General features: G+C 47.7%; 58 protein-coding genes, 2 tRNA genes and 1 other annotated feature (2 of these 61 running past the window's edge). Of the genes, 47 read left to right on the top strand and 13 right to left on the bottom strand.

What is annotated here, in order from left to right; translation table 11 throughout:
• Both ACQ5BJ_RS20500 and pepF read left to right on the top strand, forming a co-directional pair.
• Positions 1 to 4277, top strand: the 3' portion of a protein-coding gene (locus tag ACQ5BJ_RS20500) for an S-layer homology domain-containing protein (RefSeq protein WP_430112164.1). The gene continues 400 nt to the left of window position 1, outside the view; only the last 4277 of its 4677 coding nucleotides appear in the window; the start codon falls outside the window, past its left edge; it ends in the stop codon at positions 4275 to 4277.
• Between the two features lie 151 nt (positions 4278 to 4428).
• The gene (pepF, locus tag ACQ5BJ_RS20495; protein ID WP_430112162.1) at positions 4429 to 6243 is read left to right on the top strand and encodes an oligoendopeptidase F; all 1815 of its coding nucleotides are present in this window, start codon (positions 4429 to 4431) and stop codon (positions 6241 to 6243) included.
• Between the two features lie 188 nt (positions 6244 to 6431).
• On the opposite strand, the gene ACQ5BJ_RS20490 is transcribed toward pepF, so the two are convergent.
• The 3 genes from ACQ5BJ_RS20490 to ACQ5BJ_RS20480 all read right to left on the bottom strand — a co-directional run bounded on the left by ACQ5BJ_RS20490 (position 6432) and on the right by ACQ5BJ_RS20480 (position 9021).
• Positions 6432 to 6587 (bottom strand): hypothetical protein, encoded by a 156-nt coding sequence (locus tag ACQ5BJ_RS20490; protein WP_262866680.1) that lies wholly within the window; start codon positions 6585 to 6587, stop codon positions 6432 to 6434.
• Between the two features lie 119 nt (positions 6588 to 6706).
• Positions 6707 to 8761 (bottom strand): ferrous iron transport protein B, encoded by a 2055-nt coding sequence (gene feoB, locus ACQ5BJ_RS20485; RefSeq protein WP_430112160.1) that lies wholly within the window; start codon positions 8759 to 8761, stop codon positions 6707 to 6709.
• Positions 8758 to 9021 (bottom strand): FeoA family protein, encoded by a 264-nt coding sequence (locus tag ACQ5BJ_RS20480; RefSeq protein ID WP_005548579.1) that lies wholly within the window; start codon positions 9019 to 9021, stop codon positions 8758 to 8760. Before ACQ5BJ_RS20480 ends, feoB begins: the two co-directional genes overlap by 4 nt.
• 275 nt (positions 9022 to 9296) lie before the next feature.
• On the opposite strand from ACQ5BJ_RS20480, the gene ACQ5BJ_RS20475 reads away from it, so the two are divergent.
• Positions 9297 to 10262, top strand: a complete 966-nt coding sequence (locus ACQ5BJ_RS20475) for an aldolase catalytic domain-containing protein (RefSeq protein ID WP_005548578.1) — start codon at positions 9297 to 9299, stop codon at positions 10260 to 10262.
• 91 nt (positions 10263 to 10353) lie between these two features.
• Here ACQ5BJ_RS20475 and ACQ5BJ_RS20470 read toward each other — a convergent pair whose 3' ends face one another.
• Both ACQ5BJ_RS20470 and ACQ5BJ_RS20465 read right to left on the bottom strand, forming a co-directional pair.
• Complete coding sequence (locus ACQ5BJ_RS20470) at positions 10354 to 10617, bottom strand: hypothetical protein (protein WP_005548577.1); 264 nt, start codon at positions 10615 to 10617, stop codon at positions 10354 to 10356.
• Positions 10617 to 10943: a YbjQ family protein gene (locus tag ACQ5BJ_RS20465; protein WP_005548576.1), complete on the bottom strand. Its 327-nt coding sequence runs from the start codon at positions 10941 to 10943 to the stop codon at positions 10617 to 10619. The genes ACQ5BJ_RS20470 and ACQ5BJ_RS20465 overlap by 1 nt, the downstream gene beginning before the upstream one ends.
• Positions 10944 to 11210: 267 nt before the next feature.
• Here ACQ5BJ_RS20465 and ACQ5BJ_RS20460 point away from each other — a divergent pair, with 267 nt between their 5' ends.
• The 6 genes from ACQ5BJ_RS20460 (at position 11211) to ACQ5BJ_RS20435 (ending at position 15251) form a co-directional block, all read left to right on the top strand.
• Positions 11211 to 12212: a LacI family DNA-binding transcriptional regulator gene (locus tag ACQ5BJ_RS20460; RefSeq protein WP_268620758.1), complete on the top strand. Its 1002-nt coding sequence runs from the start codon at positions 11211 to 11213 to the stop codon at positions 12210 to 12212.
• Positions 12213 to 12316: 104 nt separating this feature from the next.
• Positions 12317 to 13156, top strand: a complete 840-nt coding sequence (locus tag ACQ5BJ_RS20455; RefSeq protein ID WP_040736119.1) for a sensor histidine kinase — start codon at positions 12317 to 12319, stop codon at positions 13154 to 13156.
• Positions 13157 to 13184: 28 nt separating this feature from the next.
• Positions 13185 to 13859, top strand: a complete 675-nt coding sequence (locus ACQ5BJ_RS20450; protein ID WP_005548572.1) for a response regulator — start codon at positions 13185 to 13187, stop codon at positions 13857 to 13859.
• A gap of 124 nt (positions 13860 to 13983) precedes the next feature.
• A tRNA-Pro gene (locus ACQ5BJ_RS20445) sits at positions 13984 to 14060 on the top strand.
• A gap of 50 nt (positions 14061 to 14110) precedes the next feature.
• Positions 14111 to 14184 (top strand) — tRNA-Gly (locus ACQ5BJ_RS20440).
• A 434-nt stretch (positions 14185 to 14618) separates the two neighbouring features.
• Positions 14619 to 15251, top strand: coding sequence for a sterol desaturase family protein (locus ACQ5BJ_RS20435; RefSeq protein WP_262866636.1), 633 nt, complete (start codon positions 14619 to 14621; stop codon positions 15249 to 15251).
• 336 nt (positions 15252 to 15587) lie between these two features.
• Here ACQ5BJ_RS20435 and ACQ5BJ_RS20430 read toward each other — a convergent pair whose 3' ends face one another.
• The 4 genes from ACQ5BJ_RS20430 to ACQ5BJ_RS20415 all read right to left on the bottom strand — a co-directional run bounded on the left by ACQ5BJ_RS20430 (position 15588) and on the right by ACQ5BJ_RS20415 (position 17943).
• Entirely contained in the window at positions 15588 to 15827 is a 240-nt protein-coding gene (locus ACQ5BJ_RS20430; protein WP_005548570.1) for a DUF4318 domain-containing protein, read from the bottom strand.
• A 152-nt stretch (positions 15828 to 15979) separates the two neighbouring features.
• The gene (locus ACQ5BJ_RS20425; RefSeq protein WP_005548569.1) at positions 15980 to 16930 is read right to left on the bottom strand and encodes a GDP-mannose 4,6-dehydratase; all 951 of its coding nucleotides are present in this window, start codon (positions 16928 to 16930) and stop codon (positions 15980 to 15982) included.
• Between the two features lie 101 nt (positions 16931 to 17031).
• Positions 17032 to 17466, bottom strand: a complete 435-nt coding sequence (locus tag ACQ5BJ_RS20420; protein ID WP_005548568.1) for an ImmA/IrrE family metallo-endopeptidase — start codon at positions 17464 to 17466, stop codon at positions 17032 to 17034.
• A gap of 39 nt (positions 17467 to 17505) precedes the next feature.
• On the bottom strand, positions 17506 to 17943 hold the full coding sequence (locus ACQ5BJ_RS20415; protein WP_430113415.1) for a helix-turn-helix domain-containing protein: 438 nt from the start codon (positions 17941 to 17943) through the stop codon (positions 17506 to 17508).
• Positions 17944 to 18202: 259 nt separating this feature from the next.
• Here ACQ5BJ_RS20415 and ACQ5BJ_RS20410 point away from each other — a divergent pair, with 259 nt between their 5' ends.
• The 6 genes from ACQ5BJ_RS20410 (at position 18203) to ACQ5BJ_RS20385 (ending at position 21710) form a co-directional block, all read left to right on the top strand.
• Complete coding sequence (locus ACQ5BJ_RS20410) at positions 18203 to 18625, top strand: ArpU family phage packaging/lysis transcriptional regulator (protein ID WP_005548565.1); 423 nt, start codon at positions 18203 to 18205, stop codon at positions 18623 to 18625.
• Positions 18626 to 18837: 212 nt separating this feature from the next.
• A complete protein-coding gene (locus ACQ5BJ_RS20405) occupies positions 18838 to 19257 on the top strand; it encodes a phage tail terminator family protein (protein WP_157266944.1) in 420 nt (139 codons plus the stop codon).
• Positions 19250 to 19462, top strand: coding sequence for a hypothetical protein (locus tag ACQ5BJ_RS20400; RefSeq protein ID WP_430112154.1), 213 nt, complete (start codon positions 19250 to 19252; stop codon positions 19460 to 19462). The genes ACQ5BJ_RS20405 and ACQ5BJ_RS20400 overlap by 8 nt, the downstream gene beginning before the upstream one ends.
• A complete protein-coding gene (locus ACQ5BJ_RS20395; RefSeq protein ID WP_005548559.1) occupies positions 19462 to 20778 on the top strand; it encodes a phage tail sheath family protein in 1317 nt (438 codons plus the stop codon). Before ACQ5BJ_RS20400 ends, ACQ5BJ_RS20395 begins: the two co-directional genes overlap by 1 nt.
• Position 20779: 1 nt before the next feature.
• Positions 20780 to 21241, top strand: a complete 462-nt coding sequence (locus ACQ5BJ_RS20390) for a phage tail tube protein (RefSeq protein WP_005548556.1) — start codon at positions 20780 to 20782, stop codon at positions 21239 to 21241.
• A 46-nt stretch (positions 21242 to 21287) separates the two neighbouring features.
• Positions 21288 to 21710 (top strand): phage tail assembly chaperone, encoded by a 423-nt coding sequence (locus ACQ5BJ_RS20385; RefSeq protein WP_005548554.1) that lies wholly within the window; start codon positions 21288 to 21290, stop codon positions 21708 to 21710.
• Here ACQ5BJ_RS20385 and ACQ5BJ_RS20380 read toward each other — a convergent pair.
• On the bottom strand, positions 21707 to 21901 hold the full coding sequence (locus ACQ5BJ_RS20380; RefSeq protein ID WP_040736116.1) for a hypothetical protein: 195 nt from the start codon (positions 21899 to 21901) through the stop codon (positions 21707 to 21709). The two genes, ACQ5BJ_RS20385 and ACQ5BJ_RS20380, sit on opposite strands and share 4 nt — an antisense overlap.
• Positions 21902 to 22019: 118 nt before the next feature.
• Between ACQ5BJ_RS20380 and ACQ5BJ_RS20375 the strand changes: the two genes are divergently transcribed.
• Genes ACQ5BJ_RS20375 through ACQ5BJ_RS20325 form a run of 11 tightly spaced genes read left to right on the top strand, consistent with a single transcriptional unit; the run spans position 22020 to position 32086 of the window.
• Entirely contained in the window at positions 22020 to 24353 is a 2334-nt protein-coding gene (locus ACQ5BJ_RS20375; RefSeq protein WP_430112151.1) for a hypothetical protein, read from the top strand.
• Positions 24350 to 25033 (top strand): LysM peptidoglycan-binding domain-containing protein, encoded by a 684-nt coding sequence (locus tag ACQ5BJ_RS20370; protein WP_430112149.1) that lies wholly within the window; start codon positions 24350 to 24352, stop codon positions 25031 to 25033. The genes ACQ5BJ_RS20375 and ACQ5BJ_RS20370 overlap by 4 nt, the downstream gene beginning before the upstream one ends.
• Positions 25034 to 25064: 31 nt before the next feature.
• The gene (locus ACQ5BJ_RS20365; protein ID WP_430112147.1) at positions 25065 to 26039 is read left to right on the top strand and encodes an XkdQ/YqbQ family protein; all 975 of its coding nucleotides are present in this window, start codon (positions 25065 to 25067) and stop codon (positions 26037 to 26039) included.
• Positions 26040 to 26041: 2 nt separating this feature from the next.
• Positions 26042 to 26344 (top strand): DUF2577 domain-containing protein, encoded by a 303-nt coding sequence (locus ACQ5BJ_RS20360; RefSeq protein ID WP_171415808.1) that lies wholly within the window; start codon positions 26042 to 26044, stop codon positions 26342 to 26344.
• Positions 26341 to 26763 (top strand): DUF2634 domain-containing protein, encoded by a 423-nt coding sequence (locus ACQ5BJ_RS20355; protein WP_268620741.1) that lies wholly within the window; start codon positions 26341 to 26343, stop codon positions 26761 to 26763. Before ACQ5BJ_RS20360 ends, ACQ5BJ_RS20355 begins: the two co-directional genes overlap by 4 nt.
• Positions 26756 to 27856, top strand: coding sequence for a baseplate J/gp47 family protein (locus ACQ5BJ_RS20350; RefSeq protein ID WP_430112145.1), 1101 nt, complete (start codon positions 26756 to 26758; stop codon positions 27854 to 27856). Before ACQ5BJ_RS20355 ends, ACQ5BJ_RS20350 begins: the two co-directional genes overlap by 8 nt.
• Positions 27849 to 28436, top strand: a complete 588-nt coding sequence (locus ACQ5BJ_RS20345) for a putative phage tail protein (protein WP_430112143.1) — start codon at positions 27849 to 27851, stop codon at positions 28434 to 28436. The genes ACQ5BJ_RS20350 and ACQ5BJ_RS20345 overlap by 8 nt, the downstream gene beginning before the upstream one ends.
• A complete protein-coding gene (locus tag ACQ5BJ_RS20340) occupies positions 28433 to 28717 on the top strand; it encodes a ketopantoate hydroxymethyltransferase (RefSeq protein WP_268599014.1) in 285 nt (94 codons plus the stop codon). The genes ACQ5BJ_RS20345 and ACQ5BJ_RS20340 overlap by 4 nt, the downstream gene beginning before the upstream one ends.
• Positions 28717 to 31308 (top strand): hypothetical protein, encoded by a 2592-nt coding sequence (locus ACQ5BJ_RS20335; RefSeq protein WP_430112141.1) that lies wholly within the window; start codon positions 28717 to 28719, stop codon positions 31306 to 31308. The genes ACQ5BJ_RS20340 and ACQ5BJ_RS20335 overlap by 1 nt, the downstream gene beginning before the upstream one ends.
• A 15-nt stretch (positions 31309 to 31323) precedes the next feature.
• Positions 31324 to 31929 (top strand): hypothetical protein, encoded by a 606-nt coding sequence (locus tag ACQ5BJ_RS20330; protein ID WP_430112139.1) that lies wholly within the window; start codon positions 31324 to 31326, stop codon positions 31927 to 31929.
• Position 31930: 1 nt separating this feature from the next.
• Entirely contained in the window at positions 31931 to 32086 is a 156-nt protein-coding gene (locus ACQ5BJ_RS20325; protein ID WP_005548537.1) for an XkdX family protein, read from the top strand.
• An 87-nt stretch (positions 32087 to 32173) separates the two neighbouring features.
• Here the strand turns inward: ACQ5BJ_RS20325 and ACQ5BJ_RS20320 are convergent, their stop codons facing one another.
• Complete coding sequence (locus tag ACQ5BJ_RS20320; RefSeq protein ID WP_430112137.1) at positions 32174 to 33499, bottom strand: NCS2 family permease; 1326 nt, start codon at positions 33497 to 33499, stop codon at positions 32174 to 32176.
• Between the two features lie 316 nt (positions 33500 to 33815).
• Positions 33816 to 34097, top strand: a binding site (T-box leader).
• A gap of 50 nt (positions 34098 to 34147) precedes the next feature.
• On the opposite strand from ACQ5BJ_RS20320, the gene pheS reads away from it, so the two are divergent.
• The 4 genes from pheS to ACQ5BJ_RS20300 all read left to right on the top strand — a co-directional run bounded on the left by pheS (position 34148) and on the right by ACQ5BJ_RS20300 (position 42406).
• Positions 34148 to 35182, top strand: coding sequence for a phenylalanine--tRNA ligase subunit alpha (gene pheS / locus ACQ5BJ_RS20315; protein ID WP_430112135.1), 1035 nt, complete (start codon positions 34148 to 34150; stop codon positions 35180 to 35182).
• 286 nt (positions 35183 to 35468) lie between these two features.
• Positions 35469 to 37913: a phenylalanine--tRNA ligase subunit beta gene (gene pheT / locus ACQ5BJ_RS20310; protein WP_005548530.1), complete on the top strand. Its 2445-nt coding sequence runs from the start codon at positions 35469 to 35471 to the stop codon at positions 37911 to 37913.
• Between the two features lie 397 nt (positions 37914 to 38310).
• A complete protein-coding gene (gene zapA, locus ACQ5BJ_RS20305) occupies positions 38311 to 41748 on the top strand; it encodes a cell division protein ZapA (RefSeq protein ID WP_268599009.1) in 3438 nt (1145 codons plus the stop codon).
• Positions 41749 to 41794: 46 nt separating this feature from the next.
• Positions 41795 to 42406 (top strand): CvpA family protein, encoded by a 612-nt coding sequence (locus ACQ5BJ_RS20300; protein WP_430112133.1) that lies wholly within the window; start codon positions 41795 to 41797, stop codon positions 42404 to 42406.
• Between the two features lie 102 nt (positions 42407 to 42508).
• Here the strand turns inward: ACQ5BJ_RS20300 and ACQ5BJ_RS20295 are convergent, their stop codons facing one another.
• Positions 42509 to 42886 (bottom strand): hypothetical protein, encoded by a 378-nt coding sequence (locus tag ACQ5BJ_RS20295; RefSeq protein WP_005548524.1) that lies wholly within the window; start codon positions 42884 to 42886, stop codon positions 42509 to 42511.
• Positions 42887 to 43030: 144 nt separating this feature from the next.
• On the bottom strand, positions 43031 to 43387 hold the full coding sequence (locus ACQ5BJ_RS20290; RefSeq protein ID WP_005548522.1) for a phage holin family protein: 357 nt from the start codon (positions 43385 to 43387) through the stop codon (positions 43031 to 43033).
• A 154-nt stretch (positions 43388 to 43541) separates the two neighbouring features.
• Between ACQ5BJ_RS20290 and ACQ5BJ_RS20285 the strand changes: the two genes are divergently transcribed.
• From ACQ5BJ_RS20285 to ACQ5BJ_RS20205, 17 genes are all read left to right on the top strand, one after another.
• Entirely contained in the window at positions 43542 to 45905 is a 2364-nt protein-coding gene (locus tag ACQ5BJ_RS20285; RefSeq protein ID WP_430112131.1) for an endonuclease MutS2, read from the top strand.
• A gap of 22 nt (positions 45906 to 45927) precedes the next feature.
• Positions 45928 to 46347, top strand: a complete 420-nt coding sequence (locus tag ACQ5BJ_RS20280) for a DUF350 domain-containing protein (RefSeq protein WP_005548517.1) — start codon at positions 45928 to 45930, stop codon at positions 46345 to 46347.
• 261 nt (positions 46348 to 46608) lie between these two features.
• The gene (locus ACQ5BJ_RS20275) at positions 46609 to 47139 is read left to right on the top strand and encodes a hypothetical protein (RefSeq protein WP_005548516.1); all 531 of its coding nucleotides are present in this window, start codon (positions 46609 to 46611) and stop codon (positions 47137 to 47139) included.
• 88 nt (positions 47140 to 47227) lie between these two features.
• Positions 47228 to 48433 carry an MFS transporter gene (locus ACQ5BJ_RS20270; RefSeq protein ID WP_430112129.1) on the top strand — a complete coding sequence of 402 codons (1206 nt, stop codon included), beginning with the start codon at positions 47228 to 47230 and terminating at the stop codon, positions 48431 to 48433.
• Between the two features lie 440 nt (positions 48434 to 48873).
• A complete protein-coding gene (locus tag ACQ5BJ_RS20265; protein WP_005548511.1) occupies positions 48874 to 49143 on the top strand; it encodes a hypothetical protein in 270 nt (89 codons plus the stop codon).
• A gap of 27 nt (positions 49144 to 49170) precedes the next feature.
• The gene (locus tag ACQ5BJ_RS20260) at positions 49171 to 49569 is read left to right on the top strand and encodes a spore coat protein (RefSeq protein ID WP_005548509.1); all 399 of its coding nucleotides are present in this window, start codon (positions 49171 to 49173) and stop codon (positions 49567 to 49569) included.
• Positions 49570 to 49832: 263 nt separating this feature from the next.
• Positions 49833 to 50333, top strand: a complete 501-nt coding sequence (locus tag ACQ5BJ_RS20255; protein ID WP_268599007.1) for an Lrp/AsnC family transcriptional regulator — start codon at positions 49833 to 49835, stop codon at positions 50331 to 50333.
• 13 nt (positions 50334 to 50346) lie between these two features.
• Positions 50347 to 51555: an aminotransferase class I/II-fold pyridoxal phosphate-dependent enzyme gene (locus tag ACQ5BJ_RS20250; protein ID WP_005548505.1), complete on the top strand. Its 1209-nt coding sequence runs from the start codon at positions 50347 to 50349 to the stop codon at positions 51553 to 51555.
• A gap of 213 nt (positions 51556 to 51768) precedes the next feature.
• On the top strand, positions 51769 to 51963 hold the full coding sequence (locus ACQ5BJ_RS20245; RefSeq protein ID WP_306416469.1) for an aspartyl-phosphate phosphatase Spo0E family protein: 195 nt from the start codon (positions 51769 to 51771) through the stop codon (positions 51961 to 51963).
• A 24-nt stretch (positions 51964 to 51987) separates the two neighbouring features.
• The gene (locus ACQ5BJ_RS20240; RefSeq protein WP_005548501.1) at positions 51988 to 52632 is read left to right on the top strand and encodes a hypothetical protein; all 645 of its coding nucleotides are present in this window, start codon (positions 51988 to 51990) and stop codon (positions 52630 to 52632) included.
• A 98-nt stretch (positions 52633 to 52730) separates the two neighbouring features.
• Complete coding sequence (locus tag ACQ5BJ_RS20235; protein ID WP_005548500.1) at positions 52731 to 53297, top strand: bifunctional adenosylcobinamide kinase/adenosylcobinamide-phosphate guanylyltransferase; 567 nt, start codon at positions 52731 to 52733, stop codon at positions 53295 to 53297.
• Positions 53298 to 53362: 65 nt separating this feature from the next.
• Positions 53363 to 53947: a cob(I)yrinic acid a,c-diamide adenosyltransferase gene (locus tag ACQ5BJ_RS20230; protein WP_005548499.1), complete on the top strand. Its 585-nt coding sequence runs from the start codon at positions 53363 to 53365 to the stop codon at positions 53945 to 53947.
• Positions 53940 to 54935 (top strand): RluA family pseudouridine synthase, encoded by a 996-nt coding sequence (locus tag ACQ5BJ_RS20225; protein ID WP_005548498.1) that lies wholly within the window; start codon positions 53940 to 53942, stop codon positions 54933 to 54935. Before ACQ5BJ_RS20230 ends, ACQ5BJ_RS20225 begins: the two co-directional genes overlap by 8 nt.
• A 40-nt stretch (positions 54936 to 54975) precedes the next feature.
• Positions 54976 to 55350 (top strand): arsenate reductase family protein, encoded by a 375-nt coding sequence (locus ACQ5BJ_RS20220; protein WP_005548497.1) that lies wholly within the window; start codon positions 54976 to 54978, stop codon positions 55348 to 55350.
• A 344-nt stretch (positions 55351 to 55694) separates the two neighbouring features.
• Positions 55695 to 56399, top strand: coding sequence for an MgtC/SapB family protein (locus ACQ5BJ_RS20215; RefSeq protein WP_005548495.1), 705 nt, complete (start codon positions 55695 to 55697; stop codon positions 56397 to 56399).
• Positions 56400 to 56441: 42 nt separating this feature from the next.
• Positions 56442 to 56609, top strand: a complete 168-nt coding sequence (locus tag ACQ5BJ_RS20210; RefSeq protein ID WP_268599003.1) for a hypothetical protein — start codon at positions 56442 to 56444, stop codon at positions 56607 to 56609.
• Positions 56584 to 56615: the start of a 5'-3' exonuclease gene (locus tag ACQ5BJ_RS20205; protein ID WP_289356156.1), read on the top strand. It continues 859 nt past the right edge of the window; only the first 32 of its 891 coding nucleotides appear in the window; it begins with the start codon at positions 56584 to 56586; its stop codon lies beyond the right edge, outside the window. Before ACQ5BJ_RS20210 ends, ACQ5BJ_RS20205 begins: the two co-directional genes overlap by 26 nt.

Below are 56615 nucleotides of genomic sequence, written 5' to 3'. Positions count from 1 at the left end.
ACATCCGCATTTCCATTCCTGAGGAAGGTTACATCGTGCTTTCCGGTGGAACCACATGGGACTCTTCCATTCATCAAAAACCACTATTTCACCATTATGGCGTTGGAGATCGCATTCGACTAATGAGAGGCGGCAAGGAGGTAACGGCGGCCGATTTCCGCAATCAGAAGCCTGACCCTGAGCCGGAATTGAAACCGGAGCTGCATCTCGTAACCCCTTCGGAATCAAAGGTAACGGTACCGATGATCGAGGTCAAAGGTTATGTAGCCAATTATCGAGAAAATCAGAATATTCAGGTTACGATTGGGGGGAAACAAGCCAGTATTACAGCGAACGGAAGCTTTATGCTCCCCGTATATTTGATTGCTGGGGTCAACAGCATAACGGTTCGCTTGATGAAGGGTGATTTAGAGCTGGCCATGTCCCAGCTTACCGTTACTTATGACCGTTCCGGGCAGGGCTCTGATTATATTGAGGTGGAGGCTGCACCAATCGATGTAACCATTGAAATTCAAGGGCCGCGGCATAAAATTGATGTCGTAGATGCAGATCTGTCCCAACACGGCAATGTCGTTGCCTTGTTTACCCGCGATTATGGCTCCACTCTTGTCATCCCTCAATATAATGTCGCTGTGCAGGTCGATGAGCACAATCGCGTACTCCGTGTCGTCAATCCTTCCATTAATGGCAAGCCGCCTGTCTGGACGGGGCCAACTACACTGGAAATCCCTGACGGCGGGTATGTGCTAACGGCACAGGATGACAGCTACGCGTCGAATTACATCAAGCGGTATCTGGCTGTTCATTTCAAGGCTGGGGATCAAATCAAGCTTCGCAAAAATGGCGAGGTTGTCTCCGTTAGAGATGTGATGAGCGGGAATGGCGCAATCGCAAGAATAGTGCTGGACAATGACTCCATGTATACGGTTACGGATCAACAGACGATCATTACTGGACGTATTATGAATATGGATAACCCTGCTGCAACCGTGTTGTTCATGAATGGAAAGCAGGAGACATTCGGTGCGGACGGTTCTTTTTCCGTTCCGGTACCCCTCAACAGCGGTACGAATTATGTGGATATTGCGGTCATGAAGAATGGCAAAGAACAGGATAAGCGGCATATTGTTGTATTCAGCAGACCAGGATTTGCCCCGAAGAAGGAAGTTATATTGTGGGTAGATCAGGCTGCCAATGCAAGGAAGTTCCAATCCAGTGAGCAGGTGCAGGCCTTCCTGAAAAAAGCGAAGGACATGGGCGTGACAACGATCATTTTCGATGTGAAGGGGGTTGAGGGATTCGCATCCTACAAAAAGAATGATCTAACGGGAAGACCGTATGTCAGTGAGATAAAGGCGCCGGAGAAGTCTGGCTCCAACCCGAATCTCGATCTGCTGCAGGAATTCGTCACCCATGGCCATGCGCTCGGCTTAAAAGTGCACGCATCTGTGAATGTATTCGCGGAAGGCTCGATTGCCCATAATGAATATGCCGTGCTCGATCAGCACTTGGATTGGGAGGAGCGCGTGTATGTTCCGGAAAATAACGGGGAAATCAAGCGTCTGCGTGATAGCGCGAAAAAGGGGCTCGTTGCCTTTGTCAATCCATCTCATGATGAGGGTAGAGCCTATCAGCTAAAAACGTTCGAGGAAGTGATCAAAAACTACGATGTAGACGGAGTTGTACATGATAGAGGGAGGTATGATAACGAAACCGCTGATTTCAGCGATATTACCCGAATCAAGTTTGAGCAGTTTTTGCAGGCAAAAGGTAAGCGTCTGCAGAACTGGCCTAACGATATTTATCGCTATGAGCAGAATACCCGAATCTATGGACCACTTATTCAAGAGTGGTGGGAATTCCGCTCGCAGACAATTAAGAGCTTCTTCGGTGAAGTAAAGGCATTGGTTGATTCCTATGAAGCTTCGACGGGACGTACAATTCAGGTGTCTTCCTATGTCGGTTCATGGTATGAAACGTACTATTTGAATGGCGTCAATTGGGGAAGTGCTAATTTTCGCTATGATGAAAGGTTGGGACTCCCTGATCAATCTGTATATACCCCTGAATATTACGGTACAGGATATATTGAATACTTGGACTTCCTTATGATTGGCGCCTATCAGACAACGAGTAAGGAAGTAAAGAAATACATTACGCTCGGTAATATTGTCACCAACGGGGAAGTTCCGCTCTATGCGGGAATCTCGCTGGTGAACGTGCAGTCTCCGTCCATGCAGAGGGAGGCATTCCAAGCAGGATTAAGCACGACGAACGGGCTGATGCTATTCGATGCGTCGCAGATCAACTGGCCGATTGCCGCTGCTGCGCTGAGGGATGAAGAATACGTGAAGGATTACCAGCTTGGCATCAGCTTGCCGAATAGCCCAAATTCATTTCTGGAGGGGAATTATTATAATGTGAACCGAGTCGAAGGAAATGTAAATGTACTTACTGATGCGTTCGGTTATTCAACGGGCACGAATCAATTTGGAGTCGAAGTAGTAGTTGATGCTTCCGGTCAGGTGACGAAGGTGGTCAATCGCAATCAAGCTATTCAGTGGAATTGGGCAGTGCCAGAGCAAAATAATAGCATCATCCCGCAAGGGGGATTTGTCATTACGACCGTTGATCCTTCCGGGACGAGTACGCTGCGTCAGCTTGTGGCAAATGCATATGATACAGGCAATTCAGTACGGGCAGCTGTACTCAGCGGATTGAAGGATGATGAAGGACGAAAGACATCGAGCCGAGAGATATGGGTAGAGGGTCAGGTTGAAGTGCTGGGCACGGGGAAATCTGAGGTTTATTTAAACGGGCAGGCCGCAACGGTGGGTGCGAGCGGTACGTTCAAGTCCGTCATCCCGCTGTCCGTTGGCCATAACAGTGTTACCGTCCAAGTATTTGTCGACAAGATCAAAACAAACAGTCGAACGATTGATATCACCCGCACCGGTTCTGGAGATACAGACTCGAATTCAGGGGATTCAAGCCAATCCGGCGGTGCAGTTGTATCGCAGCAGCCTGCAGCTCCTGCTAAACCAGAGCGTTTGTCCATTTCGCATAGGCAGAATAAGGACGGTCAATTCGTAACTGAGGCAAGGATTAATCTTGCACCGATGCAGGCAGAAATCGAGCAATTCAAAAAGCAATCATCAACTGCTCCGATTTTTACCTATAGCATCTCCAACGTTCAGGATGTACTGGATATCAGTTTACCGGTGAAGGGCGTGCTGCAGGCTGCGGAAGAGTTTTCGCAGTTGAAGCCGAGCATACGTATCGAATCATCGTTCGGAGAGCTTACTCTCCCGCTTCATGCCTTGAGATCAGCATTAGGCAGCAGCAGCGTTCAGAAAACAGAAGAGCTTCAGATTCAGATCAGAACGCTAACAAAAGAACAGGATAAAGAGCTGCAGAAACGATTGGCAGTTGAAGGAGCTCTACAGCTTGGGTCACCGTTCGAAATTGAATTTGCCGTGAAGGATGGGGATAGAAAGCAAGCAACCACATTGAGTCGCGTGCGGGCTCAGTTTGACTACAAGCTTCCGGCCGCAATATCTGATAAAAATCGAGTTACGGCAATTTCGTATGATCGACATTTGGGACGAATCTCCTTCCTCCCTGCCTTGTTCGAGTCTCGAGATGGAGTCTTGGAAGCATCGCTTCAGCTATCGGAGACAGGCATCTTTACCATTGCTGAGGTGCAGTCACCTATTTTTGCTGATATTCAGGGACATTGGGCAGAGACAGACATTTTACTGCTGGCATCCAAGCTCATCGTGAAGGGGACGAGTGATACCCGCTTCGATCCTGGCGATCCGTTGACGCGTGCTCAGTTCACGACTATGCTGGTGCGGGCCCTCGGCATGAAGGAGAAGACAGATGTTTCACCTTTTTCAGATATTCAGCCCAAGGATTGGTATGCAGGCGCAATAGGAGCAGCTGTTGAGCAGGGACTGATTCAAGGCGATAACGGACGTTTCCGTCCGAATGATAGGATCACGCGGGAGCAGATTAGTATGCTGCTAGCCAGAGCAGCCGAGCTTGTAGGGATGAACCTTGCAGAGGGGAATACGGAGGAGCTTCTCCGAGCGTTCAAGGATCGGAGCAAGATTGCTTCGTGGGCCAAGGATGCGGTAGCGAAGGTCGTAAACAATGGATTAATGGAAGGACGTTCTTTTGACCATTTTGTGCCGAATGGAACGGCCACACGCGCAGAAGCTGTTGTAGTATTGAAGCGGCTGCTGCAGCAGGCAGGGTATTTGAACCGATACTAAACAGAGCTTGATACGGGGTCTCCTTATACCGCCAATTGCTGAGTATCTGGTATGAGGAGACTTGTTTTTGTTTATTTGCAAGTATATATCGTAGTAAAATGAGGATGTGCTTGGATACGACTACATTGTGGAAAAAAGGAGCGATGGAAGAATGGCGACGCAAGCAGCACGAATGAAACGATCAGAAGTCCCTCTGGAGGCAACTTGGAGATTGGAGGATTTGTTCGAATCAGACGCAAAATGGCTTGAGGAATTGCAAGCGATTACAGCTGATTTGGGCTCGGTTACTCGATTTACAGGCAAATTGCATGAAGATGCCGGAACTCTGCTGGCTTGTCTGGAAGCAATGGAGGCCATTTGGAAACGTGAGCAGTTATGCGGCAGTTATGCGCATTTACGATGGACGGAAGACAGCACGAATCCAGTGAATCAAGGGAATAACAGCCGTGCGCAGGATATGCTGGCTGAAGTGTCAGTTGCTCTATCCTTCTTCGAGTCTGAAGTTAGTAACATGGGGGACGAGGTATTGTCCGCTTTTTATGAAGAAGAGCCTAAGCTACTGGAATTCAAGCCTTATTTGGATCAAATTGCAAGCAATAAGCCGTATCGACTGAGCAGTGAGACCGAATCGACGCTTGCAGCACTTGGCAGTGTCTTACGAGCACCGTACAAAATTTATAATCAAATCAAGCTTTCGGACATGTCGTTCGAATCTGTTACCGATCAGGAGGGTACGACATACCCGCTATCTTTTGCCTTATTTGAGAGTCGATATGTGGGCTCCCCAAATACATACTTGCGCAGAGAAGCATTCCGATCATTTTCCGAAACCCTGTATGCCCACCGCAACGGGATTGCGGCTGCGTATGCGACAGAAGTGAAGAAGCAGGTCGTGCTGGCAAAGCTTCGCGGATATGATCATGTAACAGATATGCTGCTGCATAATCAACAAGTGACGAAGCAAATGTACAACGCCATATTAGATACGATACAAACCGAGCTTGCTCCGCATATGCGAAGATGGGCAAATCTTAAGAAGCGTGTTCTTGAGCTGGATGAGCTTCGCTTTAGTGATTTGCATGCGCCGTTCGATCCTGAATATAATCCGGAAATTTCGTTCGAGGCCGCAGCGAGGCAGGTGGAAGAGGCGCTGCAGGTTATGGGGCCAGAATACGCAGCAATTATCGGGGAAGCCATTCAGAATCGTTGGATTGACTATGCGGACAATGTAGGCAAATCGACAGGGGCATTCTGTTCATCGATCTATGACGCCCATTCCTACATTTTGATGACATGGACCGGAAGTATGCGAGGGGCATTCACCTTGGCTCATGAGCTTGGCCATGCTGGACATTTTATGCTGGCTCATAAACATCAGCGAATAACGAACACGCGTCCATCGCTTTATTTTATTGAGGCACCATCCACGATGAACGAGATGCTGCTGGCTGACCACTTATTCCGTCAGTCGAACGATCCTCGAATGAGACGCTGGATTATTACACAACTGTTGAGTACGTACTATCATAATTTTGTAACGCATCTGCTGGAAGGCGAAATGCAGCGCCGGGTGTATGAGCTTGCTTCACAGGGAGAGCCTATTACGGCCGATCTTTTGTCGCAATTGAAGGGGCAGGTTCAGAGCGATTTCTGGGGAGACGCCGTTGTGATGGATCCAGGTTCAGAACTGACTTGGATGCGTCAGCCGCATTATTACATGTCCTTATATCCATATACATACTCTGCAGGACTAACGGCCTCGACAGCAGCCGCAAAGCGAATCCGCGAAGAAGGCCAGCCTGCCGTGGAGCGCTGGTTAACGGCGCTGAAGGCAGGAGGCTCCTTACCGCCATTGGAGCTGATGAAGCTGGCGGGCGTGGATATGTCCGATACGAATACAATTCGGGAAGCTGTGTCTTATGTAGGCGAGCTTGTGGATGAGCTTGTTCGTTTGTATGAGCAATGAGCGGGTAGAAACAAGGCAGCTCGCCATGCTGTACGATGCTGATATGATCAAGACGCCTATAACGGGGAAGCATGGTTCTGGAATGTAAGATCGCTTGATGGGAAAGTGTAAAAGCAAAAGAACAGTAGAACGAGATTCGTTATCCCGCCTACTGTTCTTTTTATTGTGTCATGAAATGAATCGCCATTTTAGTGAAGCCGATAGCGGCTCACGAATGCAACGCGATATGCGATTTCGATTGTACAACTGCTTGTTACCTCTTGAGCTGATCTCCATGCTGAGAAGCAGGAGCCGCATGTGGATGAGCAGCGCACCCGGACGAGCATGAGCGGTTTAATGCGCATGCAGCACAAGCTCCTTGCTTTGTCTTGCGTACATGGCGAACAACCATCCACAGTGCATAAGCAAATATGATCGTTACGATTCCGATTTCCGGCCACGACATGCGATTCACCTCTTCGTTTCAGGAATAACCGAGCAATTTGCCGATTCCCGTAATGATAAGCGCGACAACATAGGCAATGATCAAGGAATAGCCTATGGAGAACCACGTCCAGCGCCAGGATGCGGTTTCTTTTTTGATAATGCCTACCGTCGCGAGACAAGGGACATACAATAGCACAAATGCACAGAATGCATACGCAGACAACGGTGTGAATGCGCCGGCAATTTGGGATTCGAGCATGGCCGTATCCGGTGCGTGATAGATGATATTCATCGTGGATACGACAACTTCCTTTGCCAGAAAACCGGTAATTAAGGATGCACCCGCTTGCCATGTCGCAAATCCAAGCGGAGCGAACAATGGTGCCAGCACGCCGCCAATCATTGCTAGGAAGGAGTCATCCATTTCAACTCCAAAACCGCCTGGCCCAGCATATGTCATCAGCCAGATCAGCACGGAGCCTCCAAGAATGAAGGTACCGGCTTTGCGGACGAATCCCTTGCCTTTTTCCCATGTACTGCGGAACAAGGTTTGCCATTGCGGCATCCGATAAGGCGGAAGCTCGACGACGAATATGCTCTGTTCCTCCTTCATCATCCGCTTGGTGAACAGCTTGGCCAGCAGCAGGGAGAGCACAATGCCCATGACGTATAGAGACAGTACAACGAGCGCTTGGTGACTCTTGAAAAATACACCTGCAAACAAGGCGTACACGGACAATCGAGCTGAACACGACATTAGCGGTACGAGCAAAGTGGTGACGAGCCGTTCCCGCGGCTGCTCAATTGTGCGCGCGGCCATAATGCCGGGCACGTTGCACCCGAAGCCGATAACAAAGGGGATAAATGCCTTGCCGTTTAAGCCAACAGCCTCCATAAGTCGATCCATGACAATGGTGACGCGAGCCATATATCCCGAATCCTCAATAAAGGATATGAATAAGAACAAAATAAAAATTTGCGGTATGAATACGAGCACGCCGCCAACGCCCGCGATCATACCTTCTTCGATTAGCGCATGGGTGAAGGGCGATACGCCCATGGCATTCAACACGGATGCTGCGCCCTCTGTTAATGGGCCAGAGAAGAAGGCATCCAATGCGTCCGACGTCGGTGTTCCAATCCATTCGAATGTTGCCTTGAACATGAGGAACATAATGCCGAGAAAAATCGGAATCCCGAGCCAGCGATTTGTCACGATGGCATCGATGCGTTCTGTTAAAGTTTCGGCTCTCTCCTTCGTGCTATCAATCGCCTCTGCACACACACCTTGGATGAAGGCTGTACGAACCGCACGTATATGCTGTGCCATATGAAGCGCAATGCCTTGCTCCTGAAGCTGCTGTTCCGTTGCTTCACACAAGTGTTTTATCTGTTCATTTATGTCTTGACTCAGATGGCCCTGAACCCATTCACGAACCGTATTGTTTTGTTCCAAATATTGCAGCGCAATCCATCTTGCAGGCACTCCTTCTTGGCAGGGCAGCCACTCTGACATACGCTGAATAGCCAGCTCCGTGATCTCTCCGTAATCCAGTTGGAATGAGTGATCTCCATCGTTCGTTGCTGCCCGACTTCCGGATTGTTGGGAAGGAATTTTATCGATATGTTGCAGAATAGCATCAATGCCCTGTTTGCGTCTTGCATTGACGGGAAGCAAGGGAACATGAAGCGCCTTGGACAGCTTCTGCGTATTGATATGAATACCGCGACCTTGGGCGACATCATTCATGTTCAGAGCGATATGAACAGGCAGGCCATATTCCAGTAATTGTACGGTCAAATATAAATTGCGTTCTAGCTGTGACGCATCGACGACGTTCAGTATGGTGTCAGGTCTTTCGTGAAGCAGGTAACTTACCGCTACGCTTTCGTCCCGGGACATCGGCTGCAAGGAGTAGATGCCTGGCAGGTCAATTAGGGTGCCCGAATTGCGATGGAGTTGGCCTACCTTCTTTTCTACGGTAACGCCTGTCCAGTTGCCTACATATTCATAGGAGCGGGTGAGGGCGTTGAATAAGGAGGTTTTTCCCGTATTCGGATTGCCTACAAGTGCGGTCGTACAAGTGTTCATGCGCCGTTCACCCCGATAAACCGAGCCTCGCTTTGGCGAATGCCGAACAATTGTCCATTTGCCTCAAGGGTGAGCGGGCCGCCGAACAAGCTGGTACGTTTCAGCTCTACGTGGGTTCCCTCTGTTATGCCCAAATCGCGCAGTCGGTGGCATACCGATGCATGAACCTTGGACAAATCGCAAATGCATGCACGTTGACCAGGCTTCAGTTGACATAGGGACATGCTCTCACAGAGCATCGTTGAATGAGTCGAGCGCATTTATAATCCTTCTTTCTTCATCTATATCGGTTCATCTTTAGGTGTAAAGTGCCAATTTCTTATTTATAATGATAATCGGTATCAATTGAATTTACATTGAATGTAGCACAAGCGAAGAAAAAGTACATGTGATTTTTTTTATAGAAAAAGCTTAAAAATAGAGATAATCTATCAATTTGTATCAAATCGCCACAAAAATGAAGCTTTTTTGCTTTGCTTTATGAGTTTTTTTCCATTAGAATGGAGAGAAAACATTTGGCAAAGGAGATAGCGGGATGAAAACGAATCACTGCAAAATTGTCGACTGCACAATCCGCGACGGTGGTCTAGTGAACAATTGGGACTTCAGCGTCGAGTTCGTGCAAAGCTTGTACGCTTCATTAAATGAAGCTGGCGTCGACTATATGGAAATCGGCTACAAAAATTCGCCTAAACTGCTCAAAGGCGCTGACGAAGCAGGCCCTTGGCGATTTTTGGACGACGATTTTTTACGTACTGTCATTCCGCAGAAGGGAACTACGAAGCTATCCGCGCTAGTGGATATCGGCCGTGTGGATGAGAACGACATTTTGCCTCGCAGCGAAAGTATGTTGGATTTAATCCGAGTTGCTTGTTATATCAAGGATGTGGACAAGGCACTGGATTTGGTACGTACGTTCCATGATCGCGGTTATGAAACAACGCTAAATATTATGGCGCTGTCAAATGTGATGGAAAATGATCTCATAGAAGCATTTGCAATGATTAAAGAAAGTGTCGTAGATGTGGTATATATCGTAGATTCATACGGCAGTCTTGATCATAATGATTTTCATTTCCTTGTTAATAAGTTTAAGGAGCATCTGCCGAATAAGCGGCTTGGTGTTCATACGCATAATAATATGCAGCTGGCTTTCTCGAACACACTTGTGGCGGCAGAGCTCGGTGTTGAAATGCTGGATGCTTCCGTATATGGAATGGGGCGCGGAGCAGGCAACTGTCCGACAGAAGCTCTATTGACTCATTTGAAAAACAGCAAATATCAGCTTCGGGCCGTGCTCGGGTTCCTTGAAGAGCATATGATTCCGATGCGTGAAAAATGGGAGTGGGGTTACTTGATTCCTTACTTGATTACCGGCACGCTGGATGAGCATCCTCGTTCAGCTATGGCGATTCTTGCTTCTGATAATCGGGATAAATTTCTGGACTTCTATGATCAGATGACGACGCCAGAGGTTTCCATTCCTAAAAAGAATTCGTAAAGGACGGCAACTGTCCTGTACGATAGAAAGACCGCTTCAGCCTGAACGCTGAGCGGTCTTTTTTGTGTACCCGGATATCGGTAGGAATCGATTACGATTGCATGCGAACGTATTTGCGCTCGCCTGTTTTGGAGTTGTAATACACTTGATATTTCAGTCCATCCTTCGGGTCAATAAAAATTTCCTTCGTAGGAATGAAATCACCGTTTACGCCAATGGCGTCCAAAGGGTTATCGTATTGCTTATAGCGCTTGTCGAAGTATTTCTTGCCGATCAAAATAAGAATGACAAGGCCGATAAGGGGCAGACCGTATACGAGTAAAGCGAGTTGGAAGAAGTGTACGACATCGTCCATTAGGATTGCACCGCTCTCAGCTTAACAACGGTTCCGTAAGCTACGATTTCACTCATATTCTGGCCAACGTCGCCGCTGTCGAAGCGCATCATGATGATACCGTCTCCACCCATCGCGTGAGCATTTTCAATCATACGATCCATCGCTTGTCGGCGAGCATCCTCGATCATTTGAGTATACTGCTTAACTTCCCCGCCAACGAGACCCTTCAAGGAAGCCATAATGTCGCCGCCGATGCCGCGAGCTCGAACAACTACGCCAAATGCTGTGCCCAGCACTTCGGATACTTCATAATTTGCAATACGTTCAGTCGTTACTACGATCATGAATGGTCAGCTCCTTTTGAACACCTATCTCGAGTTAAACTCTATCCCTTGTAGTATTATTCATACGGGGTATTTCTATTTTCGTTTCATATGAGAATCAGAGCTATAGACGGAAGGAATGTTCATTGCTAAAGATTTATTAAAAAGGCGAAAAATAGCAGAGATAAAATCATGTTTTAATGGAATAACGCTTTAAAGTTGGTTATGATGGTAACATAGAGATTATGCCTTTCCATATCTAATGATCGATCATGAGGGGAGAAGGATATGAGGGTCAGTATTTTTGATGTGGCTAAGAAATCAGGTTTATCCGTCGTAACGGTATCACGCGTTTTAAACAACGCAAAGACGGTTCGAGAGAAAAATCGGATTAAAGTGCTGCAGGCGATGAAAGAACTGGACTATCATCCTAATGCGGCAGCTCGCAGTCTCGCTAAGGGGAAAACGGGTGTCATTGGGATGATTGTTACTACGCTTCAAGATTCATTCCTGGATAGTATCGTACAAACGGTGTACTCACAGCTAAAAGATCATGGATATTACTTAGCCCTATCGGTTGCAGCAGAGCCGATGGAGCAAGGGGTCGGCACTGACCTGATCCAGGAGGATCGTGTGGATGGAATGTTAATTCTTTCAGCTGTACACGAGGAGCCTTATGTTGTAGAACTGAAAAAACGTAAAATTCCATTCGTACTTATTGACAATCAAACGATACAACCATCCGTGACAAACGTGAATGTGGATAATTATAAAGGCGGATATGAAGCGACGAAGCATTTGATTGATTTGGGGCATCGCTCGATCGCTCACATTCGGGGACCGCAGTTCTTTTTGAGCGCGCTTGAACGTGAAAGGGGTTTCAGGGGGGCAATGGAGGACGCGGGCCTCGAGCCATATGCCATAGAGGATGGCGCATTCAGCATTCAATCCGGTTATGATGCTGTCCAGCGCTGGCTGAAAAAAGGAAGTATGCCGACGGCGCTGTTCGCTGCCGATGATTTTACAGCGATTGGCGCCATTAATGCACTTTGGCAGGCAGGGTATAAAGTGCCAGATGATATGTCTGTAATCGGCTATGATGATCAAGTGATTGCTTCCCAATTGCGGCCGCAGCTGACAACGATGCGCCAGCCTGCTCATCAAATTGGAAGAGTGGCGGTTGATCAGCTGATCAAGCAAATTAATGGGTTGAATAAGCGCAGTGTGACTACGCGTTTGGATTCGGAAATCGTGATTCGAGAATCTACAAGCGCACCGAGGCAATTATAGCTGTAATATCAGTCCGATTAAGAAGAAAAGGCATGCGGTTATGAACTGGTGACCGTATGCTTTTTTCATTACAATAGGAATTAATGAAAAGTGATCGTTACAGAATGGGGCGAGACAAGTTGAAGGATCGTACGATCAAACATCTTATTCTATGGATTCCCACGATTACGATTGGCTTGTGGGAATATGTGCGCCACTCGTTCCTGCTTCCCTATGTGTCCATGGAGGTTGGAAACTGGCTCGCGCCTGCTATTGTCTTCATTGTATCCGCAACGCTGCTGACGCGATTGTTCAAGCTGCTGGATGAGACGCAGAGGAAGCTTCAGCGTGAGCAGCAGACGAAGGCGGCCTTAGAGGAGCGAGGCAGATTGGCAGAAGAGCTCCATGACGGGATATCCCAATCCTTGTTCATGTTGGCAGTCAAAATTGATCGACTGGAGACCGCCTCTATCGAGCAGCAGCCTGAACAGCTGGATAAGCTGCGGCAGACCGTTCGGCATGTGTATGAGGATGTGCGCCTTTCGATCGCGAACTTGCAAACGGTGCCTGAGGAGATCAATGAGTCTTGGTCGAATCAACTGGTTACCATGATTGAGGATATCCGCAAGGATACGGATTGGTCGCTGGAAGTGAAGTGGGAGCTGTCCGAAGATTTACTGTCATTGAAAGAAAAAATAGCGCTTCTGTCCTCGGTTCGCGAGGCGCTGCTTAATGTGCGCAAACATGCGGAGGCGGAGCATGTATGGGTTATTGCCAAGCCTGTCGCTGGAGGGTTTACCTGTGAAATTCGAGACGATGGCAAAGGATTTGTAAGGGAACCATTTGAACAGAAAGGAAAGTATGGGCTGAAGATGGTGCGAGACCGTACGATCAATATGGGCTGGGGCTTGTCTGTGGAACGAGATGGAAATTTGACGATTGTACGCATTTCGAGCTCATCATGACAGAAGATGCAAAAGGAGAGGGATATAGATGAATGCGGAACACGGTTCAGAAAAGCAGCATTGTTTTCGTGTATTGATAGCCGATGACAATGCACATGCGCGTGAGGGAATGAGGGATATTTTAGCGATTGATCCCGCGTTCGTCGTTGTGGGCGAGGCGGTGAACGGAGAAGATGCGCTCCGTATGACGGATCAAGTGATGCCTGACTTAATCCTGATGGACATTTCCATGCCCGTTATGGACGGATTGGAAGCTACCAAGCGGATCAAGGAGCAGTTTCCATACGTGAAAATTGTAATGGTTACCGTATCGGACGATATAACGCATTTGTTTGATGCATTGAAAAAGGGTGCGCAAGGCTATTTGCTCAAGAACCTACAGCCTTCAGCGTGGCATGAGTATTTGCGTGCTATCGCCATTGATGAGGCACCGATGTCGAAGGAGCTGGCGTTTCGTATATTGCAGGAGTTTTCAGCCAAAGGAGAAAGCAAGGCCCCCGCGTCAACACCACTGACAGGGCGTGAGCGGGAAATTTTGGAACGTGTGGCAAAGGGAGAATCGAACCGGGCGATTGCGGCCCAGCTCTCGCTGTCCGAGCACACGGTGAAAAATCACCTGAAAAATATTATGCAGAAGCTGCATTTGGAGAATCGTGTTCAGCTTACCCGATACGCATTAAAGCATGGTTTAGTGGATAACTAGTTTAGATGGATACCATCTTCATCGATCGAAAATAATTATAAATGTTCAAATGAAAACGTATTGCGGAATAGAAGGGGCTGTGCTATATTATTTCTTGTCACTTGATGTGGCGTGCAATACATGTCGGGACGTAGCTCAGCTTGGTAGAGCACCTGGTTTGGGACCAGGGGGTCGCATGTTCAAATCGTGTCGTCCCGACCATCTTATTACATTCATGTCAGGTATACTGCAATCGAGTGTTTTTTGCATATGCGGGTGTAGTTCAATGGTAGAACAGCGGCTTCCCAAGCCGCCGGCGTGGGTTCGATTCCCATCACCCGCTCCATAACAAATGAAATGCGCCGAAGGGCGCTTTTTTTGTTTTATGGAGCGCAGAAAGGATGGGAAGCGAACCCTCGGGGTTCGACCGTCCGTAAAGACAACGAGGAAATGCAAGAGTAGGAGGCGCGTCAACACCTAACTTAGCTCGGCATCATAAATCATCCGCAACGCGATTACATGCGTACTCTCTTTCACAGGCGCAATGGTGCGTTCGCCCCCGTTACCATTATTCCGCGGCTTCAATCATTCGATAACTAAAGCCAGATGCAAGTATCTGCTTCATCATCATCAAATAACTGTCAAGAAGTATCTCAATTTCAATAATGAATCGGCAACAACTTCATATTTTCTGCATATTCATAGATCAGCGCAGCAAAAAGGCCGTTTCATGAAACACAAAAACGTTGGCCCTATATTAGCAATCAGGAGGGGGTTTGAATGAAGACCAAATATGTAAAAGAGTTTTTCTTTTTCCCCGATATATGCATAATGTGCGGAATCTTTCTGGTCAGTATTAGCTTTCTGATTCCGAGCCTAGCAACTATCGGCACATGGATTGCTTTCGCCATAGGCATGGCAACTTATGCCGCTGCCGAGTATTTCACGCACCGCTTTCTTTTTCACATAAGAACTCCGAAGAACCCATTCCTGTTAAAAATAATTAAACGTTTACATTATGATCATCACGTAAATCCGGATGACCTGCATTTATTGTTTTTGCCTTTGTGGTACTCCCTGCCGAACTTCGCTATTGCGGGAACAATTGCCTACTTTATAACATCAAGCCTCGTGATGGCAAATGCTTTTATCGCTGGAATGATCCTATTCCTATTGTTTTATGAGTGGAAGCATTATGCTGCCCATCGTCCGATTACCCCCATCTCCCCATGGGGCCGTTGGATGAAGAAAGTCCATTTATGGCATCACTATAAAAATGAAAATTACTGGTACGGCGTTACAAATCCGGTTTTTGATCTCGCATTGGGAACCTTTCAGGACCACAAAAATGTCAAGCTAAGCCAAACTGCTCGCAACCTTGAACAACGCGATTATAAAAAGCTTGATCTGTAATTGTCCTTTCCCGCACTGCTGTACACATAAACCAAACAAAAACAACCCGCTAAACGCCAAAGTTTGCGGGTTGCTTTGATGTTGTCGCGCATCATAGCATTGTATCGCAGACAATGAAAGCCGAGTTCATCAGAGTAGTTTTGATTACATATTATCAGATGGTGAAGCTCGGCTTCATTATAGAGCAGGTGAGTGCGGCATGAAACAGGCGGTGATCAAAATCGTACTCGACCTCGGATACGAAAATGTTTAGCTGAAAGGATACCTTGTCGTGGATGACTTTCTAGTCGTCATCGAGGACGGCATTATGTGGCTCTACTATGTAGTACCAAGCTATCATACTTCTTTAAAATGAAGGACGAAACCGGGTCTTCCGGCATTTTCGACTTGGCATTGATAAACGACATCATCAATCGAAATCACGGCAGGGCGATCATATTCAATGAACTTATAGTTAACTTTCTCTTGTACACAATAACGTTCAATTTCATCTAAAAATTGCTGCTTGTTTTGCGGAAGTTGATCGAGTTCAACCGAAAAGCCTTTCTTCATCAGCTTTTTCCAAACCTTCTTCATGATGCTTGTCCTCCTCTACGCATAGATGATTCTTATCATCTATTCTACCATACCCATTTCCATATGCATCAAATAAGAAAGAATATGCGACCGACTCCATCGGACGGAAGAAGCGGTCGCATCGGTTTACGCTTAGATACTCGTATCGCAGTTTATACGCGTTCGCGCCAGTAGTTCAGCAGGTCTTCGAGAGTTTGATCAAGTGGAATTTCAGGTCTCCAGCCTGTATGCTCTGTAAACTTCGAATGGTCGCCGAGCAAAATTTCAACGTCGGAAGGACGCATGCGGCTTGGATCTGGAACAATGTCGATCGTAATGTTGGATTTAGCCAGCAGCATATCGAGCATCTCGCGAATTGTTACGCAGGATCCGGATGCAATGTTGTAGCAATCGCCAGCTTCTGCTCGTTCCAGCGCCAGCCAATAGGCGCGAACGATATCCCGTACATCGGTAAAATCGCGCTTCGCCTCCAAATTGCCAACATGGACAGTAGGCGGACGAACGCCTTTCTCGATTTCGGCAATTTGCTTTGCAAAGTTGGAAGTTACGAATTGTTCGCCGCGACGAGGGCCCGTATGGTTGAACGTTCTCGTCCGAATGACATGGAGGCCGTAGCTCTTATGATACTGATACCCAAGATAGTCTTGAGCGGCTTTACTAACTGCATATGGACTTAAAGGTCGGAGTGGATTTTCTTCACGAATCGGAGTTTCATGAGGCTCAACATGACCATATTCCTCACTGGAGCAAGCAATTTGAATTTTACAATCCAAATTGAGGCGTCTAACGGCTTCAAAAATATTCAATTGGCCGGCAACATTGTTGTAGATTGTGTCTGCAGGAGAGTTCCACGATGTAGGTACAAAGCTCTGCGCGGCCAAATGAAAAATAAGATTCGGCTTCTCTTTGGTAATGAGTGTTTCAACGGAAAAAGCATCGCGAAGCTCGCATTCCACAAGATGAATGTCAGACAGAATGTGATTAATGTGCTCAAGGCGGCTGCGGTTGCGAATGGTACCGATTACCTCTACATTTTTATCCAACAAAAACTCCGCCATATGACTGCCTACGAATCCGGAGATCCCGGTGACAAGTGCCTTCATGTAACTGATCTCACCTCTCAGGTTGATAACATACACCCATAGTTCAACATTACCCTATACTATGTGGAGTAGGCTTGAAAAGGTGACGGCATTCGTACGAATTATTCTTGTTCTGAATCCGTAGGCAGAAATCTGGCCAGCTCAGCAGGAATATCGTTGCGTGCACAGTACATTTCCCGCGTTTCGCCCAACAGGCATTCTTGACCGTGCAGCAGCAGATGCAGGGCAAATTGATTGGCTTGGCGCTCGAACTTGCCTACATGGAACAACGTATGCTGCTCGGTAAAAAAGTGGCCAATCCCTTTGTGCAGGCGATCATGAGCAAGCTCATGGGCACACACGAAGCGCTGCCATTCGAACGGCAATTCCGAATTGATGACAATATAACGGCGGCGAAGCTTGTGGAAATACAGGCCGCGCGTAGATTTCCCCAGATCAGCAGTCCTAACTTGAATATTTAAATGCTGAGCAAGCTGAAAGGGACAGTTTGTTTTATATTTTCGAATCAAGGATCGTACAATCTTCTCTACATCCATGAGATGCACCTCGCGGATAAGTTAGTCAATGTGTCGTATTCAGCTCCGTGGCGGCTTGCGCTTGTTGCGCTTCTTTGCATCCCAGAACAGTGCCTCCAATACATGGAGAACTCGCTCACGGTCTTCTTCGTCGATAGGGACGCCATCGAACATGATTTCCGAATCTTCCTCAAGCAGCTGGCGGAAATCCTTCTTATCCTTCCAAGTGGCCCACTCGGGAATGGAGTCAGATGATGTTAAGGCCAGCGGCATCGGATTATCGATACGGCCAAGCAAATAATCGCTTGACGTATACAAAAGATCGGCAAGCCTGCCGATGATGTCACTTGGCGGTGTCGTTCGTCCCGCCTCATAATTGGCGACGTTCGCGCGCTTCATGTCAAGCGCCTGGGCGACGTCGTCTTGCGACAAGCCTTGCTTGAGCCGCAGCTCTTTAATGCGAGTGCCTACTAATTCTTTGTTCGTTATGGACATCATTATCACCCTTATTTTACATATGTTCATAAATTCAGGATTGACGTTCATTTAAAGAGCGTGGTATTCTTGCAGTATAACATATAGGAACAAATGTTCGCAATGTATGGTTATTTAAATGAACAAGGATCATTCTATAGTGTAATTTTCCGTAACACAAGGCCAAGTTTTGCAGTTTTTTTATTTTTCATGGAGTGTTGTTTTAAATAACTTATTCTATATTGCGTTATCCATAATATCCTTTCATTAAGGGGCGATGAAGATGTTAGCAACGATTAATCGAACAGCGACTCGTAAAATGGTGGAAAAGTATTTGTCTATAGCTTCTTTGTACAAGCGAACGGGTATCGTACGGAGAGAGATGAAGATGACCACTTCATATGAGCCTAGATTGCATGGGTCTACGAATCAAGTAGGAAAGCCGGTAGAAGAGATTGCACTGCATAATGTGGAGAAGGAAGCCTATATGAGAACCGTATACGATAATGTAATGAAGGCGATTGCCCACCTTGGCGATATTGAGAGAGAGCTTATTGTAAGCTGTTATCTCTCTCCAGAGACAGCGAAGCCGGATTACTTACTATGCTATGATCTGAACGTAAGTGAGCGTACATTTCGGAGAATTAAAGCACGCGCGATTATGGAGCTAGCATTCATGTTAGGTATAGAAGTGTTTGAGGATTAAGGTGCGCAGAGCTTGAGGCGAGTCGAAAAAAGTAACTTAGTAGTGACCTCCGGGTGGCCGGATGATGGCACTCGGTTGGACGGGGCAAGGTGCTAAGATGATAGTGTGAGGTTGTGGGCATGGGGCAGGACAGCCTTGCGGAATATAGGGAGAACCGTTTGCGGCGAAGCTGTATAACGGTTTTTTTGTACCACAGGATAGGAGGTGAAGGCTTGCGAAGCTGCGAGATTCGGCAAGGGGTGATGAGACGGGTGCGCGAATATTTCCCTGATATCCCCGTGCTCGAAGCAGAAGAACGAACGGACGAGCAAGCGCCGTGCTTGGTCGTCAAGCTCGTGCGAGGGGAACGGACTCGCGTTGGCGAACGCCGCTTTCAGGCGAGAGCAGCATTTGAGGTCGATTATTATCCCGACGGAAAGGCTTCTGTTCATGATGTTGCCGATGGGCTCTACGACGCGCTGGAGCTGATTGAAGCAGGCGGCGGCTTATGCAGGGGGACAGGCTTGAAGCATGAAATCGTTGAACGCAAGCTGCGGTTTCAAGTGCAGTACGAGTACATGCTGGCGCGTTCCCGAGAGGAAGCAAGCAAGATGAATGCTATGAAGCAGGAGGGACGCATTCGAGATGTCTGATGCAAACAAGCAGGACAAGCGTAATGTGGAACATGCCGAGGCTGCGGGCGAATTCGCCTTTGCGAAGGAGCAGTGGCTGAAGGCAAAATGCTGGAGTGCAGGCGAGCGAGACATGCTGCATGCGCTTCTAACCAGTAATGAGCAGTACACGAAGGCGCAGATCGATGCGCTGCTGTACCAATTTCAAATTCAGGAGGTAAAGTAATGGCTGGAGGAACATGGACGACGCAAAATAAAGTAAGACCAGGCGTATATGTACGCTTTCAAGGAGAGGCTGCTCCATCGGGAGCAGTTGGCGAGCGGGGGATTGTGGCACTGCCGTTAACGCTTAGCTGGGGGCCAGTGAAAGAAGTACTGGAATTGCATGCAGGGGAACCTGTATTCGAGCAGCTAGGTTACGAGCTGACGGATGACGCACTTCTGCTGGTGCGCGAGGCTTTCAAACGTGCGAAGAAGGTGCTGTTGTATCGATTGAATGAAGGTGCCAAGGCGGCTGCAACTCACAATCAATTGAAAGTGAAAGCACGCTTTGGCGGTGTTCGCGGCAACGATATTCAACTCGTCGTGCAGACGAATGTGAACGACAATACGAAGGTGGATGTCATTACAAAAGTTAGCGGACGCATTGTGGATAGCCAGACTGTGCAGCAAGCTGAAAAGCTGATTGCAAACGCTTGGGTTGAGTTCGAAGGCACAGGTGCAATTGAGCCAAATGCGGGTCTGCCGCTTACAGGCGGTGATGACGGCAATGTGGTGAATGCGGATCATGTATCTTTCCACGAAGCGATTGCCGTTCATGATTTCCATACGGTTGCGCTTCCTTCCACTGATGCCGCGCTATGCTCTGTCTATGCGGCATTTGTGAAGCGTATGCGTGAAGATGAAGGGAAGAAGATTCAGGCGGTTATGGCTCAATATCCAACCGCGAATAACGAAGGCATCATTAGCGTCAAAAATGGCGTAAAGCTGGCAGACGGCACAATATTGAATGCTGCTCAAGCAACAGTATGGGTAGCTGCGGCAACAGCAGCGGCAGCGATGAATGAGTCGTTGACGTATTCCGCTTACGAAGATGCGGTCGACGTTGATGTTCGCATGACAAATACCCAGGTGGAAGAAGCTCTGCGCAAGGGTGAATTCGTGTTTGTACACCATCTTGGCCATGCTGTGGTAGAGCAAGATATTAATACATTGACGGCATATACGCCGGAAAAGGGCCAGCCATTCTCCAAAAACCGCGTTATTCGCGTGCTGGACGGCATCGCCAACGATATGAAGCGAATTTTCGAAACGGCGTATGTCGGGAAAACAAACAATAATGAAGAAGGACGTCAATTGTTCCGTGCAGCGTGTATTGCATATTTGGATCAGCTTGAGCGCTTGAATGCAATTCAGCCGTTCGACGCACAGACGGATGTGCTTGTTGCTAAGGGTGAGGCTTCGGACAGTATCGTCATTCAATTGAATGTGCAGCCGGTCGATGCAGTAGAGAAAATTTACATGAAAGTGAAGGTGAAGTAAGATGGGTTTCTTACAAGCAAAGGATACGATTTCGGGTCGTGAAGGCACGGCTTTTGCGCAAATTAATGGAAAAAATGAAGAAATGTTCTATATTAAAACGTTGGAAGCAAAAATAGAAAAACAAAAAGCAGAAATTAAAACACTCGGCAGCCGCGCCACACAGCATAAAACCTCCGGCTGGTCGGGAACAGGCAGCATGACGATTTACTATATGACAGCTTTGTTCCGTAAAATGATGCTTGATTATATTAAGACTGGCAAGGATACAAACTTTACGATTAATGTGACAAACGCAGATCCTACTTCTTCGGTGGGCACGCAGACAATCATGTTGAAGAACGTGAACCTGAACAGTGTCGTTATGGCGAAGCTGGATACAGAGAGCGACGTTTTGGAGGAAGAATTGGAGTTTACATTTGATGATGTTGACATTTTAAGCAACTTTAATGCACCTACAGTGTAATTTTAAATAACATAACTACCATTCAAGATGAGGAGAGCGATTGAAGATGACTACATTAAGCTATTTCTTTGCCCAAAATGCGGAACCCAATACGGAGATGCCATTCGTTGTGTCCCCGCGTTTCAAAGATGAAAAGGGTGAGCCGGTTGCCTGGACGCTACGCAGTATGAGTGAAGTGGAAAATGAGCAGTGCCGCAAGTCGGCCACAAAGCAGGTAAAGGGAAAAGGCGGGGTTGTTACGCCGGAAATCGACTTCAATGAATATACCGCAAAGCTGATTGTGGCAAGCGTTGTGTATCCAGACTTGAAAAATGCAGAGCTTCAACAGTCCTATGGCGTCATGGGTGCGGAGGCGCTCCTGCGCAAGATGCTCCTGCCTGGCGAATATACGGGCCTGCTGCAGCAGGTGCAGACGCTAAACGGCTTCAATCAGGACATGAACGAGCTTGTTAATGAAGTAAAAAACTAATTCGCGAGGGCGATGGCGAAGCGAACTATGCCTATTACGCCCTCCATAAGCTCCGCATCCTGCCGCATGAGCTGCTTGCGCTCCCGGTTCGCGAACGCGCCGCCGTCTACGCGATGATCGACATCCGTGTGGATGAAGAGCGCAAGGCACAGCGCAGTATGCGCAAAAAGCGGTAGTAGGCTTTGGAACAACCGCGGACATTAGAGCAGCGATTTCACAGTCGGCATGGCAATGGCAGCTCCCTTGGGGCAGCTTGGGTGCAGATGGGGGATCGCTCTCTTCATCTTGCGGACAGGGGGAGGGAAGAAGATGGATGAGCAGTCATTACAGGCTTTAAAGATCGCGGCAAAGTCAGTTCAGACGTTTGCTAATGCTTTTGCCAAGGTAAGCACAACGATGAATCAAGTTATGAAGAAGTCGGTGGAAGCGATCACGAAGACTTGGCAGAAAACTGCAACTGCAATTAATCAATCTTGGCAAAAAACGATAAACGCCATCAATCAGTCTTTAAAAAAGGCGTCAAATACGATTGTCCAAGCATGGCAAAAAGCAGCCAATGGGATATCTCAAGCATGGCAAAAGACGGCAAATCAAATCTCACAATCATGGCAGCGAACCAGCAACGGCATCAATAAATCATGGCAGAAAACTGGTTCCAGCATGAATCAGATATGGCAGCGTGCGAACTCTGGAATAAACCGTGGCTGGAAGCAGGCGGGGAACAACATCAATAGAGCGTGGCAGCAGGCTAACAATGGCATTCATAAAGGATGGAATCGGGCTACCTCCGGGTACAATCGAATTCAGCAGCAGAAAACTAGGCAAGGATCTTCTAATGGAGCATCTCCAACTGAATCATCTACTGAAGATTCTCGTGAGGATAATAAACCCACTAAAGAGAGTGCAAAGGCTGACAGAATTAAAAAGGGAGCGGCCGTTCACGCTGCTGTCCGTGAGAATATCGGGAAGTGGTTTGGTGGCATAGGTTCCAAAATGCTGGGCTTCGTTCAGAATATGGGCATGGATGCGATTAAGGGGGCAGCTGAATCAGAAGATATCAGATCCCAATATAATGCTAAATACGGAAATCGCCAAGAAGGGACGCAAGTATACGAGGCTCTCCGAGCTCAAGCATTACTTAGTGGAGAGGATGTAACGAAATCTTTGGAATCTGGCCTTACATTGACCTCCGTCTCTAAAAACACCCAAGATTTAATTCACATGAATGAAATGGTACAGCGTTTATCATCATTTCAAGCGAACGGTGGAGATCCAACTAAAACTGCCGACTTAATGAAAGACGCATATTTCGGTAAGAGTGAAGGTTTATTGGCGCAACTGAAAATGCCGGTAAGTGCCGCAGATCAGGCAAAATTAGAATCCTTCTCTAAAACCGGTGATTTAAATGGCTTCATGAAGGCCTTTGACACGTTGATGGAAAAAGCTAACATGAGCAAAACTTCCCTTGAAATGCTGATGGACAGTCCTTCTCGTAAGTGGGAAGAGACTGTAACACGATTTAATGGAATGCTGGGAGCTGCTGGAGAGACTGCCATACAGATGTTTAGTCCGATGCTGGACATGTTGAATCAAGCATTCCAGACGGGGCAATTTGATAACTTCTTTGCCGTACTAAGTGGAGGACTAGCTATTATTGCACAATTGGCCACTTGGGTAGTGGAGGGATTCTTATGGCTGGTGGATATATTTAATAATAATTTACCGCTAGTCTTGCCTATACTAGGTGCTATTGTCGGCGCATTAATGATGTACTATACGATAATGACAATTATTGTAGTGGTGACACAAATATCTGCGGCAGTGCAGACTCTGTGGAATGCCATAATGGCACTGAATCCGGTTACAATTGTTATTTTGGCTTTAGTTGCATTGATTGGAGCCTTTCTAGCATTAATTGCTGTAATGGAGCCAGTACGCGAAGGTTTTGCGAATGCACTTCGATCCATGGGGCAAATGGTAGCCGGCTTTGTTACTGGAGCAATACAAGCTTTTACTTGGCTTGTAAATAAGGCATTTGACATGATTAATTTTCTCTTAGAAGGCGTTAACAGGGTTGCTAATGCCATCGGTAGCATACTTGGAATTAAAGAAAAGGTGGATATAAAGCTGGAGCACATTAAAACTGATAAGTTTCAATCAGACGTTAGTGCTACGATTGAAGGAGGCTTTAATGCTGCTGCTGATGGTGCTGAAAATTTCTCTGTCGATAATTTCAAAAAGAAATTCGGAATTGATAACTTAACCAAACTAACAGAATCCAATAACTCATATAAACCTGAAAAACTGCCTAAAACTCCAAAAACGCCTGAAACATTGCCTAGCACTGCTGGGGGAGTTATGCCTGGGTTAAATACTGGCGGTACTATGAACATCCCGAAAGTAGGCGAGGTAGGTAAAGTCGGGGCCATCGACAATAAAGTTGAAATTACGGATGAAAGCATAGAGATGATGCGCGATTTGGCAGAAATGGATAGCATCCAGAACTTCGTATCCTTAACGCCGACTGTTCAGGTAAACACAGGTGATATCCATCAAGGCTTCGATATGGATACGTTAATCAATCGCATCGAGAAGAAGCTGGAGGAAGAATTCGTGTCAACGGCGGAAGGGGTGTACGGATGAGTGGATACCATATCTATTTGAGCTTCAACAACCAAGAGAAGGTCATCGAGCTGCCTGTAAACCCAGCTCAGCTGGAGATCAGCGAAGCGGGAAATTTGCAGTCCTTCGATATCGTCGGTATCGGGGAAGTCGTGAGCATCCATACGCCAAAGCTGGCCGATATTCAATTCAGCAGTTTTTTTCCGCTCCATTACGGGCCATATGTGCATATCCCGCCAGAGAAATTGCTGCCGCCTAGTGATTATATCATTCAATTGCGTGAATGGATGGAGACCGAGCGTCCGATTCGCTTCGTGCTTACGACGCCAACTTACCATATGAATCTCGCTATGGCGATTGATAAGTTTACTTGGCGTGAAGTTGCCGGCAGTGTTGGCGATTTGGAGTACGACATTTCCTTGAAGCTGTATAAATTTTATGCGGCCAAAAAGGTAAAGCTGAACGGGAAGCTGACAAGTGCGACCAATGTGCCAAATCCGTCACAGCCGCGTCCAGATGAGCGTAAAGGAACAACCGAGTACATGACGCAGCCAGGGGATAAGCTGTGTTTGATTGCCCAAAAGTTTTTCAACGACACTAGAAAAGCAATCGACATTCAAAGACTGAACGGCATTTCAGCAGATGAGGCCCTGCATGAATTGGAACCGAATCGTGTTCTGCGACTTCCTAGAAAGCAGTGAGGCACAGCGACGTAGGAGGTGAATTTGTGAAATGAACAGGTTGGAAGTGTTGGTCGATAATCGCGATGGCAACGCGTGGGACATGTCACACCTGATCTCGAGCCTGACATGGTCGACCGCTCGCATTGGCAAGCCTGCAAGCATATCGATTTCCTTTATGAAGGGAGCAATATTTCAAGATCGCAGCTTTACCATCAATAATGGTGATATCGTGCGCGTGCAAGAAGATGGGGTGCCTGTTTTTTACGGCTATGTGTTCAGCATTGAAACGGATGAGAGCAGTACTGTGAAGCTGACTGCTTATGACCAGATGCGCTATTTGATGATGAATGACTGGTGCATGCTCAAAAATGTGACGGCTACTGAGGTAATCCGGCATATTTCCAAAAATTTCAACATCCAGGTTGGAGATTTGGCAGATACGAAGCATAAAATCCCGACTTTTATGGAGGACAACAAGAAGCTCTTGGATATGATGTTCCGTGCGCTTGATCTGACGTTAATCGCCACCAAAAACATTTACGTGCTGTATGATGATTTCGGGAAGCTCACGCTGCGGGAGGCGAAGAGCTGGAAGACAGAATACTTCATCGGCGAAGGCAGTCAGATGACGAGCATTTCCTATAAGGTAAGTATTGATGATGATACGTATAACTTTATTAAGCTGTATCGGGACAATCAGGAAAAAGGCGTGCGCGAGATTTATGTGACAAAACATAGTGATAATTTGGCGAAATGGGGTCATTTGCAGCTTTATAAAAAGGTAGACGACAAGCTGAATCGGGCTCAAATCAAGCAGCTTGGGGAAAATTTGCTGGAGCTCCATAACCGTGAGAAAAAAACCTTAAAAGTAAACGCTGTAGGGGATGTGCGCATTCGGGCCGGAATGTACATCCCTATTTTTGTGCCGGGACAGGAGAAAGAGCAGTTCAGGCTCATTGAGGAATGCTCCCAGGAGTGGAGCGGGTCAGGACATACGATGTCATTAACGTTGAAGGAGATTTAGAGATGAGGACGATGCTGGACATTATTAAAAAAGCGGGTGTAGGAGCGGTGGAGGCATCGAGCCCGGTTGCCCTGCTGTATGGTGTGGTGCTCAGCGTATCGCCTTTGCAGGTGCAGGTGGAGCAGCGCTTCACTCTGCCGGAATCCGCTCTTGTCATAACGGAACAGCTTACCGAGTACAAGGTGCGCATCGGCGGAGAAGAGGTTACGATCCGTGAAGGGCTGTATGCTGGGGATCGGCTGCTGCTCGCCCGTATGCAGGGAGGACAAAGCTACGTTGCACTCGATAGGGTGGTGGGTACATGATCCCGAAGTCAAGGTTCGAGCCGGAGATTGAAGATGCTCCCACGATGATGGAGTATACGGAGCAGCCTACGCGCACCTATCGGCTGGATATGGAGGCTGGGCGCATTTTAGGAATGACAGATGGCTTGGAAGCGATACGGCAGGCCGTGCTTAAAATTCTGTTGACGGAACGTTTCGAGTATTTGATTTACAGCCCGGATTATGGATCTGAGCTTCGCGCACAGCTTGGTTATAGCTTGGGATTCGTGAAGTCGGAGCTGGAGCGCACGATATCGGAAGCTTTGCTGCAGGATGACCGCATTTTGCGCGTAGGCGAGTTTGCCTTCGAGCAAACGGGAGACGCTCTGCACGTTCATTTTACGGTTGAGACGGTTTTAGGACAGTTGGAAATGAAGAAGGAGGTGAAGATGGATGGCTGAATGGGAACAAGGTGCTTGGAACGTGCCTCGATTGGAGGACATGATGGAGCGAATGCTGGAACGCGTTCCGAATGACGTGGACAAACGGGAAGGCAGTATCATTTACGATGCGCTTGCCCCGATTGCTTTGGAGTTGGTACAGGCTTATACGGACTTGCATTTTCAAAATGAACTTTCATATGCAGATACATCAAGCGGCGAATATTTGGAGCGGCGCACGGCTGAATATGGAGTGAAGCGCAAGCCGGCCACAGCAGCCAAACGCAAGGGATTGTTTTATGATGCGGCAGGCAAGCCATTCGATGTGCCTTTGAGATCCCGCTTTTCAACGATTGAGCTTAATTATGTAGTCATCGAACGATTATCGGCAGGTGTGTTCGTGCTCGAATGTGAAAGCAAGGGCGCAAAAGGAAATGAATACTACGGCTCCTTAATGCCGGTTGATTACGTAGATGGTCTTGCCCGAGCTGAATTAGCGGAGGTGATTACGCCAGGCGCGGATGCGGAATCGGATGAATCGCTGAGACGTCGGTTCTTCGAGGCCGTGAATGAACAGCCATTCGGGGGCAATGCAGCCGACTATAAGAAGAAGGTAACCTCTCTTTCAGGTGTAGGCGGCGTGAAAATATTCCCGGTATGGAAAGGTGGAGGCACGGTAAAGTGCACCATCATATCGAGCAGCTTCGAATCTCCGTCTGCTGAGCTGGTGAAGGATGTGCAGACGATCATCGATCCAGAGGTGAATCAAGGCAAGGGAATGGGCTTTGCGCCGATTGGCCATACCGTCACCATTAAGGGGGCAGTATCCGTAAGCATTCATGTGTCGACCACACTTACGCTTGAAGCGGGAATATCCGTGTCACAGGTGAAGGCGGACGTTGAAAAAGTGATCGCCGATTACTTGCGGACGCTGCGTATGAGCTGGAAAGAGGAAGACCGAACCGTCGTGCGTGTAAGTCAACTGGAAGCCCGTATTTTGAATGTAAAGGGTATTGCAGATATTGCGGATACGAAGCTGAACGACAAGGGAGCCAATGTGGAGCTGGACACGGAAGAGCTGCCGGTCATGGGGACGGTGACCTTGAATGGCTGAACCGTTGCTTAAGCGTTTGCCTGACTTTTACCATGACGTTAAGGAAATGGTTCTGCTTATGGAGACGCAGGATGGGGAAAAGGATAATCTGCTGGCCGCCATGCAAAGGCTGTTCGACGATCAGTTCGTCATGACTGCAAGCGAGGATGCAATTGCAAGGCGGGAGCGGATGCTGAATATTCTCCCGGATCGCGATGCGGAATCGATCGATTTCCGGCGCAAACGGATTATCAACCGCTACACGACGAAGCCGCCGTTTACGATCCGGTATTTGCAGGAGAAGCTGGATTTTTTGCTTGGCAAGGACAAGGCTCGGGCTGTTGTGGATGCGGACGCTTTTCTGCTGCGCATCGTTGCCAACATTACGGATGCAGCCGTATTCAAGGAGGTCGGGCATACGGTATACGCAGTGAAGCCTGCCAACTTGGTTTATCAACAGGAGACGGCGCTGCTGTCCAATGTAGGAGTGAATGAGAATATATACCGCTCAGATTTGAAGCGGACGACAAGGCTTTCGACGACGTGGAAGCTGGGACGTTCGCCATTCGCCGAGCGCGGGCTGGAGGTGCAGATCAAATGATCGAATCAACGCTGCTGAATGAACTGGCGACCCATGTCAACACGCGAATTGCCAAGGTCGTGCTGAATAAAACGTATGAGATTACAGAGTTTACGGTGAAGCAAGTATCACAGAGCGTCGTCAATCTGGAATATATGATTCCGCTTGGATCTGTCGACAGCGTATCGCTGATCGAGCTTCGGGCTGCTGACGGCACGGTGCTGACGTCGAATGACGTCTACATCCCGCTCACGTCCGATACGATCATCAAGCAGCCGATTACAGTGAAGGAGGTGGCCTAATGCCATACGAGGCTAAAACGAACTGGAAGTATGACGATACCGTTACAGAAAAGGATCTAAACCGCATCGAACAAGGCCTGAAGGACGCCCATGTGGCGGAGTATAAGGATATTACGTTGCAGCCGGGCGTGCAGATTATTGAGACTGAGAACGATACTCCTTTTAAACTTGGAAGCATTAAGGGACGGACACTGGCAAATTTACTCGGAAGAAATGGGAGGTTTGTAGATTTGACGAAATATCTCCCTGACGCAGTAACCGCTGAAAAAGAGGGAGATTACGTAAAAGTAACGTTAGATGGATCCAAAGAGCGAGGAACATTTAGAACACCAACTAGAGCGAGGGTAGGTGAAGGAGCATCAAAGTACTTGCTAGTTGGTGTGGTAAATGCCGGTACTGCTAAATCAGCCCATATCGAATTATCCGATGAAGTTAATTATGCCATCTCTAGTAATCCTGTAACTGGTACTGAAGATCAAATTGCATTTGCAATTTTCGATGGTTCGAAAACAAGTAGAGGAATGAGTGTTTATTTGCACATTTTGGGGTCGAAGGATAGTTATGCGCTATTCAAAGACCTAAGAGTTTTTGAAATCTCAGATGAGGATGCTCATCAACTTTCTACATTCAGTTCAGTAGAAGTTGGAGGACGCTTCCCCTATGTAGATTCTATCACTAATGTTGTAAATCCATATTTAAGATGCATATCAGGCAATATGTTTCCTCCTGCTTACGAGTTTAAAATCAATGGTAAAGGTGTATTTATAGACGGTATATATTCCTTTTACTTTGAGGCTGAAGGCGAAGAGAATAAAGGGATCTTTTACGATTTGGTAGTTTCACCCAACAAAAAATATGGCATTCACACACTATGTAATAACCCTAAAGGAAATATTCGAGTTGAGTACTATAAAGATCTATCAACTGCAGGTAATAAGAATTATTTTTTGATTTCACCAACGTACCACATGTCTAATAATTATTCGTACATCATTACACCTCCTAATTGTAGTTGTGTAAGAGTTTATTTATCAAATGAACAAGAAGGAATAATTCCCCTAATAGGTCAGTTTAAGTTTAGTGACTTTGTTATGTATCCATTTGCAGAGGCACATCCGTTTGCGAATCAAACTCAAAGCATGTGGGCAGCTGAGTGCCAGCTAGCAGCTGACCCTGTAGGCACGTCAAACCCAGATATGTTATTTATTGGTGATGATGGGTTGCCATACGTGTTAGAAAAGTGGAAGAAGAAAACATTGGATGGGTTTCACTTATATGAGAGGGCACCGGTTAAAAACAAAGGATTTAAGACTGTTATGATCAGTGATCTTGCAATCGACAGTGATTCACCCTTAGATAATGATGATTGTGGGAAACTATTCGCTACTAAATTTGACGGGAATCAGCTTAAAGTTTCAGATATTCCAATTGTGGATTGGACAGACTGTGATCTAGTCCGAATAAATTCTTCGCATTTATATTTAAGTATCTCGAACGAGGACAGCGGATGGGGAGATGACTACGAACCTACAGTTGATGAAATTAAAGCCTACTTTTTAGGGTGGAAGATGTACGATAGTCTGTCAAATCCCCCAGGAGATGGTGTATATAACCGTACAGACGGATTAAACAAGGCATGGGGATATCGTAGGCAAAATGGTACTTATGGTGGAGGAACTTCTGTATTACCCGCAAGTAATTCTCCTAAAGTAATAGATGGAACCCATGGTTTGTACAAATTACAATATCTTAAAACTAAGCCAACCATCGTGGCTATCTCAAAATACGAAACTGGCCTCAATGTTTCCAAAGGCTGGAACATGGTCGAAGTCGGCAGCGGTGTTGTGATTCGGGAGAAGGCTAATGTTGGGGCTGATATATACGGGAATTTTTATATTAACCACTTAAACGTTTCGGGGACAAATTTATCACATAAGACAAACAAAATAATGCGCGTATATCAGGGGGGGGTTGGATCATCGGCGTGGCGAGTTTATGCAGACAGTAGGCCGAATGGTAAGGAGTATTTGTATACGCTAAAAGAAAACTTCGATCCTACCGCAGTCTACTACGTTACTTACACAATGCTTGATTCTGGGCTTGCGGTGCCAATCAGCGGTAGCATTGCAGAGAATCTGCGTGGAACTGTTACGAATGTAGCGAAGTGGGCTAGTGACGTAGATCGACGACTATCAGTGGTAGAAAATCAGAAGGCAGAAAAGGGCGTGCCCAGCCTCATTCAATTAACTCCTCTGAATAGTTACACTGGTTCCACAAGATACCCAGACTATTTGCAGGGGCTATTTGTTAGAAAAGATTCTGCTGGATATGTATGGTTATATGGATTACTTTCTGGCGGTACTCCTGGGACAGCAATCTCAATTTTACCCAAAGGATTTAGACCTAAGCATTCGCTTACTTTTGCGGTTCCATTTTATTCAGAAAGAAATGCTGATGGGTCAGGAGGAGAAGCTACAACACGTATAAAAATTGCACCAAACGGAGGGATTTTTTCAAATACCCCTATTCAATTATCTGCAGAAAAAGGTGAGTGGATCAGCTTACATTTACCACCATTCTTAGCAGAATAATAAGGAGGCTTTACATTGAAAGAAGCAATCATAACTGACCTTAACGGTCGATACATTGAACCAACGCTCGTTGCGGACTCCGTGACGGGCGTTTTTGATAGAACGGGGCCGGTTCAAACTGGCTCCAATGATGCAGAATTACTAGCTTCGCAGCAGAATGACGACAATCTACCAACTGAAGCTAAAACGAAACTAGTCGGATACACAGTAGCCATTCCGCTGCCTGATGGTCTTTACGAACCAACCTTTGACGTACTCGGCTATCGCAAAGCAAAAGCAGACTACGACCTCGCATACGTCGAATACCTTGGAGCACTAGCGAAACATGATCCGACGAGCGGGAAGCCTGCACCGCAGCGTCCTGCATCAGTAGACGCATCTTCCTTTTGGAGCAACGGCCTAACGGAGGAAGAAATTGAAGCTTTGCAGCCAAAGCCATTGCCAACAGAGCTGGATCAGCTGCGTCTCGAAAATGCGAAGCTGCTGCTTCATGTTGCCGCACTGGAAGCGAAGAGCGATAAACACGTAGAAGGGACGAGCGAGCTGCGTTCCCAAAACATTGAGCTTACGCAAGATCATGCAACACTACTATTACAGCTAGCTGAAAAAGGAGTGATCTAATATGGACTGGTTCACAACGATTAAACGGTACTATGATATGGGGATCTACAAAAACGATCCGAAAGATTCGTTATATGTCGGGAAGTTCTGCGAGTTTGGCAAGATTACGCCAGAACAATTTAAAGAAATTACCGGTGAGACATACTCCGCAATATAGCCCCCATGTAAAACTTACCCTCTCGATTCCTTTCACAACGAAAAGGGCCGACATTCGCCGGCCCTCTCCCTCTTCTGATTGTTAATCCTATAGCGTTTGTAGCACAAAGTGCAGAACGAACAACAGTGAAATCCCATAGAACAGCGGCTTTACTTCGCGCCCCTTGCCAACGGCAAGATGGAACAGCGCGTAGCTGATAAATCCGACTGCAATCCCGTCAACGATGCTGTGCATGAGCGGGATAAATGCGATAATGAAGAACGCGGGAAGACCCTTGTGCATCGCATCGAATTCGATCTTTTTCACGCTTGGTATCATAAGGCCGCCGATAAAGATCAGTATCGGAGCTACGGCTTGATCAGGTACCAATGTCAGTACCGGTAATGCAACCAATGTACCTGCAAACAGGATCCCCGTAACGATAGACGTGAGCCCCGTCCGACCACCAGCAGAAATGCCAGCAGCAGTCTCAACCGTCGAGACATTCGGGCTTGTGCCGAACAATCCGCAAGTAATGACGGAAATCGCATTGGCCTGCAAGGATCGCTTAAATCGTTCCGGATTCCCGCTCATTTGCAGGTGCGCATTTACAAGCCCCACATTTTCGAACACAATGACGAGCGTCAGCGAGAAGGTTGCTACAGCAAGTGTAACAGCCGACATGCCTTGAAACGTGAACTGGCCGAATACATCCCCATATGCAGCCCACGAAAAAGACCCGCCTGTTGCTGCGCCAGCGTTAGGCACTGCACCAACTGCATAAGCGAGAGCTGTTCCTGCAATAATGGCGATGAGCAAGTTGCCCGGAACGTTGCGCATGAACAGAATGCATGTAAGAGCCAATGTCGCGAGGGTAACAAGCACTCCAGGATCAGCAAAGGACTGCAATGCAATCATCGTAGACTGATTGGGGACGATAACGCCGCCCTTTTGCAGACCGATTAAAACGAGCATAAGCCCGATCCCTACAGAAATAGCCTCCTGCAATGATTCTGGGATTGCTGCCCGCAGCTGCCCCGCAAGTGACGTGAAGCTAATTGCCGTAAAGCAAACACCGGATAATACCACGACCCCCAGCGCCTGCTGCCATGTCATGCCCATGCCATGCACGAGCGTGTAGGTGAACATCGCGTTAATGCCCATGCCGGGCACTAGAATAATGGGGGATTTGCCCCATATGCCCATTAACAAGCAGCCGACAGACGAAGCGAGCACGGTTGCGATAATTCCCGCTTCCTGCGGTATGCCTGCATCTGCCAATATTGATGAATTTACAATGACAATATAGACGATAGCGAAGAAGGACACGACACCGGCCAGCAGTTCCTGCCGCCAGTTGATTCGCGCAGCTTCAGAAGCGTCATTCAAGGATGCTTCTGTCTTCGATTGTATATGTTCCTTTTGGCGGACCAATCGTAAACCTGCTTTCCATCGTAGCCCCTCACCCAACCCTTAGCATGAAATAGAGGAAATTCAAAAAGTCTACTTGTGATCACGAAGAACGACAGAAAGTAGTTTGTGCTGAAAACCGGCCTTTTTGAATATGCACTCATAAAAAACTATGCCCGAATACAAATTCGCGCATAAGTTGCTCTTATTGTATCACATGACCACTTCAAATAATCAAGTGATGTTTGACTTTCCTGCAATTTGTACAATGATCCACCTTGCATCAACCCGTGAAATTACATATAATAAATAACTAATTGATTGTTCAAAACTATGGTCAACACATGCGAAGATGGAGATAAGTACACAGTACCGCTTGCCAGGGAGGCAGCGCCGCAGATTGAGAGCGCTGCTGAAGAATGGACTGTCGAAATTCACTCCGGAGCAGGCACCTTGAACTGGCACGTCACGTACGGTGAAGCTGCTGCAGTAGAGGTTCCCGGACTCGCGGCACGTTATTGCTGCTACAAGTGAGATTTTGGATTGGATCATAACCTCCGCATTCGGAGTGCATGCCAATCGGATCTAATTAGGGTGGTACCACGGTCTTCTCGTCCCTTGTGACGAGAAGGCCTTTTTTTAATTCGAGTGGAAATGAAGGGGGCTTACACAATGAAGGAGCGTTTACAGGCACTGCGCGCCGAAGCGCTGGAAAAGCTGCAGCAAGTAAAGGATGCAGGTCATTTAAATGATTTGCGTGTTAAATTCCTCGGTAAAAAAGGTGAGCTGACAGAAGTACTGCGCGGCATGGGCAGCTTGTCGGCAGAAGAGCGTCCGCTCATCGGTCAAGTGGCGAACGAAGTGCGCGGAGCCATTGAGACATTCATCGAGGAGAAGCAGGCGGCTTTTCTCCGTGAAGAGACGGAGCGTCGTCTTCAGGAAGAAACAATTGACGTGACACTGCCGGGCCGCCCAATGACGGTTGGTGCGGTTCACCCGCTGAACAAGGTTATTCAACAAATTGAAGACATTTTCATCGGTATGGGATACACGGTAGCAGAAGGTCCGGAAGTGGAGCAGGACTACTATAACTTTGAAGCGCTGAACCTGCCGAAGGATCACCCTGCACGCGATATGCAGGATTCGTTCTACATCACCGAAGACATCCTGATGCGTACGCAAACATCGCCGGTACAAGTGCGTACTATGGAAGCAATGAAGGGAAAAGGGCCCGTTAAAATTATCTGCCCAGGCCGCGTATATCGCCGCGATGACGATGACGCAACGCATTCCTTCATGTTCCATCAGATTGAAGGACTCGTGATCGATAAGCACATCCGCATGAGTGACTTGAAGGGAACGCTGCTTCAATTCGCGCAAGAAATGTTCGGTTCCAAAACACAAATTCGCTTGCGTCCAAGCTTCTTCCCGTTCACGGAGCCAAGCGTTGAGGTCGACTTGACTTGTATGAAATGCGGCGGCAGCGGCTGCCGAATCTGCAAACAAACAGGCTGGATCGAGATTCTGGGAGCAGGCATGGTTCATCCGCGCGTGCTTGAAATGGGCGGCTATGATCCGAAGGAGTATTCCGGCTTCGCATTCGGTATGGGTGTAGAGCGTATTGCCATGTTAAAATACGGCGTGGACGATATTCGCCATTTCTATACGAACGATATGAAATTCGTGCAGCAGTTCGCGCGGATGTAGTCAAAATAAAAGTTCAAAAAGTTCGGTTTTCAGCACCAAGAAGGTTGCGGGAACTTGAAGCGGATGCTTTCGTAGCGAGTTTGCTTTGCAAAACTTGTAAGGAAGCGCGGAGTGCAGGCAAACTACATGAGCACTTGAAATGTTTCCAAAGGAAACCTACATCGAAAGCATTCGCTCTTCGAGAGTGAGTGCGAGATTCGATGTCGAGTTACTTCCTGTGTTGCTTCGTGATCAAAAGCGGACTTTTTGAACCACCTCTTAACAGAAGAAAGGAAGAGAGTGAGAAATGAACGTATCCTACCAATGGCTATCGCAATATATCGACTTGACCGGCGTTTCTGCTGAAGAAATCGCGGAACGCATGACGCGTGCCGGTATCGAGATCGACTCGGTGGAGAACCGTAATCAAGGACTCGACCACATCGTCGTGGGCTATGTCGTATCCAAGGAGAAGCATCCAGATGCGGATAAGCTGAACGTGTGCCAAGTAGACGTAGGCGCAGAAGAAAAACTGCAAATCGTGTGCGGCGCGAAAAACGTAGATGCAGGACAAAAGGTTCCAGTTGCTACGATTGGCGCAGTTATGCCAGGCGGCATGAAAATCAAGCGCGCTAAGCTGCGCGGCGTTGAATCCCAAGGCATGATCTGCTCAGCGAAGGAGCTTGGCATGAATGACAAGCTGCTTCCGAAGGAAATGCAGGAAGGCATTCTCGTACTGCCAGCAGATACAGATCTCGGAACACCAATCGCTGACGTGCTCGGTTTGAACGATCATGTGCTGGAGCTTGACCTTACACCAAACCGCTCAGACTGCCTAAGCATGCTCGGTGTTGCACATGAAGTAAGCGCGTTGCTGGAGCGTCCTGCGCGTTTGCCAGAGCAGGATGTGAAGGAAAGCGCTGAAGCTGCCTCAAGCAAAGTGAAGATTAGTATTAGCGCTGCGGAAGGCTGCACGCACTACGCAGCACGCTATATTGCAGGCGTAACGATTAAGCCATCTCCATTGTGGCTGCAAAATCGCTTGCTTGCAGCAGGCGTTCGTCCAATCAACAATATCGTTGATGTAACGAACTTCGTCATGCTGGAATATGGACAGCCGCTGCATGCGTTTGACGCAGATAAGCTGAATGGTGGAGGAACGATCGACGTTCGCTTTGCGAATGAAGGTGAGGGACTGGTTACGCTTGACGGCCAAGAACGCAAGCTGGAACCGCATATGCTGCTCATTACAGACGGCGTGAAGCCAGTTGCGCTTGCAGGAGTTATGGGCGGTGAGAACTCCGAAGTATCTTCGGATACAGTGAACATTTTGCTTGAGTCCGCTCACTTCACGGGTAGCGTGGTACGCAAGACGTCCCGTCAATTGGGATTGCGCTCCGAAGCTTCTCTGCGCTTCGAGAAAGAAGTGAATCCAGAGGCGGTCATACCTGCATTGAACCGTGCGGCTGAACTGATTCGTACACTTGCTGACGGTGAAGTGTATGCGGGGATCGTAGAGCAGAAAACAGCATCTTTGGAACGCAAAGTAGTCGAGCTGACATTGGATAGAACAAACCGTTTGCTTGGTACATCGTTAACATCCGAAGAGGTTCGCAAAATTATGGAGCGTCTTGGCTTCGAATTTGTTGAAAAATCCGAAGGCAGCTTCGCCATCACAGTGCCAACTCGCCGTGGCGATATTACGCGCGATGTAGACTTGATCGAGGAAGTTGCGCGTATTTACGGCTATGACAATATTCCGGTAACGGCTATAGAAGGTTCGACAACGCCAGGCCATCTGACGAAGGGACAAAGCATCCGCCGTGCGATCCGCCGTGTGTTGACAGACAATGGCTTGAATGAGGTCGTGACGTATTCCTTTACAAACCCTGCGGATACAGCATTGTTCCCATCCTTCTTGGAAGATGCAGTGCCTGTTCGCTTGGCAATGCCGATGAGCGAAGAGCGCAGTGTGCTGCGCACGAACCTGACGCCAGGGCTTATTGATGTAGCGGTGTACAACCGCAACCGCAAGCACGAGGATATAAGCATCTTCGAACTGGGCACACTGCATCTGACGAAGGAAGAGCAGTTGACTGCTCAACCGAAGGAAGTGCTGGTTGCTTCTTTACTGATGACAGGCAAGCGCAATGCTGCACAGTGGAATGTGAAGGCAGAACCGGTTGATTTCTATGATATGAAAGGTGTGCTTGACAGCCTCGTATCGTACTTTGGTTTGGATGGACGTGTGCGTTATGCGGCAGATCGCCCGCAAGGTTTGCATCCAGGACGTTCCGCGTCGCTATATTTGACGGGAGAACACGGGGAACAGTATATCGGCTTCATTGGTCAATTGCACCCAGAGGTACAACATGCCAAGGATGTAGCAGACACGTATGTTGCCGAGATTTTGATGCAGCCGTTGATCGATGCGGCAGACTTCGATATTGAATACCGCAGCCTTCCGCGTTATCCGGCTGTAGATCGAGATATTGCGATCGTGTTGGATCGTGGCGCCGAGGTAGGGCAAGTCGTTGCGCTTGCTAAGGAGACTGCAGGCGAGCTGCTTGAATCTGTAAATGTGTTCGACGTCTACACAGGTGAGCATGTTGCGGAAGACAAGAAGAGCGTTGCGATTTCACTCGTGTATCGTCATCCAGAGCATACCTTCACAGACGAAGAGATTACAGAGCTTCACGGCAAGGTCGTGGCAGCAATCGAATCGAACTTCAAGGCAGAGTTGAGAAAGTAAGGCAGCATCTATAAATAGAAGATCAAGAAGTTGGGACGGATATTCCGCTCCCAACTTTTTTTATGGGCAAACAAAGAGTGATAATTCTATATCATTCCTAGAATAGAGAAATAAAGAAATATACATAGAGAGTTCCTAAAAGGCCTGTATTTGCAATTCCGCTACTGCTGCCCCTATAATAGGGAAACCCTTAAATAGCAGGGTATATGAGATGTTTTTTTGCTCTAAAAATCTATGAAATGAAACTTGACTTTCCTCTATACGTAGGAGGAAAAGAGCGGTGATATATCGAATTATCTAGTAGAGTTTGCATATGAGATGCAAACAGGGAATAAATTGTTGCTGCATGCGGGCTGCAAGCTCCAGCATGGCACGTGAAGGTAAGGAGGACCAATGAATGACTAGTCCGGATAATAAGCATCGAGTAGCGGTTGAAATATATGGAACACAATATAAATTGGTAGGCACAACTAGCAAGGATTACATGCGCAATGTAGCGGCGATGGTGGATGAGCATATGCGAAGCATCGCGAATGCCAACTCGCGTCTTGATACAACGCGCATTGCAGTATTGTCTGCGGTACATATTGCTGAGCAAGTACAGAAAGTGAAGGATGAGCAAGTACAGCTTAGCTCGTCTTTGAAGGAAGTTGAAGCAGCGAATCATAATTTGTCGAAGCAACTGACACAGGTTCAGACGGAATCGGAGCAAGCGCTGGAGAAGCTGCGTCAGGAGTCTGCACAGAAGCTGGAGAAGCTGCAAACCGAGCTGAACAATGAGAAAGCGAAGGCTGAAAAGCAGACGGCAGAGCTTCGTGCAGAAACGGCAAAGCTGAAGGAAACAAATCAGCAATTGGCCGAGAAGCATAAGGCTTCGGAAGAGCGTGTGCATAAGCTGACCGAGCAGGTGAAGGAGACGGAGCGTCGGATTCAATCGTTGACGGCGCGTGAAAATGAACAGAAGAAGAAGCTGCAGCAAGTTGAAGAACGGCTGAAGGCTGTTCTGGAAGAAAAGCAGAAGGCGGAGCAGCTCCATGCGCGTACACTCAAGGAAAAGCTGGAGGAGACAGAGCGTCTATGGAGTACGAAGCTGAATGAGCAAAATCAAACTTGGGAATCACAGCTTCAAGACTCGGAGCAGAGCTGGCAGCAGAGAATGACAGAGTCCGAGCAGAGCTGGCAGGAGAAGTTGTCACAAACTGAGCAAGATTGGCAAGCCAAGTATACGGAGACCGAGCAGCAATGGCAGAACAAGCTTACCGACACAGAGCAAGGATGGCAGAAGCAGTTCGATGAAGCCAAACAGAGCTGGAGTCGTAAGCTTTCGAATAAGGAACAAAGCTGGCAGGAAGAGCGAAATTTGCGGGAGCAGGAATGGACAGATAAGCTGAACGTCAAGGAACAGCAATGGCGCGAGCAGCTTGAATCTGAAAAGCGTAATGCCGAGCAGATCTCAGCAGATTGGGAAGAACAGCTTGCGGAGCAGACCGCCGCATGGGAAGGACAATTGGCAGCCCAGACAACAGATTGGGAGTCGCGCTTAGCGAAGAGAGAAGCGGAACTGGTTCAAGATCGAGATAAGCAGCTCACAATGCTTAAGCAGCAGCATGAAACGAATGTGAAGCAGTTGCAGCAAAAGCATGAACAGTACGCTCAGCAGTTGAAGTTTGCCCAAGATAACCAGCGCAAGCAAGCAGAAGAGCGCCATGCTGCCAAAGTAAAAGAATTGTCCGAGCAACATGCTAAAGAAATCGAGCAGGTGAAGGCTGAGCAGCGTTCCAATTTGGCGAAGGCGCAAGCGGAACAGAAGCAGGCCTTGGATGAGGCGCAGGCACTGCATCAGAAGGCGCTGAATGAAGTAAAGGCACAGTGCGAGAAGGATATTGCACAGCTGCTGGCTGATCAGAAGCAAGCAATGGACGAAATGCAGTCACTTCATCAAGAGGCTTTGAAGGAAGCGAAAGCAAAATACGAGGAAGAAATCATTCAACTGCTTGCTAATCAAGAGGAAGCGATGGGAGAAGCGCAGGCGCTGAATCAGCAGGCGTTGGACGAAGCTAAGGCAAAATACGAAAAGGAAACTGCTCAATTGCACGCCGAGTTGGCGGAAGCCAAGTCAAGGCATGAACTGGAGCTGGATCAATTGATCATTGAGCATCTGGAGCAGTTGGAACAAGCTGAAACGGATAAAAGAACGTCAATGATGGAGCTTGAGGATAAGTGGAAGCAAGAGCTTGCTCGGGCAGAATCTGAACGCAGCAAGGCTGTTCAGCAGGTTGAGGCTGTATATCAAGAGAAGCTGCAGCATTCTGAGCAAGAGCGTGTACGTGCATTGAAGGAAGCAACTGAACAACATGAAGAGCAGCAGCTTGATTTGCTTGCGCAGCTTGAGCAGCAGGAGCAAGAACTGATCGCTCGGTATGAGCGGCAGAATGAAGAACTGCGTACTCAATATGAACAGCAGAAGCAGGTGCAGTGGGCTCAACATGAGGAGAAGCTGCTAGAAGCGCGTGCTCAGCATGAGAAGCAACTGGCAGAAGAGCGTGCCCAGCATGAGAAGCAGCAGCAGGAAGAGCGTGCTCAATACGAGGATCAGTTGCAGGAGGAGCTTGCTCACTATGAGGAGCAGTTGGCAGAAGAGCGTGCGCAGCGTGAAAAGCAGTTGGCAGAAGAGCGTGCTCAACATGAAGAGCAACTGAAAGAAGTGCGCGTTCAATCGGAGAAGCGCCAGGAAGAACAGCAAGCTCAGTACGAGCAGAAAATCCAGGAACTGCGTGCTCAATATGAAGGCGATATAGATGCCTGGACTGTACTACAGGATGAAGCTTTAGCGGCACACGCCAAGGAGTTGGAGGAATTAGAGCAATCCTTGCGAGCGGAAGCTGAACTGGCGATGCAAAAGAAGGACGCCCGCATCCATCAGCTTGAAGGTCACTTAGGACGCGCGGAAGAGCTGGATCGTGCGCGTCAAGTGGAAATGGAACGCCTCATTCGCGTTAGAGATAATGTACAGGCTGAAGCGGCTGATTTGCAGCAACAGATTGACGCGATGAAGCAAAGTATGGAAGAAGAGCTTGAAGCACTTCGGAATCAGTATGACCGGCAGCTGAATGAACGTCTCGAACAAGAACGAGCAGCATGGATGCGTGAAGCGGATCAGGCGCGAGCTGCGTTGCAGGAGCAATTCGAAGCAGAACGGAGCGCATGGCAGGCGAACATTGAAAAAGAACAAGATGCTCTATACGATCAACTTGCCGAGTTCGAAGATAAGTGCCGCAAGATGGAATTGGAGAAGGAAGAACTGCAAGCTTCCTACGCAAGCATTCAGCAGGCGCAGCATGAAGCCGCTGCTTCCGTGGCAGAAGCGAAGCAGCAGGTGGAGGAAGTGCAATCCCGCTATGTGCAGTTAGAAGAAGAACAACAGCTCTATATTGCAGAGCTTGAACAATATGAAGAAGCTATGGCACGGGCGCAGCAGCGTGAACAGGAATGGGCACAGCAAGAGCAGCAATGGTCTGACACAACTGCAGCATGGAGTGAAGACCGTGAGCATCTGCAACGGCTGGTCGAACAGTTGCGATCTGAGGTCGAGGAAGCGAAGAAGCATGCTGAAGAGCAGGCTCGTTCTCATTCTGAGATGGAAGTTATTCAGGAGCAATTCGAGATTCTCTCCCATCAATTCCGATTATCGCAGCTGGAGCGGGAAAAAGAGCGCAGACAAGTGGATGAGACACAGGAAGCTTACACGAAGCTTAGCGATGAATACACGAAGCTCAAGGATGAATATGCCAAGCTTCAGAGTGAATTTAATGAGTGGCTGGAAATGATTGAGTAGCATCAATGAGGGACAAACGAATCAAACATAAGGAACTGCCAAATAAATGATGCATGAAATAGGATTGTTTTTTGACAAGGTATGGAGGGAAGTTGCAGCGGTATTTGCTTCATGGAACGTCCTGGATTACATCATAGTGGGAGCGGCTGTTGCATGTATGGTATTGGGAGCTGTGCGAGGATTCAAATCTATCGCGCTCTCCCTATTCGGCTATATTGCAGCATTTATCGTTGCAGCCCGATTTTATGTGGATTTTGTACCATGGGTGAGGAAGAGAGTGTTCACCACAACTAGCAGCGGGACAGGAGCGAATACAGGCGGGGACGCGTCTTTGACGGCTTCATTGATGGATACTGTACACGCTGTCGTCGCCTTTTTGCTGTTGTTTACGTTTGTATTGGTCGGTCTATGGCTTATTCGTTTTGCTCTGAAGAAGTTCACAGATGTAAAACCGGTACGAACCGTGGATCGGGTAACAGGAGCTGTGCTCGGCTTGGTGCAGTTTATCTTTTTGTGGTGTATGATATATATTCTGCTGCGAGCTTGGCCTGCTGGAGCATTCCGTAGCTGGGTTGATTCTTCATTATGGGTTGACAGAACCGGAAAGTGGATGCCAGATGTTATGGTTGAGGCTGTAAAGTGGGCTCAGTGGCTATAGTATCTCTTGCTGAATCGTGCGTGTACGTAACTTCAATCACATACATGAACGAATGAACAGACCGCCGTCCCCCAGGTACTAGACAGGGATCACGGCGGCCGCTCATTTTTCGACAATAAATTTAGCTGTCATCTCATTGTGTCCCGGGCCGCACAAAATCGTGCATGACAAGTCGTATGTACCGGGTTGTTCCGGAGTTATGACTTGCTGGGGATGAGTTGGATCAAGGGACAAATGTAACTCCTTGATGGCAACCCCGTGATTGCCAACAGCATCTAATACGATACGGATTGGTTCACCTGACTTAACGCGATATTCAGACTTATCGAACTTGAAATTAGTTGCTTTAATCACGAGCTCTTTGTCTGTTTTTACGTTGTCTTCTTGAGCCTGATTGGATTGTCCGCCGCATCCAGAGACCATAAACGCTGTGAGCGATAGGCATGTGATGAGCGACCTTAGGCTGCTTCTTGCCAGCATTTGTATAATTCCTCCTCTCCTCGTCCATATAGTGTAACGGAAAGTATCAACTTTTTCCATTGCATGTATGGAGCGAAGAGAAGGGGGTTATACATGGACTCGCTCATTCAGAACGAAGGAAGCAGCCCTCGAGACATTAGGCCGTTATTTGGACTCGCGGCCAGCTTCGAATGGTGTCGCAACTGGAATGAACAGGTCGATCAATCCAATGACAAGCGCTGCAATAATAGCGCCAAGTACCGAGACGGATACACCGCCAACAAAGAATTGAGCGATGTAAATGACGACGGCGCTGGCGATGAAGCCAACGATCCCGCGTCCGAACGGCGTGACTCTTTTTCCAAAAATGCCTTCGACAATCCAGCCGAATAAGGCTATGACTAAGGCAAGGATTAAGGCACTCCAGAAACCGCCTACGGTAAACATCGGCACAATCCAGCCCGTAACCATCAATACGATGGCTGCCACAATGAATCGAACGACATGACCGAGAAAACTCATGGACTTTTCCTCCTTACTCGTTTGAAGGGTATAGGTTTGTGCAACAATTATTGTAACCTTATCCGCGATATTCATGAGTGGCATGTTCAGACATTGGATAGCCATTATTTCGGTATACCGCTATAATGAACAGCGAGAGGAGCCGTGACTTGTTTTGGACTCGAAAATTTTAAAAACAATGGATTACCATAAAATACTGCAATCGCTTGCCCGACATGCGGCTACCCCGTTAGGGGAACATGCTTCCTTGTCCCTGCTGCCGAGCACGGATTTGGAGGAAGTGAAGCGTCGCCTGCAGGCGACAGATGAGGCGATGACGATAGATCGGTTGAAGGGCGGAGCTCCCTTCTCTGGTGTTGCCGATATACGCCCTGCCGTAAAGCGTGCACGCATTAATGCAATGCTAAGCGCAAATGAATTGTGGGAGATTTCCGTGCTGATCTTCGCAGGTCGTCGCGTGAGACGCCATATTGAGAGTGTGCATGAGGACAACCCGGTGCCGCTGATGATGGAGCTGGCGGATTCTTTAAGCTGGCAAAAAGAATTGGAAGATGAGATTAGACGCTGTATCGACGAGCAGGGTGAAGTGCTGGATCAAGCCAGTTCGGAGCTGGCAGCTGCACGTCGCGAGCTGCGCATCGGAGAAGCCCGTATTCGGGAAAAACTGGAATCGATGATTCGATCATCCAATGCATCCAAGATGCTGCAGGAGCAACTCATCACTATCCGAAATGATCGGTATGTAATCCCGGTTAAGTCAGAATACCGCGGTCATTATGGCGGAATTGTACATGACCAATCAAGCTCTGGTGCTACGCTCTTCATCGAGCCGGAAGCGATTGTTACGCTGAATAACAAGCTGCGGGAAACGAAGCTCAGAGAAGAGCGTGAAATTGAACGGATTCTGTCTCAATTGACCGAACATGTAGGTTTGCAGGTGGATCTATTATTGAATGATACAGATATCATGGAGCAGTTGGATTTTATCTTTGCCAAGGCTCGCTTAGCGCATGAGATGAAAGCTACGCTGCCACGCATGAATGACCGCGGTTATATGAAGCTGATTAAAGGCCGCCACCCGCTTATCGATAGGGAAAAAGTTGTGCCAATTGACGTGGAGCTTGGCAATGACTATACCTCAATCATTGTTACTGGACCGAACACAGGTGGTAAGACAGTATCGTTGAAAACGATGGGGCTGCTGAGCCTTATGTCCATGTCTGGTTTATTTATACCGGCGCAGGACGGCAGCCAAATGTGTGTATTTGATGCCATTTACGCCGACATCGGTGATGAGCAAAGTATTGAGCAAAGCTTGAGTACGTTCTCCAGTCATTTGACGAACATTATTCGCATTTTAGGTGAAATGACACCGAAAAGTCTTGTGCTGCTAGACGAGCTTGGAGCGGGAACAGATCCTGCGGAAGGTTCTGCTTTGGCGATTGCGATTCTCGAACATATTCATCGCCTGGGCTGCAGAATCGTTGCAACCACTCACTATAGTGAGCTGAAGGCATATGCATATGAGCGCAAGGGCGTTATTAATGCCAGCATGGAATTTGATGTGCAAACACTGCGTCCAACGTATAGACTTCTTGTTGGTGTTCCAGGCCGAAGCAATGCATTTGCAATTGCAGAACGCCTTGGCCTGCCATCCTCCATTATTGAACATGCTCGTGGAGAAGTGACAGAAGAGGATATGCGTATCGAGACGATGATCGCTTCACTAGAGGAGAACCGTCTTCGTGCAGAAGCGGAACGCGAGGAAGCGGAGAGGATACGGAAGGAAACAGAGCATCTTCGAGCAGTGCTTGCCTCTGAGGAAGCGAAGCTTCACGCAGAGCGCGACAAGCGAATCGAGCGTGCTTCCGAGGAAGCGCGCGAAATCGTTCGTAAAGCGCGTCATGAAGCGGATGACATCATTACTGAACTGAAGCTGCTCGCTCAGGAAGGCGTAAATGTGAAGGAGCATCTGCTAACCGAGGCGCGCAAGCGGCTGGATGAAGCTGCTCCAGCAAGCAAGCTTGCCTCCAAGGCGAAGCCAGCGAAGAAGCAGGCTCGCAAGATTGAAGCTGGGGATGACGTTATGGTGTACAGCTTGAATCAGAAGGGCAGCGTAGTCGAACTGGCGGGCAACGAAGCAGTCGTGCAGCTTGGCATTATGAAAATGAAGGTTCCAATGGACGATCTGGAACTTGTCACTTCCTCGGCTTCGAAGCAGAGCAGCAAGTCTGTCAAAACAGGCACAAATGTGAAGCGTACACGAGCAGATAATGTACGTTCTGAGCTTGACTTGCGCGGAGCCAACTTGGAAGAGGCCATCATTGAGGTGGATCGGTTCCTGGATGAGGCGCTGCTCGCTAATTTGGGACAAGTGTACATCATTCATGGCAAGGGGACGGGAATTCTGAGAACGGGAATCCAGGAGTTCCTGCGCAAGCATAAACATGTGAAGACGTTCCGTCTCGGCAACTATGGTGAGGGTGGTACAGGAATTACAGTTGCAGAACTGAAGTAACAGTGAACCGGGGAGGATGAATGTGGAACGATTTATTGAGCAATGGCTTAGTAACCCATACGTATCCATGTGTGCCTATTTTTCTGTAACCGTGCTGGCGCTTGTGTTGTTTTTGTCCATATTTGAATTAGTGACGCGATACAGATGCTGGGAAGAAATTCGCAAAGGAAATATTAGTGTTGCGATGGCCACATCCGGTAAAATCTTCGGGATTTGCAATATCTTTCGCTTCGGAATGGTAGCGCGGGATACACTGTATGCATCATTGACATGGGCGGCCCTTGGGTATGTACTGCTGTTATTGGCTTACTTTTTGTTTGGATTTTTGATGCCGTACTTCAAGTTGGACGATGAGATTCAAAAGGATAATCGTGCAGTAGGCTTATTGTCTATGGTGATCTCGGTATCCATGTCCTACATTATTGGAGCTAGCATTAAATAGATCAGTAGGTTTGAGGTTCGTTACTATCGCAGCGGAGGTCTTGCATGAAGTACTTATGGGGAACACTGTTTGCATTGGCAGCGATATTTATTATTATCGGAATCGTGTATTGGGTGAACCTGTAGAAGCTGTTATCAGTAGTAGCAGCCAGGCACGGACGAGTATAACGATATTGAGTGAAGACATCTAAGATAACTGAGGGATGTGCTCTGCAAGCAATTGAAGGAGCCTTCTCATTTACGAAAGGCAGGTTGATAGGACATGAGTCAAATTTGTCCTTGGTGTGATACGGAAATTGTGTGGGATGAGGTGCTTGGTCCTGAAGAGGAGTGCCCACATTGCCACAATGAACTGAATGCTTATCGAACATTGAATGTAGATATTGAGCATGACCCCGATAAGCAGCATGGCGATCATGATGAGCACGAGCATGATCAGGAAGAAGCAGAAGAAAAAGGCTGGTCCAACTTCGGATGGGCAGAGGATGCTGCCATGTTCGGCGATTCAGATTCCTTGCGCTATCAAGAGGGAGTGGACAAGGCACTGCATGGACAAGCTGAAGTACCAGAATGTCCACAATGCAGAGAATATATGTTGCTGGCCGGCACAGAAACCATTAGCTCCAATCATTTTGAGCCGAATGTATCAGAATCGTTGAAGGAGCCAATTGTAACGGCGCCTTTCCGAATGAATGTATATGTGTGCACATCATGCTTCCAAGTATCAAAAGTATTGGCCGAACCGCATCGTGAGCCGTTGATGGAAGTCGTTCGCCGCGCGCAGTCAGAATAAAATATCATAAGACGCCTGCTTTAGGGCAACTTAAAAGCTGTAACGAAGAGGGCTATATGCCCGATTAAGCAAGGGAGGGGTTCCCTTCGTGACAGCGCGTCTTGACGCTCAATCGCTTTTGCTGTTGATCGTTTTTGGCCTCTTTTCGTTGGCGAATGCTCTATCCGGGGCATTCGTCAATGTTTTTCTATGGAAGGCAGCCTCCGATTACAGCTTAATCGGCTGGTTTGCGTTCAGTCAGCAAATATCCAGTGGATTGGTCTTCTATTTTGCCGGCAAGTGGGTAAAGGAAGGCAACAAAATGAATTGCTTGCGGCTTGGAATCGGATTAGCGGGAGCCTTCTATGCAGCTGTGCTTTGGCTCGGCAAAGGTGCTGTTGATTACATATGGCTGCTGGGATTCCTGCTAGGTGCAGCATTCGGGGCCTTTTGGCTTGCTTATAACGTGGTGTATTTTGAGGTAACAGACCCTGAAAATCGTGACCTATATAATGGCTGGGCCGGCCTAATTGGATCATGCTGCGGTATGGCTGCACCGTGGGCTTCCGGTTATCTGATCTCCAAGCTTGGCGATGGGATAGGTTATCGCATTATCTTTACCGTTTCGTTCGGGGTGTTTATTGGGGCAATTATTTTCAGCTTTTGGCTGCGCAAGCGTCCTCCTGAGGGGCATTATAACTGGACGCTGCCCTTTACAGAGTGGAAATCCACCGATAGTCCTTGGAGGCTCGCGCTGCCGGCGCTGGCTGCACAAGGTGTCAGGGATGGTGTCTTCGCTTTCTTAATTGGACTGGTGGTGTATATTGCGACGACAAACGAAATGAAGCTGGGGAATTACACGCTAATTACTTCAGCTGCTGCATTAGGCAGCTTCTATGTAATCGGTAAGATTATGCGCCCGGCCTTCCGTGCACCGGGTTTGTTTCTCGGAACAATTGCTATGGCACTTGCGGTCATTCCACTGTTTTTCCATGTTGGATATGGAAGTCTGTTGCTATTCGGTGTCATTACTTCTTTGTTCTCACCATTATTCGTTATCCCAATGACGTCGGTTACTTTCGACATTATGGGAGTAAATGAGCAGTCCGCATCACAGCGCGTCGAACTGACGGTATTGCGTGAATTTGGCCTGCTGATTGGGCGAATGGTGGGAGTTGCAGCCTATTTAGTTGTTGTTCAATGGAAAACGACAGATGCGGTAGTCGTTGCTTTTTTGACTGTCATTGGAGCGTTTCCGATTATCAGTGCAATATGTGTCCGAACATTAGTGAAAAATCATCCTCCGGGGAAATAAGTAAAGCCCTGCATGCTTCATAGAAGCAGTGGGGCTTTCATGTATTACATTCTCAAATAAGGATATGATGTCAATCTCGATTCACAACTTATCTCCTCGAATACCGAAATAGTCCAGCGTCTGGATGGGAACCACATTCAATCGTAACACCCACCTGCAACAATTCGCTTATCAGTTGAGGTTCGCAAGTATAAAATGCCGCTTCGTTTCCCAAATCAAAAAAGCGTTCTTGCCGTATCTTATGCAGATCCCCACTGTGTGTTGTCAGGGAGAATGTGCAATCCTTTTAGGCAATATAGGTTCCCAAGAACGCGATCCATATAGTAAATCCACGGGTTTTCCCCCTTATTCTGTATTTCCGGTTACATATTTCCCTGATATTGGGTTCATAATACATAGAGAACAACAACCTACAGACATGATGAAAGGAGTATGCTCAGATGCAATATGCTCAGCATAACCAACAGTCACATCAAGGCTCTATGAAGCCATTATCAGCGAAAGAATTAGAGTATATCGTTGACTCCATTTCCAATGAAGATTTGCTTATCAAGCAATGTGCGGCAACCGCTTCGATAGCGACTACTCCCGGCGTTCAACAGGCGCTGACACAAATGATCAATGTTCATCAGCAGCACATGAATGCATTGCTGCATACTCTACAGCAGCACGCACATTTGGCGCCAACCAGCCCGCAGCAATCTCAATAATAGAAGGAATGAAGGAGGAGCCGCAGTATGAATGGAGCTCAAAATAATCAATTCATGCAAGAAAAGGACTTGCTGTCTTCGATCTTGGCAGATTTGAAGCGAACCTCTCGCGAATATACAACAGGTGTTACGGAGGCTGCCTGTCCGGTGGTACGGCAGATGTTCACTGAGTTAACGCATAGCACGTTAACGCTGCAAGGTCAGCTGTTCACGATTATGGAACAAAATAATATGTATTCCGTAGCGTCACCTGCTTTGCGTCAAGAGATAAACAAGCTATTGAATGACAATCAACAGCTGCAAATGAAGTGCAATCAGTTCGTACAACAGAAGCTTGGCCAAGCGGGAGCGGGATATGGTCACTATCAGCAGCATGCTTATCCTTCCCAAGAGCATCACCAAGGGAACTATAACAATTACATGTAAAAAGGATAGAGGGCTGCTGAGCACATCGGCAGCCTTTTCTCTTGCTGAGGCAAACAATGCAAAGACCAACCAGTACAGCCGCAATTTCGCGTGGCCGTGGACCTTCAATTCCATTACGGCAACAGGTATCATAGTTGTAGGAGATAAAGCGGATTCATTGCGAAGACCACTGATTATTGGCACGAGGCTGTGAAAAGGTGTATCATATGTAGCATATTTACACTAAAATCGGCTTGCCGCTGCAGGCCGAGGGAGGAACGAATATGAAGGAATTGAGCGATTTTAATATTAGCATACTGAAATTGTTAAAAGAGGACGCGCGTCGTTCCCCGGCGCTCATCGCTACGATGCTAGGCGTGGACGAAGAGAAGGTACGCACTGCGATTACCGAGATGGAAGAGGAGCACGTCATTGTTAAATATGCAACGGTAGTGAATTGGAGCAAGGTTGACGACGAGACGGTTACGGCTCTCATTGAGGTTCAAATTACGCCTGAGCGCGGCCGCGGATTTGAGGGCATTGCTGAGCGGATTTATTTGTTCCCGCAAGTGAAATCCGTCTACTTAATGTCCGGTGCATATGATTTGCTTGTTGAGGTGGAAGGGAAGAACCTGCGTGAAGTGGCTTCCTTTGTATCCGACAAGCTGTCTCCGATTGAATCAGTTCTATCGACCAAAACTCACTTCATCCTGAAGAAGTATAAGCAGGATGGCATCATATATGAAGAGCGCGAGGATGATCATCGTCTCGTAATTACCCCGTGAAAGGTGATGTACCATGATTAAAGAAGAAGAGAAGCAAGCTGGCGTACGCTCTATGAGCGGCTACATTAATCCACTCGTGCGCGATATTGCCCCATCCGGTATTCGCAAGTTCTTCGATTTGGCTAATGCCAGCAAGGATATCATCACTTTAGGTGTTGGGGAACCGGATTTTTGCACGCCTTGGCATGTTCGTGAAGCTTGCGTATATTCATTGGAGCGCGGTCGTACGAAGTATACCTCTAATGCAGGGATGCTGGAGCTTCGCGAAGCGATCGCAGAATACTTAAACCATTCATTCCATGTGAAGTATGAACCGTCAGAGGAAGTGCTGGTAACGGTTGGCGGATCGGAGGCCATCGACTTGGCGCTGCGGACGTTGGTTGCGCCTGGCGACGAAATTTTAATACCAGAACCGTGCTATATCTCGTACTCACCAATCGTATCAATTGGCGGTGGTGTAGCGGTAGGAATTGAAACGCACGCTGAAAATCAATTCAAGCTGACAGCGGAGGCGTTAAAAGCCAAAATTACACCTAAGTCCAAGGTGCTGATTCTGTGCTATCCGAGCAATCCTACGGGCGGCATCATGACATATGAAGACTGGCTGCCAATAGCCAAGATTGTTGAAGAGCATGATCTGATCGTGATTTCAGATGAAATTTACGCGGAGTTAACGTATGATCAGAAGCATGTCAGCTTCGCTTCCATTCCGGGGATGAAGGACAGAACCGTGCTTGTCAGCGGCTTTTCCAAGGCATTTGCGATGACTGGCTGGCGTATGGGGTATGCATGCGGTCATCCGGAAATCATTGCTGCGATGATGAAAATTCATCAATATACCGTCATGTGTGCACCGATTATGGGACAAATTGCGGCACTTGAGGCACTGCGCAATGGTATGAGTGAGAAGGATCATATGATGGAGTCTTACAATCAGCGCAGACGTCTCGTTGTGAACGGCTTCCGCGAGATTGGGCTGGAATGCCATGAGCCGCAAGGGGCTTTCTATGCATTCCCATCCATTAAGTCTACAGGTCTTACTTCGGAACAATTTGCACATCGGCTGCTGTTCGAAGCTAAGGTTGCAGCCGTTCCCGGCGATGTGTTCGGTCTGGGAGGTGAGGGCCATATTCGCTGCTCTTATGCGACATCTGTTACGCAGTTGAATGAAGCTCTCGACCGTATGGGGCGTTTTCTCGACAAGATGAAGCAGGAAATGTGATTTTTATTCATAATCAACGAAAATGAACTAGTTTTCTTTCTTTTCCTCTGGTATAATATAACATGTCTCGCTCAACTGTTCCATGTTATGGAACAGTTGGAGATATCTAGGATACTCTAGTCAAGCCATGAAGGGAGGAAAGGTCGATTGTTTTGTTCGAACTATACATTGACGTCGTATCCGCATAGTTCAGTGAGAGAAGAAAGATCTCATTTGAGATGGTCGGGCAGAACAAGAAACGTTTCGTCCAAGCTTCTGGCGCTTGAGTATGAAATCCTTGTCCTTCGCAAGCAGATGGAGCAAATGTTTCAAGAGGAGCAATCCTTTACTGCGGAGACAGTGATTGAGATTAGCAGCATGTTGGATTTGAAAATTAATGAATACATGAAATCACAATTGATGAAATAGATGAAGCAAGTAGAAGGCTCCTACGTGGAGTCTTCTTTTTTTGCCTATGTTGTTTATGATATAGTGAAGGTTGGGATTAACTTAACAGATATCAGTGATGTGGGCTGCGTAGAGAGGGGACAGGCTATTATGCGTAATTGGGGATGGATCGGTGTTCTAGCGGTAATGCTTGTGCTTGTGAGTGGTTGTGGGGGGCCTAAGGCGGATGCAACGATTTTCATTATGACATCCTCGTCAGTACCTCCTGAAATGACCCAAGCGTTGCAGGATGATCTCAATAAGACGTTTGAAAATAAATTTACAGTCCAAGTGGTAGCTTCGCCGCTGTATAGCATTGAGAAGCTGTTCGTGGAATATGCGGCAGGGGAAAATAGTGTCATGATCATTCCGGAAGAGGATGCGAAGAGAATGGCTCCTCAGGGAGGACATGTGCCGATGGATAAATATTTCGATGCCAAAACATATCGCGAAGGCGTGTATGAAGGTTCCGTATATGAAGGGAAGAATGAACGTAAGGGAACTTTCTTATTCTCGCTGCCGGCTGAGCAGCTGCCAGGTCTGAACAAGCACGGCATTAAGGAGAAGGGGTTGTCTGTTACGATCCCTTCACGGACTCCAGATGAAGCCAGATCCGTAGAGATTATTAAGGCACTTGCCGCAAAGAAGTAAGTTAGAAAGCGGTGAATGGAAGAACATTGCGGATAGCGAAATCCAAGCAATCGTAGAGCATCAAGTTAAGACAGAATAGGTGAAAGGGGGGAGCGCTCGTGATCATTGGTGTAACAGGAAGCACCGGGAGCGGAAAAACATCATTTGCACTGCACTATGCAGCAACTTTCGGGCATGAAGGATTTTATATGAAAACCCAACATACACCGCCTCCGGATGAATTGCCTGCGCCACCCCATTTCACATGGCAGACCATAGATACGGAATATGCATTGCCAGAGGTTCTTCATCGGATTAATGAGCAATCGAATATGTTTCGAGCAGATCGGCGCGTGCTGGTTATTGACAGCGTTACTGCTTATTTATACGGTGCGCATAAGAAAATTATGGATGAACTGGGCAATAAACAGGATCATGCAGCATATACTGCACGGCTGACAGCTGCGCGAATGGAGCTGCAAGAGGCGTTGTTCATATTTCAAGGCAAGCTGTTCATTATTACGAATGAGCCGCCGGGATATACACCGTTTACCAATCAATTGGAAGTGGAATACATTGTGCAGCACGCTGCATTGAATCGTGAGCTGGTGAAGCGAAGCTCGCAATGGTTCCGCATGACATCAGGCATACCAGAGGACATTAGCGCAAAACGGAAGCGAAAGTAAACCTTGTGACGCGTGCAGGAGACTTGAAGCCCAAGATAGATCGGTAGTGAGGGGGGCATTTGCAAATGAAATTATATACGCGGACGGGAGATGAAGGAACGACCTCATTGATTGGAGGACGTGTACCGAAGGATCATCTGCGGGTAACGGCATATGGTGAACTCGATGAGTTGAATTCCTTCGTTGGATGGGCGATCACATGCTGTCGGAGAAGTGAGATGGAGATGTTGCGCGAGCAATTGTCCACGATCCAGCATGAGCTATTTGATTGTGGTGCAGATATTGCTTATGCAGAGAAGAAGCAAGGCAAGTTTATCTATAAAATACGATCCGAACAAGTGGAGCAACTGGAAAAATGGGTGGATGAGCACGAGGCTGCGAATGCGCCGATAACGAAGTTTATTTTGCCAGGGGGATCGGAAACGGCGGCGGCCCTGCATGTTTGTCGAACGGTATGCCGCCGAGCTGAACGGCAGCTTGTTACACTCTCACATCAAGAGACAGTTCACGTGGACGTGATGAAGTATGTGAATCGATTGTCAGATTATTTCTTCGCAGCAGCCCGCCGTGCCAATATGCTTATTGGTGTTCAGGATCAGGAATATGTGCGAAGTGCTGACGTGTTCGGGAAGAAGGAACAGCATGATTGAAGAACGAGAGCAGCAATCGGACACCTTGGCAGGGGAAGTAGCAGCTGAGCTGTCGTATGTAGTTCCTGAAGGGGAGGAAGGGATTCAGCTCCGCACTGTTCTTCGCTCAAGGATGAACTTATCCAGACGCTTGTTAAAGCGGCTTAAGACATTAGAGCAAGCGATAACGGTAAATGGCGGTACCGAATATAATGGCAGAGTGCTAACTGTGCGCGATAAGCTCCGTGCAGGTGATGTGATTCGTGTGGAGATTGCAGAAGACTATGTCGAGACGATAGAACCCGAACCGATCCCGATTCACATTGTGTATGAGGACGAGGATATTCTCGTGCTCAATAAGCAGGCAGGATTGGTTGTACATCCGACTAAGGGATATCCAAATGGAACACTGGCGAATGGGGTCGTTCATCATTGGCGCATGCGGGGGGAGCGTACCCGGTTTCGTCCGGCGAATCGGCTCGATCAAGATACCTCTGGTCTGCTTATTGTTGCCAAGCATGGACATGCGCATCATCAGCTAGCAGATCAGATGCAGAATAATGAGGTATGGAAGCAGTATGAAGCATTTGTGTTTGGCGTGCCTAAGGAGAAAGAAGGAACCGTGCGCGCGCCAATCGATCGAGATAAGGAGCAGCCGCACCTTCGTGTCGTAACGCCAGACGGTTACGACTCCATTACACATTACCATGTGCTGGAAACCTATCAAGGGCAAGCTTCACGTGTAAGCTGCCGTCTGGAAACGGGACGCACACATCAGATCCGGGTACATATGAAGCATATCGGATGTCCACTGCTCGGCGATAAGTTCTACGCGGATCCGAGCTTGGTAAATACTCCCCTGCTTCATGCGGTAGTCGAGCCATTAACACGGCATGCGCTGCATGCCTCTGAGCTGCGATTCAAGCACCCGATGAATGGGTCGGAGCTTCATTTCACGGCTGAGCTTCCTCCAGAATTAGTGGAGCTGCATGAACGGCTTCTAGGATAGGACGGTCATTCACAATTGAGGATAAGAAAGGAGAAAATGAATGATGAACGTTACGGTGTATCAATATGCAAAGTGCAGCACTTGCCGAAAAGCAGTGCAGTGGCTGAAGGGAAAGGGCTATGAGGTTACATTGATCCCAATCGTTGAGGAGCCGCCTAGCAGTGAGGAATTACGCAAGCTTGTAGCTAAAAGCGGCTTGGAATTGAAGAAGTTCTTTAATACGTCTGGCGAGGTATACAAGGAGATGCAGCTTAAAGACAAGCTCCCTGCGATGAGTGAGCAGGAGCAGTTGGATCTGCTGGCTTCGAATGGCAAGCTGATCAAACGTCCGATTGTCACAGATGGGAAGCGGGCTACGGTTGGCTTCAAGGAGGACATGTTTGCAGAAGCGTGGGGAACAGCTTCCATGCATTAAGTGAAATGCTTCGGTCATGTTAAGCCTCATGAACAAGTAAGATTCCACATGGAGCATTTAACTTACAAAGAAAGGGGAGGGGAATTGTTGGAAGGAAGTCCGAGCTATTCTAAACAATGGTTATGGAATCGTAAAGAGGACCCGTCCAACACTAACGGCCCTCCCATGTTTTGTTATGCCTTGATTCATCTTGCTTGGTATTAGCGTGAGGATACAGTAGGCTTATTTTGACATGCGAGTAATGTAGGTGTTGGATGCGGTAAGCTCCCTTTTTGCGAGGGGGCTTTTTTGCGTGCATTTTTCTACGGCAGTAGATGTGAATTTGAGGAAGAGGGTGAACGGGCATGATATTTTTGACTTTGGAAATGTTGATGAAGCTGTGCTTGGCACTATTATTTGGCTTGTTAATTGGACTCGACAGACAAATAAAGCAAAAACAGCTTGGCCTAAGACCAAGTATGGTTATATGCATAGCCAGCTGCTTGGTTACGATTGTTTCTATTGAGGCATTCGGGAAATTTGGCGGAACCAATCATCCGAATATGGATCCGATGCGCTTGGCTGCACAAATTATTAGCGGGGTTGGTTTTATTGGGGCGGGCGTTATTTTGCGCAGAAGCAATGAGGTAATATCTGGACTTACCTCTGCAGCGCTCATCTGGTCTGCATCGGCACTCGGTGTGGCGATTGGGGCCGGTTTCTATTTGGAGGCAACCTGTGGGGCAGCACTGCTGATTGCAGCTGTCAATCTTATTCCGAATGCAATTAAGATGATTGGGCCTGCAAGACTGAATCGGCATGATGTGTCGTTGAAGATCGTCGTAGAGTCCAACCACCAAATGACCGATCTAATTAAGAAAATTCAGCGCAAGGATCGGCCAGCTGCCGAAGAGTTTCATATCCGCCACTTTAAGCTGAAGGATTTGGATTCGGATCGTCAGCGAATCGACCTGGTTCTTTCTGTGCCGAGTCAGCAGTATCTGACGGAAATTTATTATTACATTAAGAACATCGAGCACGTAATCAGTGTGGAGATTGAGCAGCTTTAGCTCTAAGGATAGCTAACGGCTGTATGAAAGGAGAGGAAGACCGTGATTAAATTAAAAACTATCAATTTAGATGGGCAATCAAATGGTATGGATTCCGGGCTTGGCAGAAACCGTTATCTAGGTCATGGAGGAATTATGATATACTTGTCTTTAGGCATTGAAGCGAAAGGGGTTATCCATACCAATGGAAGTACAATTGAATGGGAATAAAGAGCA

Source organism: Paenibacillus sp. B1-35 (assembly GCF_050474385.1).
Lineage (GTDB): Bacteria > Bacillota > Bacilli > Paenibacillales > Paenibacillaceae > Paenibacillus_B > Paenibacillus_B alvei.
This window is presented reverse-complemented; position numbering and strand designations above follow the sequence as displayed.

What these genes read in the sequence shown, in the direction of transcription:
- pepF (WP_430112162.1), top strand. Translation starts at nt 4,429, where the DNA reads ATGGCGACGCAAGCAGCACGAATGAAACGATCAGAAGTCCCTCTGGAG.
- ACQ5BJ_RS20490 (WP_262866680.1), bottom strand. Translation starts at nt 6,587, where the DNA reads ATGCGCATTAAACCGCTCATGCTCGTCCGGGTGCGCTGCTCATCCACA.
- feoB (WP_430112160.1), bottom strand. Translation starts at nt 8,761, where the DNA reads ATGAACACTTGTACGACCGCACTTGTAGGCAATCCGAATACGGGAAAA.
- ACQ5BJ_RS20480 (WP_005548579.1), bottom strand. Translation starts at nt 9,021, where the DNA reads ATGCGCTCGACTCATTCAACGATGCTCTGTGAGAGCATGTCCCTATGT.
- ACQ5BJ_RS20475 (WP_005548578.1), top strand. Translation starts at nt 9,297, where the DNA reads ATGAAAACGAATCACTGCAAAATTGTCGACTGCACAATCCGCGACGGT.
- ACQ5BJ_RS20470 (WP_005548577.1), bottom strand. Translation starts at nt 10,617, where the DNA reads ATGGACGATGTCGTACACTTCTTCCAACTCGCTTTACTCGTATACGGT.
- ACQ5BJ_RS20465 (WP_005548576.1), bottom strand. Translation starts at nt 10,943, where the DNA reads ATGATCGTAGTAACGACTGAACGTATTGCAAATTATGAAGTATCCGAA.
- ACQ5BJ_RS20460 (WP_268620758.1), top strand. Translation starts at nt 11,211, where the DNA reads ATGAGGGTCAGTATTTTTGATGTGGCTAAGAAATCAGGTTTATCCGTC.
- ACQ5BJ_RS20455 (WP_040736119.1), top strand. Translation starts at nt 12,317, where the DNA reads ATGGGGCGAGACAAGTTGAAGGATCGTACGATCAAACATCTTATTCTA.
- ACQ5BJ_RS20450 (WP_005548572.1), top strand. Translation starts at nt 13,185, where the DNA reads ATGAATGCGGAACACGGTTCAGAAAAGCAGCATTGTTTTCGTGTATTG.
- ACQ5BJ_RS20435 (WP_262866636.1), top strand. Translation starts at nt 14,619, where the DNA reads ATGAAGACCAAATATGTAAAAGAGTTTTTCTTTTTCCCCGATATATGC.
- ACQ5BJ_RS20430 (WP_005548570.1), bottom strand. Translation starts at nt 15,827, where the DNA reads ATGAAGAAGGTTTGGAAAAAGCTGATGAAGAAAGGCTTTTCGGTTGAA.
- ACQ5BJ_RS20425 (WP_005548569.1), bottom strand. Translation starts at nt 16,930, where the DNA reads ATGAAGGCACTTGTCACCGGGATCTCCGGATTCGTAGGCAGTCATATG.
- ACQ5BJ_RS20420 (WP_005548568.1), bottom strand. Translation starts at nt 17,466, where the DNA reads ATGGATGTAGAGAAGATTGTACGATCCTTGATTCGAAAATATAAAACA.
- ACQ5BJ_RS20415 (WP_430113415.1), bottom strand. Translation starts at nt 17,943, where the DNA reads ATGATGTCCATAACGAACAAAGAATTAGTAGGCACTCGCATTAAAGAG.
- ACQ5BJ_RS20410 (WP_005548565.1), top strand. Translation starts at nt 18,203, where the DNA reads ATGTTAGCAACGATTAATCGAACAGCGACTCGTAAAATGGTGGAAAAG.
- ACQ5BJ_RS20400 (WP_430112154.1), top strand. Translation starts at nt 19,250, where the DNA reads ATGTCTGATGCAAACAAGCAGGACAAGCGTAATGTGGAACATGCCGAG.
- ACQ5BJ_RS20395 (WP_005548559.1), top strand. Translation starts at nt 19,462, where the DNA reads ATGGCTGGAGGAACATGGACGACGCAAAATAAAGTAAGACCAGGCGTA.
- ACQ5BJ_RS20390 (WP_005548556.1), top strand. Translation starts at nt 20,780, where the DNA reads ATGGGTTTCTTACAAGCAAAGGATACGATTTCGGGTCGTGAAGGCACG.
- ACQ5BJ_RS20385 (WP_005548554.1), top strand. Translation starts at nt 21,288, where the DNA reads ATGACTACATTAAGCTATTTCTTTGCCCAAAATGCGGAACCCAATACG.
- ACQ5BJ_RS20375 (WP_430112151.1), top strand. Translation starts at nt 22,020, where the DNA reads ATGGATGAGCAGTCATTACAGGCTTTAAAGATCGCGGCAAAGTCAGTT.
- ACQ5BJ_RS20370 (WP_430112149.1), top strand. Translation starts at nt 24,350, where the DNA reads ATGAGTGGATACCATATCTATTTGAGCTTCAACAACCAAGAGAAGGTC.
- ACQ5BJ_RS20365 (WP_430112147.1), top strand. Translation starts at nt 25,065, where the DNA reads ATGAACAGGTTGGAAGTGTTGGTCGATAATCGCGATGGCAACGCGTGG.
- ACQ5BJ_RS20360 (WP_171415808.1), top strand. Translation starts at nt 26,042, where the DNA reads ATGAGGACGATGCTGGACATTATTAAAAAAGCGGGTGTAGGAGCGGTG.
- ACQ5BJ_RS20355 (WP_268620741.1), top strand. Translation starts at nt 26,341, where the DNA reads ATGATCCCGAAGTCAAGGTTCGAGCCGGAGATTGAAGATGCTCCCACG.
- ACQ5BJ_RS20350 (WP_430112145.1), top strand. Translation starts at nt 26,756, where the DNA reads ATGGCTGAATGGGAACAAGGTGCTTGGAACGTGCCTCGATTGGAGGAC.
- ACQ5BJ_RS20345 (WP_430112143.1), top strand. Translation starts at nt 27,849, where the DNA reads ATGGCTGAACCGTTGCTTAAGCGTTTGCCTGACTTTTACCATGACGTT.
- ACQ5BJ_RS20340 (WP_268599014.1), top strand. Translation starts at nt 28,433, where the DNA reads ATGATCGAATCAACGCTGCTGAATGAACTGGCGACCCATGTCAACACG.
- ACQ5BJ_RS20335 (WP_430112141.1), top strand. Translation starts at nt 28,717, where the DNA reads ATGCCATACGAGGCTAAAACGAACTGGAAGTATGACGATACCGTTACA.
- ACQ5BJ_RS20325 (WP_005548537.1), top strand. Translation starts at nt 31,931, where the DNA reads ATGGACTGGTTCACAACGATTAAACGGTACTATGATATGGGGATCTAC.
- pheS (WP_430112135.1), top strand. Translation starts at nt 34,148, where the DNA reads ATGAAGGAGCGTTTACAGGCACTGCGCGCCGAAGCGCTGGAAAAGCTG.
- pheT (WP_005548530.1), top strand. Translation starts at nt 35,469, where the DNA reads ATGAACGTATCCTACCAATGGCTATCGCAATATATCGACTTGACCGGC.
- zapA (WP_268599009.1), top strand. Translation starts at nt 38,311, where the DNA reads ATGACTAGTCCGGATAATAAGCATCGAGTAGCGGTTGAAATATATGGA.
- ACQ5BJ_RS20300 (WP_430112133.1), top strand. Translation starts at nt 41,795, where the DNA reads ATGATGCATGAAATAGGATTGTTTTTTGACAAGGTATGGAGGGAAGTT.
- ACQ5BJ_RS20295 (WP_005548524.1), bottom strand. Translation starts at nt 42,886, where the DNA reads ATGCTGGCAAGAAGCAGCCTAAGGTCGCTCATCACATGCCTATCGCTC.
- ACQ5BJ_RS20290 (WP_005548522.1), bottom strand. Translation starts at nt 43,387, where the DNA reads ATGAGTTTTCTCGGTCATGTCGTTCGATTCATTGTGGCAGCCATCGTA.
- ACQ5BJ_RS20275 (WP_005548516.1), top strand. Translation starts at nt 46,609, where the DNA reads ATGAGTCAAATTTGTCCTTGGTGTGATACGGAAATTGTGTGGGATGAG.
- ACQ5BJ_RS20265 (WP_005548511.1), top strand. Translation starts at nt 48,874, where the DNA reads ATGCAATATGCTCAGCATAACCAACAGTCACATCAAGGCTCTATGAAG.
- ACQ5BJ_RS20260 (WP_005548509.1), top strand. Translation starts at nt 49,171, where the DNA reads ATGAATGGAGCTCAAAATAATCAATTCATGCAAGAAAAGGACTTGCTG.
- ACQ5BJ_RS20255 (WP_268599007.1), top strand. Translation starts at nt 49,833, where the DNA reads ATGAAGGAATTGAGCGATTTTAATATTAGCATACTGAAATTGTTAAAA.
- ACQ5BJ_RS20250 (WP_005548505.1), top strand. Translation starts at nt 50,347, where the DNA reads ATGATTAAAGAAGAAGAGAAGCAAGCTGGCGTACGCTCTATGAGCGGC.
- ACQ5BJ_RS20230 (WP_005548499.1), top strand. Translation starts at nt 53,363, where the DNA reads ATGAAATTATATACGCGGACGGGAGATGAAGGAACGACCTCATTGATT.
- ACQ5BJ_RS20225 (WP_005548498.1), top strand. Translation starts at nt 53,940, where the DNA reads ATGATTGAAGAACGAGAGCAGCAATCGGACACCTTGGCAGGGGAAGTA.
- ACQ5BJ_RS20220 (WP_005548497.1), top strand. Translation starts at nt 54,976, where the DNA reads ATGATGAACGTTACGGTGTATCAATATGCAAAGTGCAGCACTTGCCGA.
- ACQ5BJ_RS20215 (WP_005548495.1), top strand. Translation starts at nt 55,695, where the DNA reads ATGATATTTTTGACTTTGGAAATGTTGATGAAGCTGTGCTTGGCACTA.